Source organism: Actinomycetospora sp. NBC_00405 (genome assembly GCF_036044095.1).
GTDB classification, from domain to species: domain Bacteria; phylum Actinomycetota; class Actinomycetes; order Mycobacteriales; family Pseudonocardiaceae; genus Actinomycetospora; species Actinomycetospora callitridis.
The window spans coordinates 4,026,374-4,083,060 of record NZ_CP107938.1 but is presented as its reverse complement, the minus strand read 5'-3'; the positions used below and the strand labels follow the sequence as shown (position 1 = coordinate 4,083,060).

Below are 56,687 nucleotides of genomic sequence, written 5' to 3'. Positions count from 1 at the left end.
CTCGGTGACGTTGCGGAAGTAGAACCCCACGCCCCGGCCGTCGGGCCCGCCGTCCTTGCGTCGCTTGGCCCAGACCAGGTTGCTGACGTAGCGGAACCCCCAGCCCTGCATCACCGCGAGGCCCTCGGGCAGCAGCGCGTTGGGCACCCACAGGTAGAGGTGGGCGTTGGCCGAGACGACGTCGGACACGGGGAGCGAGGCGATGTCCGCGGCGCTCATGGTGTCGTAGCGGTCGAGGCGCCGGTGCTCGGGCGCGACCTTGCCGGTGCGGTTGGTGAACCGCCACGGGGGGTCGGCGTACACGCAGGAGAAGCCGCCCGCCGTGCGGGGCAGCGCCGCGCTCTCCAGCGGGGCGGCGTCCACGCGCAGGGGCTCCGCGCGCCGGGCGCGCGTCGCCGTGGGGTTCTCGTCGCTCGGTTCGACGTCCACCGCCGCGGTCATCGTCTCGGACCTCCTCGCCGGGATCGGGGCGGGCGGGACGCTAGCGGCGGCCCCCGACAGTGCCGTGTCGTCGCTGCTCATGGCCCCCCCGCCGACGGCGACGCGGGCGCGACGCAGGAGCGACCGCGGCGGTGGTCGTTGCGGGGGCTCACGGCACGTACTCGTCGGTGAGCATCAGCGGCGCCGGGGCGGGGGCGCGGGCCGGCTCGCCGGCCGCCGGGTCCCAGCAGCGACGGGAGATCGCCACCGCCAGCAGGGGACAGCCGCCGGCGTCGCCCCGGGTCATGCGCGACTCGAGCTTGCCCAGGTGGGTGGTGGTCGACGTCGAGAGCCGGCTGCGGACCTCGTCGTCGCTGCGCCCGGCCGCCCGGGCCAGCTCCCGCGCGAGCTCGCGCAGGTCGTCGTGCGTGCGGGTCAGCAGCACCGCGCCGTCGATGAGGCCGGCGTCGTAGAGCGCGCGGTACGCCCCGATGTCGCGGTCGAGGTTGCCGTCCTTGGCGTTCCACTCCACGTCGAGGGCCACGCGGCCCTTGACGTTGTCGACCTTGTAGCCCTCGTTGAACACCTCGCTCTCGCGCACCGTCACGCCGTGCTCGCCGGCGGGATGCCAGGGCTGCACCTGCAGGCGGGACGTCACGACGGTGTCGACGCGGCCCTCGCGCCAGCCGCGCTCGCGGAACGCGGTGTTGAGGCGTGCGGCCAGCCGCGACTCGTTGCCCCCCGCCTCGACGAGGTCGGCGGTGGTGAGCGTGAAACCCGTGAGCACCGCGCAGAGCTCGGTGACCTCGTTCGGGCACGTGGCCGTGAGGACGGCGGCGGCGTTGCGCGTCTCGCGCAGCTCGTAGCGCTCGGCGACGGCGGCCGGCAGCGCGGTGGTCCAGCTGCCGGTGAGCTCCATCGCCCGACATTCTGGCAGCACGGTCGGCCGCGTCCGACCCGCGGGAGCGTGTCGCCTAAGGTCCCTCGAATGGGTCACGACAGGACGCGTGGAGCGTGCTGCCGATGACCGCCACCGCCCCGCTGCCGGTCGTCACGCCGGCCGCCGTCGCGGACGCCCCGGAGCCGACGACGATCCGGGTGGCGTGGCGCCCGGTGCTCCTGCTCGCGGGCGCCCTCGCGCTGGTGCACGGGGTCTCCTCAGCCTGGTACGGCGTGTTCGGCGACGAGCTCTACTTCCTCGCGGCCGGCCGCCACCTGGCCTGGGGGTACGCCGACCAGCCGCCCTTGGTGCCCTGGCTCGCCGCGGCGCTGGACCACCTCGCGCCGGGCAACCTCGTCGTCCTGCGCCTGCCCGCCACGCTGGCGAGCGCCGGGCACGTGGTGCTCGCCGCGCTGCTCGCGCGGGAGATGGGCGGCCGGCGCCGGGCGCAGCTCCTGGCCGGCGCGGCGGTCGCGATCTCGCCGTTCTTCCTCGCCACCGGCCACCTGCTGGCGACGTCGACGCTCGACCCGGTCCTGTGGACCCTGCTGCTCTGGCTGGTCGTGCGCTGGGTGCGGACCGGCAACGACCTGCTCCTGCTCGCCGCCGGCCCGGTGCTCGCGGTGGCGCTGTTCGACAAGTTCCTCGTCCCCCTCCTCGTCGCGGGCCTGGCCGTCGGCGTGCTCGTGGCCGGGCCGCGCCGGGTGCTCGGGCGCCCGATGCTCTGGGTCGCGCTGGGGCTGGCCGCGGCGTCCACCGTGCCGACGCTGCTCTGGCAGTCGGCGCACGGCTGGCCGCAACTGCGGATGGGTGCGGTGGTGGCCGGCGAGGGCGGCCTGACCGGCAACCGCTGGTGCTTCCTGCCCTTCGCCGCCTGGGACGTCGGGCTCGTGCCCGGCGTGGTGCTCGCCGGCCTCGGGCTGTGGGCGCTGCTGCGCTCCGACGCGCTGCGGCCCTGGCGCGCCATCGGGATCGGGGCCGTCGTCACCACCGCGGCGATGATCGCCGTCGGGGGCCGGCCCTACTACGTCATGGGGCTGGCCGCGGTCCTCCTCGCCGCCGGGGCCGTCGCGCTGCAGGGCCGGACGCCCGCGCGCTGGTGGTCCTGGTCGGTCTCCGTGCCCGCCGTCATCGCCTCCGGGCTCGTCGTCGCCGTCCTCTCCCTCCCGATCGGGCCGGCGTCGTACCGCGTCGAACGGGGCGACTTCCTCACGGCGGGCCAGGTCGGCTGGCAGAGCCTAGCGGCCGACACCGGCGCGGCGTACCGGTCCCTGCCGCCCGCGGAGCGCTCGCGCACCACCGTGCTCGCCTTCTCGTACTGGTTCGCCTCCGCGCTCGACCGGTACGGGCCCGCCGCCGGTCTGCCCGAGGTCTACAGCGGGCACCGCGGCTACGGGTTCTTCGGCCCGCCCCCCGACACGGCCACCGCCGCGATCCTCGTGGGCGAGGTGCGCGGTGCCGCGGGCTTCTGCCGCACGATCACGCCGCTGCCCACGCACGTCGACCCCGCGGCGAACGGCGTGGTCAACGGCGTGGTGCCGCTCGCGCTCTGCACGCCCCGGGCGCCCTGGTCGGTGCTGTGGCCGTCGATCACGGACATGCAGTAGGCACGTCGCATGATGGGCGGGTGAGGTCTCCCGCGGCGGTCGTCGTGCTGGTCGTCGCCGTCCTGGTCGGCGCGTGCGGTGGTGCCCCCGCCCCGGGCACGCCGCCGATGGGCACGAACGGCGCCCCGGTCCCGACCGTCGACTGGCGCGGCTGCGGCGGCCCGTTCCAGTGCGCGGACGTCACCGTGCCCCTGGACTACCGGCAGCCGGGCGGCGAGACGATCTCGCTGGCCGCCGTCCGCCTCCCCGCCACCGACCCGGCGGCGCGCGTCGGCACCCTCGTCGTGAACTACGGCGGGCCGGGGACGCCTGCGGTGTCGAGCCTGCGCCGGCTGTCGAGGCGGTTCGACGGGCTGCGGGCGCGCTTCGACATCCTGGCCGTCGATCCCCGGGGCACCGGGGCGTCCGCGCCCGTCGACTGCGGCCCGTTCGGCGGCGACCGGGTGCCGGCGCCCGTGGGCCCCGCCCGGACGCCGGAGTTCTGGGCCTCGGCCGCGGAGCCGGGGCGGGCGTGCCTCGCCGCGACCGGCGAGCGCCTGCGCCACCTCTCGACCGCCAACGCGTCGCGGGACGTCGACCTGCTGCGCCAGGCGCTCGGCGAGGAGCAGCTGAGCCTCTACGGCTACTCCTACGGCACGTACTCCGCCGCGACCTACGCCAACCTCTTCCCGGCGCACACCCGCGCGATGGTGCTCGACGGCAGCCTCGACCTCGTCGCGAACGCCGCGGGCGCCCCAGGGACCGAGCGTCAACCTGTCGACGTGCGGGCCGGGGTCAGCGAGGCCTGGGAGGAGGCGTTCGGGGTCGCGCTCGACCGGTGCGCCGCGGGCCCGGGATGCCCGCTGGGCCCCGAGGCCCGCGTCCGCGCCACCGACGTCGTGGCCGCCGCGGCCGCCGGGACCACGTCGGCCGAGCTCGTCGCCCGCATCGACCGGGCCCTGCAGACCGAGGGCCGGTTGCCCGGGCTGATGCGCTCGCTCGCCGCGCTGGCGCCCGGCGCGCCCCCGTCGGGCGGGCGCATCCCCCTCGCCACAGTGCCCTGGGCGCCCGAGCACTCGCCGTCCTACCTCGCGATCCAGTGCACCGACGCCGTCACCCCCTCTGCCGCCGACATGGACGCCGCCGTCGTCGCCGAGCAGGCGGCGCACCCCATCGTCGGGGCGTCGACCGCGCTCAACCACGCGATGTGCGTCGACTGGCCCGCCGTCGACCCCGACCGCTACCTGGGCCCGTGGAACGCGCCCCTCGCCGCGCCGGCGCTGATGGTCAACTCGCGCCACGACCCGACCACGCCGCTGATCGACGCCCGCGCCACCGCGTCCCAGCTCTCGGCGGCGCACGTCCTCGTGGTCGACGCGATCGGCCACACCACGCTGGACGCGCCGAGCCGGTGCGCCGCCGACGCGTACACGGCCTACCTGCTGGATCCGCAGGTCCCGCCGCCCGAGCAGTGCCCGGCCGGGCTGTGAACGGCGCGAGCCGGGCCCGGACGTCGTCCTCTTCGCGGGCGTGGTCACGGGCGCGCGGCTCGCCGCGCAGGCCCTGGTCCACCGCGACGCGGGGCGCGGCTACATCGAGACCCTCGACGCCGTCCTGGGCCGGCTCGGCGCGGGTATCCCGCCGGCCGACGCGCCGATCGTGGCCAGCTCCTGATCCGGCTCCCTACTGATCGGGCTCCCGCAGCACGACCTCCGGCAGGTACCCGTGCTGGTAGAGCCGCTTCTCGCGCACCATCGGCGAGAACAGCGTCGCCATGAACAGCGACGAGAACAGCACGAACAGCGGTAGCGCCACCTTCAGCCACACCGGGCCCGGCAGCAGCGCGAGCAGCGCCGCGGGGGTGGCCTGCACGGTCGTGCGGGCCAGGTGGCGCAGGAACCACGTGCGCGCGGTGAGGTCGTGCAGCACCCACGGCGCGAAGCGGGTGGGCAGGCGCGCCCCGAAGGCGTAGCCGATCCAGCGCAGGACGCCGGGGCGCTCCATGGGGCCTACGGCCTCGTGAGCGCTCGTCCGGGCACGGACGTCCGCTCCCCGGACCGGAGACCCAACGCGGTGGCCGCCAGGTGGGCGAGGTGCACGGGCTCGTGGCCCGTCTCGTCGAGCTGGCGGATCTGGGTGCGGCAGGAGAAGCCGTCGGCGAGCACCGCGGTGTCGGCGTCGGCCGCCCGGACCGCCGGCATCAGGCCCCGCTCGGCGCAGGCCGTCGACACCTCGTAGTGCCCCTGCTCGAAGCCGAAGTTCCCCGCGAGCCCGCAGCACCCGGCGTCGAGCACCTCGGTCTCGACCCCCAGGGCGCCGAGCACCGCGCGGTCGTCGTCGTAGCCCATCGCGGCGTACTGGTGGCAGTGCACCTGCGCGATCGCCCGCCCGCCGGGGGCGACGACGCCGTCCCGGATCTCGTCGAGGTGCTTCGCCAGGACCTCGGCGAGCGTGCGCGTCGAGGCCGCCAGGCGCCGGGCGTCCTCGTCGTCGGCGCCGAGCAGCTCGACGACGTCCTGGCGCAGCGCCGCGGTGCACGACGGCTCGAGGCCGACGACCGCCACGCCGTCGTCGAGCCAGGGCTTGAGGACCTTGAGGCTGCGGCGGACCACGGCGCGCGCGGTGTCGAGCTGGCCGGTGGTGTGCCAGGTCAGCCCGCAGCACACGCCCTCGGTGGGCAGCTCGACCTGGTAGCCGAGGTGCTCCAGGACGGCGATCGCGTCGAGGGCGAGCTCGGGGTCGAACGCCGAGGTGAACGTGTCCGGCCACAGCAGCAGCCGTGGCTTCGAGCTGTCCGCGCGCGCCGGGTGCGGCCCGACGAGCCGGCGCAGCGGCCGGGGCGCGAGCGGCGGGATGTCGCGCTGGGGGGCGATGCCGCCGAGGCGCTTGGCGATCGCGGCGAGGGCGGGCCGGCGCGCGAGGGCGTTCGCCAGCCGGGGCAGGCCGGGGACGGCGTCGGCGAGGCGCAGCCAGCGCGGCAGGTAGCCCATCGACCAGTGGCTGCGCGGGCGCTGGCGCGCGCGGCCCTCGTAGTGCCGGGAGAGGAACTCGGCCTTGTAGGTGGCCATGTCGACGCCCACCGGGCAGTCTCGCTGGCACGCCTTGCAGCTCAGGCACAGGTCGAGGGCGTCGCGGACCTCGGTGGAGCGCCAGCCGTCGGGCACCAGCTGTCCCGAGGCCATCTCGAAGAGCATCCGGGCGCGGCCGCGCGTCGAGTGCGCCTCCTCGCCGGTGACGCGGTAGCTCGGGCACATGTAGCCCCCCGAGTCGGAGATGCACTTGGCGACGCCGATGCAGCGGCGCGTGGCGGTGGTGAAGCTGCCGCCGTCGTGGGCGAAGGCGAGCTCGGTGCGCGGGCCGATGGTCGGGGTGCCGACGAAGACCTTGAGGTCGTCGTCGAGCCTGCGCGGCTCGACGACCCGGCCCGGGTTCATCCGGCCCTCGGGGTCCCAGACCGCCTTGAACGCGCCGAACGCCTCGATCATGGTCGGCGAGAAGGTGCGCTCCAGGAGCTCGGCGCGGGCCTGGCCGTCGCCGTGCTCCCCGGAGACCGAGCCGCCGTGCGCGGCCACGAGGTCGGCCGCGTCGAGCATGAATGCGCGGAAGTTCGCGAGCCCTGCCCGGGTGAGCAGGTCGAAGTCGATGCGCACGTGCAGGCAGCCGTCGCCGAAGTGCCCGTAGTAGGCCCCGCGCCGGCCGTGGCGGCCGAGCAGCGCGTCGAACTCGCGCAGGTAGGCGCCGAACACCTCCGGCGGGACGGCGGCGTCCTCCCACCCGGGCCAGGCCTCGCCGCCGCCGGGGGAGCGGGTGACGATGCCCGACCCGTCCTCGCGGATCTTCCACAGCGCGCGCATCGCGCCGGGGTCCGCGACGACCTTCACGCTCGCGCCGTAGCGGGCCATCTCGCGCCCGATGGCCTCGGCCTTCGCCTCGGCCTCGGCGCGGTCGGCCCCGCCGGTCTCGACGTAGAGCCAGCCCTTGCCCTCGGGCAGCTGCTCGTGGGTGCGGTCGTCGGGACGGCTCGCGCGCAGCGCGCCGATGACACCGACGTCCATGCCCTCGATGGTCAGCGGGGAGTGCTCGCGGATCGGCATGACGTGGTCGGCGGCGATGTAGGCGTCGGGGAACCCGAGGACGCACAGGGCGCGGGCCGGCGGCGACTCCACCAGCTCGACCGTCGCGCCCATGATCGTCGCGCAGGTGCCCTCGGTGCCGACCAGGGCGCGGGCGAGGTCGACGCCGTGCTCGTCGAGCAGCTGCTCGAGGTTGTAGCCGCTGACCCGTCGCGTCATCCCCGGCGCGTCGAGCTCGGCGCGGATCGTGGCGCCGAGGCGGTCGCGGAGCTGTGTCAGCTCACGGTAGATCGCGCCCTCGCGGCCGGGACGGCGCGCGGCGGCGGCCAGGTCGGGGGTGCGGCCGACGGTCATCCGCGTCCCGTCGGCCAGTAGGACGTCGAGCTCGCGGACGTTGTCGACGGTCTTGCCCCACGCCACCGAGTGCGACCCGCACGCGTTGTTGGCGATCATCCCGCCGAGCGTGCAGCGGTTGTGCGTCGAGGGATCGGGGCCGAACGTCAGGCCGTGCGGGCGCGCGGCGTCGCGCAGGTCGTCGAGGACGACCCCGGGCTGCACCCGTGCCGTGCGGGCCTCCGGGTCGATGTCGAGCACCCGGTCGAGGTGGCGCGAGAAGTCGACGATCAGGGCCTCGTTGACCGCCTGCCCGCCGATGCTCGTGCTCGCCCCGCGGGGCAGCAGCGGCACCTCGTACTGGCGGGCGATGTCGACGGTCGCCTCGACGTCGTCGAGGTCGACCGGCTGCACCACGCCGATCGGGACGTGGCGGTAGTTCGACCCGTCGGCCGACCACATCGCCCGGCTCGAGGTGTCGAACCGCACCCGCCCGCGCACGACCGAGCGCAGCTCCTCGGCGAGCAGGGAATCGGAGGACGAGCGACGCATCGTGGTCATCGCGGTCCAGTTTGCTCCGAGCTCCGGCCTTCCGCCTCCCCGGTCAGGCGGTCAGCCATGTGAGGTCGGTACCCATCGCGAGCTCCGCGGGCTCGTGGCCGCGGCGGAAGAGCCGGGCGGTGTAGCCGTCGAGGGTCAGGCCGGTGTCGGTCCCGTGCAGCCACGCGCCCTCGCGCAGGCCGACGACGGTGACGGCGTTCTCCTCGTGGAACTCGTGGAGGCGTTCCTCGCGGGCCTCGCCGCGGTGCGTCGAGTGCGGGTCGGGGTCGAGGTAGTGCGGGTTGATCTGGACCGGGATGCGGCCCAGGGCGTCGAGCCCGCCCGGGTCGACGATCGGCATGTCGTTCGTCGTCATGATCGTCGGGCAGGCGAGGTTGGAGCCGGCGCTGGCGCCCGCGTAGCGCAGGTCGGGCCGGTCGCGCAGGGCGGCGAGGACGCCGTTGTCACCGACCCGGCGCCGCAGCCGGAACGTGTTGCCGCCCCCGCCGAACACCGTCTCGCAGTCCGGGTCGGCGTCGCGGATCGTCGCCGCGGGATCGGGCTCCGCGTGCAGGCCGCGGACGTCGAGGGGGCCGAGGACCTCGCGCAGGGCGTCGCCGACGAAGCCCGTGTAGGCGTCGAGGTCGTGGCCGGCCCAGGGCAGGAACCACACGACCCGGTCGCCCAGGTGCCGGCGCAGGGGCTCGGCGGCGTGCGCGAACGGGACCTCGGCGCCGGGCGGGCGGGAGTTGGAGAACAGGAGGACGTCGGCGGGCACGCCGCGATCCTGGCCGCTCCCCGCGCCGGGCCGACGCACGGGGTGGTGTCAGCGTGGGGGCCATGCTGACGTTGGACGTCAGCTTTTCCACCAGCTCGAGACTCGGCGGCCCCACCAAGATCGTGGGGGCTTTCCTGACATCTGACGTCAGCATGGCCCCCAGGCTGACACTCGCTCAGGACACCGGCGCCCGGGGTGGGACGGCGGGGGTGCCCAGCGGCACGAGGCGCAGGGCGCCCGGGGCGTCGGGCGGCACGACGGGATTCTGCGGCGCCACCGGCTCCACGCGGCTGTAGGGCGTGCCGAGCTCCGGGCGCGGGTCGCGCTCGCCCTTGTTCGGCCAGAACGCCATGGCGCGCTCGGCCTGGGCGGTGATGGTCAGCGACGGGTTCACGCCCAGGTTCGCCGAGAGCGCCGAGCCGTCGACGACGTGCAGGCCGGGGTGCCCGTAGAGCCGCTGGAACCCGTCGATCACCCCGGTCTCCGGGGACGGGCCGATCGGGCAGCCGCCGATGAAGTGCGCGGTCATCGGCATGTCGACCGCCTCGCCCCAGGTGCCGCCGGGGTCGCCGTCGATGATCTCGGCGATCCGCCGGACGGTGTCGTTGGCGGCCGGGATCCACGTCGGGTTCGGGGTGCCGTGGCCCTGGCGCGAGACGAGCCGGCCGAAGCGGCGCCGGACGGTGATCGAGTTGTCGAGCGACTGCATGACCAGCGCGATCACCGTGCGCTCCGACCAGTGCCGCTTGTCCAGCGAGCGGGCGAACGTGCGCGGGTGCCGGGCGATCGCGCCGAGCAGCCGCAGCGCGCGCGGCACCCGCCCGCCGCCGTCGGTCATCAGCGTCGTCAGCAGGCCCATGGCGTTGCTGCCGTAGCCGTACCTGCAGGGCTCGATGTGCGTGTCCTCGTCGGGGTGCCAGGACGACGTGATCGCGACGCCGCGGGTGAAGTCGCGGGGCCCGCCGCGCTCCGGGGCCCGCCGGGCCATCGCCCCGACGAGCGCCTCGGAGTTGGTGCGCGTCAGCTCGCCGAGCTTCCGCGAGATGCGCGGCAGCACGCCGGTGTCGCGCAGGCGGTGCAGCAGCGTCTGCGTGCCCCAGGTGCCCGCGGCGAACACGACGTGCTCGGCGCGGTAGGTCGTCCGGCCCCGCGTCAGACCAGCACGCCGATAGGGTGTCGCCCGGGTCTCGACGGCGTACCCGTCAGCGGTCGGGCGGACCGTGCGCACCGTCGTCTCCGGGTGCACCGTCGCGCCCGCCTGCTCGGCCAGCGCGAGGTAGTTGGTCTCGAGGGTGTTCTTGGCGCCGTGGCGGCAGCCGGTCATGCACTCGCCGCACTCCAGGCAACCGGTGCGCGCGGGCCCCGCGCCGCCGAAGAACGGGTCGGGCGACGTCACGCCCGGGCCCTCACCGAAGTACACGCCGACCTGCGTCGGGCTGACCGTGTCGCCCCGCCCGCGCTCCTCCGCGACCTGGCGCATGACGACGTCCGACGGCGTCACCGACGGCTGCGTGACGACGCCGAGCATGCGGGTCGCCTGGTCGTAGAACGCGTCCAGCTCGTCGCGCCAGTCGGTCATCGACGCCCACTGCGGGTCGCGGTAGAAGGCGTCGCTCTTCGGCCGGTAGAGCGTGTTGGCGTAGTTCAGCGAGCCGCCGCCGACGCCCGCACCGGCGAGCACGAGCACGTCGCGCAGCACGTGGATGCGCTGGATGCCGTAGCAGCCCAGGCGCGGCGCCCACAGGAAGTTGCGGATGTCCCACGACGTCCTCGGCAGCGTCTCGGGCGTGAACCGGCGGCCCGCCTCGAGGACGCCGACCCTGTAACCCTTCTCGGCGAGCCGCAGCGCCGTGACGCTGCCGCCGAAGCCGGATCCGACGACGAGCACGTCGTAGGGATCGGAGGGGTGCTCCTCCTGACGTGGTGGCATCCCGGGAAGGTAACCCGCCGGTAGCTGTGAAAGAAGGTCACAGGTACACGGTGTCCTGCTCGTCACGCCGTCGGGGAACGGCCAGGAACGGCTAGGGCACGACGAGGACCTTCCCCACCGCCCCGTTCTCCACGGCCTCGTGCGCGGCGACGATGTCGCCCAGGCCGTAGCGGGTGATCGGCAGCGGCGAGAGCGCGCCGGTGCCGGCGGCGTCGGCGGTCCAGGCGACGGCGGCGCGCAGCTGGTCGTCCGGCACGCCGTAGAGCAGCACGTAGCTGATCGAGGCGTTGGCGACCATGAATCGCCGGGTCGGGATCACCGGGTCCTCCGGCTCGTTGGCGTACACCGCGATGACCGTGCCCGCCCCGGCCACCGCGAGGTCCAGCCCGAGGTTGGCGCCGAGGGCGACCTCGACGATGCGGTCGACGTGGTCGGTGAAGCCCTTCACCTGGTCGACGGCGTTCGGCTCGCGGTAGTTGACGACGAGGTCGGCGCCGGCCGCGCGGGCCAGCTCGCCCTTCTCGTCCGAGCTCACCGTGGTGACGACGCGGGCGCCGGCGTGCTTGGCCAGCTCGATCGCGTAGTGCCCGACCGCCCCGGCCCCACCCGCGACCAGCACGGTCCGGCCGACGAGGGCCGCGCGATCACCGCTGCCGCCGACGAGCAGGCAGTGCGCCGCGGTCACGGCCGGCACGCCGAGGCAGGCGCCCAGCTCGTCCGGCGCGTCCCCGGGCAGCGGGCGGACGTGCGCGACGGGCAGCACGGAGTACTCGGCGGCGGTGCCGTAGCGGTTGCCGAAGGCGCTCAGGAAGAGCCATACGCGCTCGCCGACGGCCGGGGATTCCACGCCCTCGCCGACCGCGTCGACCACACCGACGCCGTCCTGGTGCGGGATCTGGAAGTCCTGGGGCTCCTGCCCGGTGAGGCCCGCGCGGGTCTTCCAGTCCGTGGGGTTCACCCCGGAGCCGGTGATGCGGACCCGGACCTCGCCGGGGCCGGGCTCGGGGGTCTCGACGTCCTCGACCGAGAGCACCTCGGCGGCCGGACCGGTGCGGCGGTAGATCGCAGCCTTCATGACGGGCCTGTGCCCCGGAACCGCCCGCGCTATCCGGCCGCCGCCTCGTGCAGTGCGCCGAAGGCCACGGCCAGGGTCGCCGGCGTGTGGTGGGCGTTGAGGCCGCTGGGGTTGGGCAGCACCCACAGCCCCGTCGGGCCGAGCGTGCGCTCCTGGCGCCCCGCGACGGCGCGGCGCTCGCCGAACGCGACGCGGTAGGCCCCGATCCCGACGACGGCGAGCCAGGCCGGACGGACCTCCGCGACCAGGGCGCGCAGCCGTTCGCCGCCCGCGACCAGCTCGGCGTCGTCGAGCTCGTCGGCCCGCGCCGTGGCCCGCGGCGCCACGTTGGTGATGCCCAGGCCGAGCGACGGCAGCAGCCCCTGCTCGGACGGGGCGAGCAGGCGCGGGGTGAAGCCGCCGGCGTGGAGCGCAGGCCAGAAGCGGTTGCCGGGGCGGGCGAAGTGGTGCCCGGTGGCCGCGGACACGAGGCCGGGGTTGATGCCGCAGAAGAGCACCCGCAGGGGCGGGTCGTCGGGGCCGGGCAGGACGTCGGGCAGGAGGCGGGTCCGGGCCGCCTCCAGTTCCGCGGGCGTGGGGACGGGCACGCGCACGAGTATCGCCGCCCGCCGTCCCCATCGCCCGGATGCGTCCCCAGGTCGCGCAGGCCCCGGATCCGCCCGCGGCTGCCGTGCGTCGGAACCGGTGTGGACGAACAGGACGGGCCGGTGGTGCGGCCCGAGGAGCTGCTGGGAGCGGGACGGGCGTGCGTCACGGCGGCGCTCGCCGTCCCCGTCACGGCGACGGCCGGGGCGGTGCGGGGCACGGAGGTCCTCCCCGGGGGACGGGCGGGGCCGGCGGCCGCGGCGCTCGCCGACCGCTGGGAGGTCGCGGTCGCGCTGTGGAGCGCCGACGTCGTGGCCCACGGCGAGGCGCTGGCCGCGGCGGGCGAGGCCTACGCGGCGGGTGACGGGGACGCGGCGGCCGTCCTCGCTGCGCCGTGACCACGACCCTGCCCGGCGCCGCGGCGGCGCGGCTCGCCGCCGCGCGGGCGGCGCTGGCCCGGGCCGGCGAGGTGCTGGCGGGGCCGGTGCCCGGGTGGCGAGGCGCGGCGGCGGGCGCGGCCACCGGCTCGCGGACGTCGCTGCGGGAGCGCCACGCCGCGCTGCTCGCCGACGTCGACGGCGTGCTCGCCGCGCTCGGGACCGCGGCTGTGGCCCTGGCCGGCGGGGCGGCGCCTGCCGCGGTGGACGCCGCGCTCGCCGGGGCCCTCGACGGCGCCGGACACACGCCCGCGGGCCCGCCGCCGGGCGGCGTGACGGGAACCCGCGGGCCCGATCCCGGCGAGGTCGCCCGGTGGTGGGCGGGACTCGACCCCGACGCCCGGGCGGTCCTCGAGCGCGAGCGCCCGTCGCTGGTCGGCGGCCTCGACGGGCTCCCGGCCGCGGTCCGGGACCGCGCCAACCGCGTGCTGCTCGCCGGTGCCCAGGAGGACGCGCGGCGCGAGGAGCAGGCCGTGCGGGACCGGCTCGTGCGCACGGCCGACCCGGTGGAGCTCGCGTCGATCGGGTGGGAGCTGTACGAGGTGCGGGCGCGGCTCGCGCGGCTGGGGGCAGTCGCCGCCGCGGTCGACCCGCCGGGCCGGACGTTGCTGGACCTCGAGGTCGACCCCCGGGCCGACGCCGGGTCGGGTGTCCGCGCCGCCGTCGCGCGCGGCGACGTCGACGCGGCCGCCCACGTCGGGGTGTTCACGGCCGGCTTCACCACCGGCGTGGACGAGCTGCCCCGCCGTCTCGGAGAGCTGGACGTGCTGGCCGCCGCGGCGGGGCCAGGCACCGCGGCGGTGGCCTGGTACGGCTACGACGCGCCACAGGCGCACGAGGTGGCCGATCCCGACCGGTCGGTGCTCGGCCGGGCGCCCGCCGGCGAGGGCGCCCCGAGGCTTGCGTCGTTCCTCGACGGCCTCGACGCCGCCCGGCCGGGGCGCGAGGCCCACGTGACGGCGATCGGGCACTCATACGGCTCGGTGGTCACCGCCGCCGCCGTGGCGCCGGGAGCCGCCGACGGCGTCGACGACGTCGTGTTCCTCGGCAGCCCGGGGGTCGGGGAGGTGCCGGGACGCCCGCCGGGGCACGCGTGGGTGGTGGAGGCCGCGGGTGACCCGGTCGCGGACACCGCGTGGTTCGGCCCGGACCCCAATCGCATGCCGGGCGTCACGGGGCTCTCGGCGCGCGAGGTGGTGCTGCCGGACGGGCGGGTGCTCGCCGAGTCACGCGGCCACGGCGCCTACCTCACGCCGGGCACCACGAGCGCGGCGAACGTGGCCGCGGTGGTGGGTGGTCGACAGCAGGACGCGGTCCTCGACCGGGGGGTCGGCGCCGGGGACCGGTTGCGTCGCCTGGTGGGCGGGTGAGCCGGGTGCGCGCACGCCGACGGCCCGTCCCCGGTCCGGGGAGGACCGAGGACGGGCCGTGCCGACGAGCGTGCTGCGGGGGGCGGGTTAGTCCTTGCCGCCCGTGGCGGGCTTGTCGGAGGACACCGCGCCGTTCGGGCTGGTGCCGCTCACCGCGTCGGTGGCGGTGTGGGTCGGGATCTCCTGGGCGCTCGCGGCGGGCGACGTGGGCGTCGCACCGGAGACCGGGCCGGCCGACGTGGCCGGCTTGGGGCGCGGGGCCGGCGGCGGCGGGGGCGGCAGCTCCGGCTCGCGGCGCGTGGCCACGACCGCGATGCCGGCGCCGAGCACGGCGAGCACGACGAGCCAGAGGCCCCAGCGGCGACTCTTCTTGGGCTCCTCGGGCTCGATGCGGGCCGCGAGCTCCTTGCGCGCCGTGGTCAGGCCGTCCTCGAGCTGGCCGCGCACGGTGTCGCCGAGGTCGCGCAGCTCGTCCGCCGAGGTCGGCACGGCCGACTTCTCGAGGCGCTTGCGGGCGTCCTTGGCGTAGGCCTGGGCCTGCTTGCGGGCGTCCTTCGCGGCCTTGTTGGCGCGCTTGCGGGTCTCCGCGCGGGCCTCCTGGGCGCGCTTGCGGGCCTCCTCCTGCGCCTCCTCGGCACGCTGGCGGGCCTCGGCGCGGGCGTCGAGCACCCGCTGACGGGCCTCGTCGGCGGCGTTGCGGACGTCCTTGCGGACCTCGGCGCGCTTCTTCTGGCCCTGCTTGCGAGCCTTCTCGCGGTCCTTGCGGGCCTGGTCAGCGGCCTTCTGGGCGCGCTTCTCGGCCTTCTTCCGGGCCTTGCGGCCCTCCTTGCGCAGATCGTCCAGGTCCTCCCTGGCGCCGATCAGTGTCTTGCTGCTCAAGAAACGTCACCTCACTCGTCGGTGGGGCGGCCATGATGCCCCGGCCCCACTTGTGCAGGTGCCCGACCCGCCGGGACGTCACACCCGCTACTCCATTCGAAGGTCCTCACAGTCCTAGTGGCACGATGGGCCCGTGACCTCCGCCGACACCCCGACCGCAACGCTGCACACCTCCAACGGGGACATCACCGTGCGGCTGTTCCCCAACGAGGCGCCCCAGACCGTCGCGAACTTCACGGGCCTGGCCACCGGCGAGCAGTCGTACAGCGAGCCCAACGCCAAGGGTGGCAGCTCCGGACCGTTCTACGACGGGACCATCTTCCACCGCGTCATCGCGGGCTTCATGCTGCAGACCGGTGACCCCACGGGCACCGGCCGCGGCGGGCCCGGCTACAAGTTCGCCGACGAGTTCCACCCCGACCTGCGCTTCGATCGGCCCTACCTGCTGGCGATGGCCAACGCGGGGCCCGGCACCAACGGCTCGCAGTTCTTCATCACGGTGGCGCCGACGACCTGGCTCAACCGCAAGCACACGATCTTCGGCGAGGTGGCCGACCAGTCCTCGCGCGACGTCGTCGACTCGATCGCGGCCACCGCGACCGGCCCCGGCGACCGTCCGGTGCAGGACATCGTCATCACCTCGATCGAGATCGCCTGAGGAGCTCGGGCGTGAGGACGCCGTGACCACGCCGGGACCCCCGGGATCCCCGGGATCCCGGCCCACGGCGGGGCCGGACGCGGCGCCGCACTGCGTGCGGCACCCCGACCGGCCCACCGCGCTGGCCTGCACCCGGTGCGGGCGGCCGGCGTGCCCGGACTGCCTGCGCCCGGCGCCGGTCGGCGCGCACTGCGTCGACTGCGTCGCGGAGGCCGCCCGCACGACCCGGGCCCCGCGCACCGTCGGTGGCGGGCGCGCCCGTCCGGACGCGACGCCGGTCGTGACGATCACCCTCGTCGCCGTCAACGTCGTCGTTTTCGTGCTGACGGCCCTCTCGGCGGGCAGCGCGTGGGCGAACTACACGTCGCCGTGGGTCGAGGCGACCTGGCTCGTGCCCGCCGACGTCGCCGCCGGGCAGTGGTGGCGGCTGGTGACCGCGGGCTTCCTGCACATCGGTCCGCTGCACGTCGCGGTCAACATGTTCGCGCTGTGGGTGCTGGGCCGGGACCTCGAGCTCGTCCTCGGCCGGCTGCGGTACGCGCTGCTCTACGGGGTCTCGCTGCTCGGCGGATCCACGGTGATCATGCTGTTCGGTGACCCCGACCGGCCCGTCGCCGGCGCCTCCGGAGCGGTGTTCGGCCTGATGGGCGCGCTCGTCGTGGTGCTGCGCCGACTCCAGCTCTCGCCGACGCCCGCGCTGCTGACCATCGGGCTGAACGTCGTGCTGACCTTCACGATCCCGGGGCTGTCGGTGCTCGGGCACCTCGGCGGGCTCGTCACCGGCCTGCTCGTCGCCGCCGCGCTGGTGCACGGCCCGGCGCGGTCAGACCCGCGGGCCGGGCTCTGGGCCGTCGGGGGGATCGCCGCCGTGCTCGTCGTCCTGGACGTCCTCCGGGTGCTCACCCTCTAGATCGGGCCGGCCCGCCGCCCGGCGTCCCGCGCGGGCGCGGTGGCGCTGCAGCGACTCGGCGACGTCCACCGGGTCGGTGCCGAGCTCGAGGCGGCCGAGCACGAGCAGCCGGTCGGTGGGCTCGGCGTCCGGGCCGCCGTCGCGCGCCTCCACCTCGAGGTAGGCCGCCGGCAGGCCCATCCGTCGCATCCGCACGACGCGCACGGCGTCGATGTGCTCCCACGGCCACCGTCGGGTGCCGGTGATCCCGCGCAGCGCGAGGCCCGCGTCGTCGACCCGCAGCCGGGGCCGGGCGATCGCGCCGACGGCCGTGACGGCCAGGACCGCGAGGGCGGCGAGCCCGACGAGCAGGCGACCCGGCGGATCCGTCGCCGCGACGGCCCACGCCCCGAGCCCGAGCGCGGCCACGGCGCCCATGACGACCGCGGCCCACGGGGCCGCCCACTGCGAGGGCTCGCTCACGACGACTTGTCCACAGGGCGTGTCCACAGCGGTGGACGAATCACAGCGGTGTGGTTCAGCGCCACTTCATGGTCATCAGCAGCGAGACCACGATGAGCCCGAAGCCGATGAGGAAGTTCCAGGGCCCGAGGTCCTGCATGAAGGGGATCGACTCGGAGGCGAGGTAGTTGACCACCAGCCACGCCAGCCCGAGCAGGCCGACGCCGAGCATGACCACGACGTACGCCGGGTGCGACGGGCCTGCGGGGGCGGGCCCGGCCTTCGGCGGCGGGGTGTAGGCCGGCTTGCGGCGGACCTTGGACTTGGGCACGTCGGCTCCGATCGGGCGGGATTGCTCACCGCAGTCTAGTGCACCCGGCCCTGCCTCCCGGGGCCGTACGCTCGGGGTATGCGCGTCCTGGTCGTCGACAACTACGACAGCTTCGTCTACAACCTCGTCCAGTACCTCGCACAGCTCGGCGCCGACCCGGTGGTGCTGCGCAACGACGCCGACAGCGTGGTCGACCTCGTCGACGAGGTGGACGGCGTGCTGGTCAGCCCCGGTCCCGGCACCCCCGACGACGCGGGCGCGAGCAACGACGTCATCCGGCGCTGCGCCGCCGTCGCCCGCCCCGTCCTCGGGGTCTGCCTGGGCCACCAGGCGTTGGGTGCGGTGCACGGCGCCGTCGTCGAGCGCGCCCCGGAGCTGCGGCACGGCAAGACGTCGCTGGTGCACCACGAGGGCGCCGGCGTGCTCGCGGGCCTGCGCACCCCCTTCACCGCCACGCGCTACCACTCGCTGACGGTGCGGCCCGACACGCTGCCCGCCGAGCTGGAGCCGACGGGCTGGACCGAGGACGGGGTGCTCATGGCCATGCGCCACCGCGAGCTCCCGCTCGAGGGCGTGCAGTTCCACCCCGAGTCGGTGCTCACCGAGGACGGCCACCGGCTGCTCGCCACGTGGATGGACGCCTGCGGCCACCCCGTCGACGACGGGATCGTGCACGACCTCACCGAGGGCCTGCGCGCGCTGGCCCTCGCCGCCGCCCCGCCCGCCTAGTTCCCGGGGAAGAGCCCGCCGCCGAAGCCGCCGTCGCTGCCCCTGGAGCCGACGACCACCTGGATCGTGGCGCCGGCCTCGGCCTCGCTGCCCGCGGTGGGGTTCTGGCTCAGGATCTTGCCGACCTGGGACTGGTCGGACACCTGTTGCGAGGTCTGGGAGATCGAGCCGTTGAAGCCGGCCTGCGACAGGGTCTGCGCGGCCTCCGACGGCGTCTGGCCGACGACCGACGGCACGGACACCGTGTTCCCGCGCGAGACCTCGAGCGTGACGCTCGAGTTGCGCGACACGGTGGCGCCGGCGCCCGGCGAGGTGTCGGTGACCGTGCCGGCCGGTCTGCTGTCGTCGACCTCGGAGACGGTCACCCGGAGCCCGACGCCCTCGAGGGTCGTCGTCGCCGTCTGCCGGTCCTGACCGACGACGTCGGGCACGCGCAACGTTTCGCGCTGCCGGCCGATCGTCAGCAGCACCGGGGTGCCCGGGGTGAGGAACTGCCCGGCCGCCGGTTCCTGGGAGAGCACACGGCCGACCTGGTTCTCGTCGTCGACCTCGCGCTGCTGCGGCACCGGGGCGAGGCTCAGACCGAGCCGTTGGACGGTCGCCTGGGCCTCGTTGGCGGTCTGGCCCTGCAGGTCGGGGACCTGGACGGGGTCGGGCCCGCGTCCGACGCGGAGCTCGACGACGCTGCCCGGCGCGACCTCGATGCCCTCGGTGGGGTTGGTGGTGATCACCTGGCCGACCTGGTTCGGCGGCGACGCGACCGGGACGACGGTCGGGCGCAGCCCCGCGGTGGACAGCGACTGCAGCGCCGCGGCCTGCGGCTGGCCGACGACGGTCGGCACCGCGATCGTGTTGGCCGACGGCGCGAACAGGAAGTACGCGCCCGCGAGGGCGGCGAGCAGCACGAGCACCGCGGTGAACGCGATCGCCCGCCGGCGGCCCCGCTTGCGCCGGGCCTCCGACTGCTCGGCCTGCCACTGCTCGAACTCGTCGACCTCGTCGTCACGGCCGCCGTAGCCGCCGTCGTACGGCGCGACCGGGTGGCTCCCGGTCATGTACTCGGTGTGCTCCTCGGCCGTCATCACCATCGGCGCACCGGGGCGCTCGCCGTTGAGGACGCGGTAGAAGTCCTCGCGCATCTCGTCGGCGCTCTGGTAGCGGTTCGCCGGGTTCTTGGCCAGGGACTTCAGCGTCATCGCGTCGAGCTCCGGCGGCACCCGCGGGTTGATCTCCGACGGGGCCGGCGGGTCCTCCCGCACGTGCTGGTACGCGATCGCGACCGGGCTATCGCCGGTGAACGGCGGCCGGCCGGTGAGCAGCTCGAAGAGCACGCAGCCGGTGGCGTACACGTCGGAGCGGGCGTCGACCGACTCCCCGCGGGCCTGCTCGGGGGAGAGGTACTGGGCCGTGCCGATCACCGCGGCGGTCTGGGTGACGGCGGGCTGGGCGTCGGAGAGCGCGCGCGCGATGCCGAAGTCCATCACCTTGACCGCGCCGGCAGGCGTGATCATGATGTTGGCCGGTTTCACGTCGCGGTGGATGATCCCGTGCCGGTGGGAGAAGTCCAGGGCCGCGCAGACGTCGGCGAGGACCTCGCAGACGCGGGAGGGCTCCATGGGGCCCTCGGCCCTGACGATGTCGCGCAGCGTCCGGCCCGCCACGTACTCCATGACGATGTAGGGCAGCGGGACGTCGTCGGAGGGCGCCTCGCCGGTGTCGTAGACCGCGACGATCGCCGGGTGGTTCAGCGCCGCCGCGTTCTGGGCCTCGCGGCGGAAGCGGATCTGGAACTGGGGGTCGCGCGCGAGGTCGGCGCGCAGGACCTTGATGGCCACGTCCCGGCCCAGGCGGACGTCGCGCCCGCCGTGCACCTCGGACATCCCGCCGTAGCCGAGCGCCGGGCCGAGCTCGTAGCGCTCGGACAGCAGCCGCGGGGTGGTCATCCTCAGAACTCCTGACAGGTGACGGACACGGTCTCACCGCGCGGTACGTCACCCGTCGGCGACAGGTAGAGCACCCGGCACCGGGACGGGTCGTTCGGCTCGCCGCCGAGCACGGTGCCGATCTCCGCCTCCAGGCCGACGTCCTGCAGGGCGGCCGCCGCCACCGACGCCGGGCGCCCGACGTAGTCGACGGGGTTGACCGACACGCCGTTCGCGGCCGACGAGCTCGTCGTGGTCCGCGACGTCCGGGTCGTCGTCGTGGGTCGGGGCGTGGTCGTCGAGGACGCCGCCGTGGTCTCGGTGGGCGGGGGCGGGGCCGAGGTCTCCGCCGAGTTGATCACCCAGAACACCCCGGCGACCAGGAGCAGGGCCACGACCGCGAGCGCGGCCACCGCGCCCCACGGTCCGCGGCGACGGGGCTCCTCGGGTCGGGACGCCCACCGGTCGGGACCGTCCTGGCCGCGCGGCGGCGACGGCTCGCGCGACATCGCGGGCGCCACCCGGGTCTGCGGGTTGACCCGCTCGGTCGGCGCGGAGCCGGCACCGGGCAGGGGGAGCGGCTCGCCGCGCCGGACGGCGGCGACGGCCTGGGCGAACTCGCCGCCCGTGGCGTAGCGCTGGCGCGGGTCCTTGGCCAGGGTCGCCTCGATGAGCTGGCGGACCACGGGCGGGACGTCGTTCGGCAGCGGCGGCAGCGGGTCGCGGATGTGCATCATCGCGACCGTGACCGCGTTCTCCGAGAGGTACGGGCGGCGCCCCGCCAGGCACTCGTAGCCGACCACGCCGAGCGAGTAGACGTCCGAGGCCGGGCCCGCGTCGCCGCCGCCGGCCTGCTCGGGAGCGATGTAGTGCGCGGTGCCCATGACCATGCCCGACCGGGTCACCGGGGCCGCGTCGACGGCCTTGGCGATGCCGAAGTCGGTGATCTTCACCTGGCCCGCGGGCGTCACGAGGATGTTGCCCGGCTTGACGTCGCGGTGGACCAGCCCGCGCTCGTGCGCGGCCTCGAGCGCCCACCCGCTCTGCTCGAGGATGTCGAGCGTGTAGTCGACACCGAGGCGCCCGTGGACGGCGAGGATCTGGGCCAGCGGCTCGCCGCGGACCAGCTCCATGACCAGGTAGGCCGTCGGCACCTGCACGGTGCCGTTGGCCGTCGACCACTCGGTGGTGGTCTCGCCGTAGTCGTGGACCGCGGTGATGCCCGAGTTGTTCAGCGAGCCGGCCGTGCGCGCCTCGGTGCGGAAGCGGTGCAGGAACTCGGGGTCCCCGGTGAGCTCGGCTTTGAGGATCTTGACGGCGACCGTGCGCCCCAGCCGGGAGTCCTCGGCCTCCCACACCTCGCCCATGCCGCCGACGGCGATGCGCCGCCCGAGCCGGTAGCGGTCGCCGATCAGCGAGCCCGTCGTCGGCGCCATCAGCCGTCACCCCCCAGGGCGGCGGCGATGACCGCACGGCCGATCGGCGCGGCCACCGAGCCGCCGGTGGCCTCCTCGCCGCGGTTCCCGCCGCGCTCGACGATGACCGACACCGCGATCTGCGGGTTCGGTACCGGGCCGAAGGCGTCGTACCAGGTGTGCGGGGGGTTGGTCTTCGGGTCGGCGCCCCACTCGGCGGTGCCGGTCTTGGAGGCGATCTGGACGCCGGGGATCTTGCCGTCCCCGGAGCCGTTGTTCTCCGACCCGATCATGAGCTGGGTCAGGGTGTCCGCGGTGGACTGCGAGAACGCCCGGGCCAGCCGGTCGGGCTCGGTGGTGTCGACGGTCGAGAGGTCCTGGCCCTGGATCTGGGACACGGTGTTCGGGGTCATCGGGACGCCCCCGTTGGCCACCGTCGCCGCGATCTGCGCGTTCTGCAGCGGCGTGAGGCGGACGTCGCGCTGGCCGATGCCGGACTGGGCCACCGACGCGCCGTCGTCGAGGTCGCCGACCTGCGAGGCCTGCACCGGCATCGGGACCGTGAGCGCCGCGTTGTTGAAGCCCAGCGAGGTGGCCATGCCCCGCAGCCGGTCGGCGCCGACCTGCACGGCGAGCTGCGCGAACGGCCCGTTGCAGGACTTCGCGAACGCGGTGGCGAACGGGACGGTCGCGCCGGGCCCGCACGGCTTGCCGTCGTAGTTCTCGAGCTGCGTCGTCGAGTCGGGCAGCGTGATGCGCGGAGCCGCGGTCACCGGGGTCTGCGGGGTGATCGCACCGGCCTCGAGCGCGGCCGCCGTGTTGACGATCTTGAAGGTCGAGCCGGGCGGGTAGGTCTCGTTGATCGCGCGGTTGGTCAGCGTCGGCGGCTCGGCCTCGGTGAGGTCCTCCCACGCCTCCTGCTGCGTCTCGCCGTTGTGGCTCGCCAGCGGGTTCGGGTCGTACGACGGCGTCGAGACCATCGCGAGGATCTCGCCGGTCTGCGGCCGGATCGCGACGACCGAGCCCTGGTAGTTCCGCGAGGTCATGGCCTCGTAGGCCGCCCGCTGGATCCGCGGGTCGATGCTCAGCACGACGTTGCCGCCCGCCGGGTCCCGGCCGGTGACGGCGTCGGAGATGCGGCGCACGAACAGGCGATCGTCGGTACCGTTGAGCACCGGGTCCATCGCGCGCTCCATGCCACCCGCGCCGTAGATCTGCGAGTAGTAACCGGTGACGGGCGCGTAGAGCGGGCCGTCGGTGTACTGGCGCAGGAAGCGCAGGCGGTCGCCCGGGTCGGGGCTCTCGACGCTCTGGGCGAGCACCTCGCCGCCGGCCGAGATCTGGCCGCGCTGGCGGGCGTACTCGTCGAGCAGGACGCGTGCGTTCCGGGGGTCGGCGCGGTACTCGTCGGCCTTGACGACCTGGATCCAGGTGGCCTGGCCCAGCAGCAGCAGGACCAGCACCATGACCGCGAGGGAGACCCGTCGCAGCGGGGTGTTCACTCTCCTCGGGTCCTTCCTCGCGGGGCGCGGCCCGTGGGGGCCGCCGGTCCGGCCGGCTCCTGGTGCTGCACGCCGGACGGTGGGGTGCGCACCTGGTCGCGTTGCACCATCTCGGTGCTGGCCTCGGCCAGGGGCGCGAGCGGCGCCGACGGCCCGGCCGCCGGGCTGGGCTTCTTCTCGCTCGCCGGCTGGCGGGCCGCGTTCGACACCCGCAGCACCAGTGCGACCAGCGCGTAGTTGGCCACGAGCGACGACCCGCCGTAGGACACGAACGGCGCGGTGATGCCGGTGTTCGGGATGAGGTTGATGACGCCGCCGACGACGACGAACACCTGCCACGCGAGGGCGAACCCGAGGCCCGCGGCGAGCAGCTTGCCGAACGTGTCGCGCACTGCCAGCGCGCTGCGCATCGCCCGGGTGGCGAGCAGGCAGTAGATGAGCAGCAGCGCCGCGATCCCGACGAGGCCCATCTCCTCACCCAGGGAGGTGAAGATGAAGTCGGTGCTGGCGAACGGCACGAGCTCGGGGCGCCCGGCGCCCAGGCCGGTGCCGCCGACCCCGCCGGTGGCCAGGCCGAACAGGCCCTGGCTGACCTGGAAGCCGCGACCGTTGAAGTCGGCGAAGGGGTCGAGCCACACCGAGACGCGGGTCTGGACGCGGGAGACGAACGTCCACGCCGCGAACGCGCCCGCGCCGAAGATGACCAGGCCGATGATCACCCACGAGATGCGCTCGGTGGCGACGTAGAGCATCACCAGGACGATCCCGAAGAACATCAGGGACGTCCCGAGGTCGGACTCGAAGACCAGCACCGCCATCGCGACGCCCCACGCCACGAGCAGGGGTCCGAGGTCGCGGGGGCGCGGGAAGGTCATGCCGAGGAACCGCTTGCCCGCGCTGGTGAACAGGTCGCGCTTCACCACGAGGAACGACGCGAAGAAGACGACGAACAGGATCTTCGCGAACTCGCCGGGCTGGATGCTGGCCGGCCCGAGACGGATCCAGATGCGGGCGCCGTTGACCTCCGAGAGCGAGGCCGGCAGCACCGCGGGCAGGGCGAGCAGCACCAGGCCGACGAACCCGGCGGTGTAGCCGTAGCGCGCGAGGGTGCGGTGGTCGGGCACGAGGACGAGCACGCCGACGAAGAAGACGATGCCGATCGCGGTCCAGCCGACCTGGCGCAGCGCCTCCTGGGTGGGCTCGTCGTTGCCGAGGCTGGCCGCGCGGGCGATCCGGGCGAGGTCGACCCGGTGGATCATGACCAGGCCCAGGCCGTTGAGCAGCGCAGCGAGGGGCAGCACCAGCGGGTCGGCGTACGGCGCGAACTTCCGGACCGCGACGTGGGCCGCGGCGAGGATCGCCATGTAGGCCGCGCCCAGGTACAGCAGTGTCCAGGTGAGCTCCTGCTCCTGGTTGGCCTCGACGAGCACCAGGGCGCCGGTGGTGATGACCGCGGCGAAGCCGAGCAGCGCGAGCTCGACCCCGCGACGCGTGGACACGGCGGCCGCGACCGCGGGCCGCATGGCCGTGCGGTCGGCCGGACGCTCGATCCCGGGGGCCCCGGCGGAACCGGGGCCGGCGCCGCCGGGAGCGGTCGGGCGCGTCACTACGGCACCTGGCGGCAGTCCCGCCCCGGGACCTGCGGCTCGGTCGTGGTGGGCGAGGCCACCGGGGCCGGACCGGCGACGCCGGGGGCGGCGGTGGGCGCGGGGACCCCGGGCTGCGGCGCACCGGCCGGCGGCACGGTGCCGGGCAGCACGGCCGGCTGGCACGGCGGGAGCATCTGCTCGGCGCTCAGGCGGGCGACGGTGGCGCGGGCGCCGTCCAGGTCCGCGACCCGGATGCCGTCACCGGAGAGCTGCTGGCGCGCGACGGGCGTGAGGTCGGCGACGCGCAGGCCGGGGTTCTCGACGACCTCCTGCAGCGTGACGCCGAGGAAGGTGCCGGGCACGCCCTGGTAGATCGCGACCTGGTCGCCGCTGCTCGCGACGTAGTACTGGTTGTCGACGTAGATCTTCGCCGCGATCACGGCGATGAGCGCGAGAGCGACCACGGCCAGCGCGGCGAGGGCCAGGCGCAGGCGTCCGCGCTTCGCGCCGCCCCGGCGCGGGGTCTCGGAGACCGCGGGCGCGGGCCGCGGTTCGGGCTCGCTGCGGGTCAGCGTCGCGGCGGAGGCGCGCGCGGCCGCGGAGTCCCCCGGCGGGCGGTCGGGGCGGCCGTCGCCGGCGGCGCCGCCGTAGATGGGGTCGTGCTCGCCGTAGTCGACGTCGACGACGTCGGCGACGATGCAGGTGACGTTGTCCGGGCCACCGCCCTTGAGGGCGAGCTCGATGAGCCGGTCCGAGCAGTCCTGCGGGTCGGTGATCGTCAGGGCCTCGGCGAGGGTCTCGGCGCTCACGACACCGGAGAGCCCGTCGGAGCACAGGAGGTACCGGTCGCCCGACCGCGCCTCCCGCACCGTGAGGGCGGGCTCGACGTCGTGGCCGGTGAGGGCGCGCAGCAGCAGCGAGCGCTGGGGATGGCTCGCGGCCTCGTCCTCGGTGATCCGGCCCTCGTCGATCAGGGACTGCACGAACGTGTCGTCGCGCGTGATCTGCGTCAGCACGCCGTCGCGGAAGAGGTAGGCGCGGGAGTCGCCGACGTGCACCATGCCCAGCCGGCTGCCGGCGAACAGCACCGCGGTGAGCGTGGTGCCCATGCCGTCGAGGTCGGGCTCCTCGCTGACGAGCTCGGTGATCGCGTCGTTGCCCTGGGCGGTGGCCTCGGCGAGCTCGCCCAGGAGGTCGTCACCGGGCTCGTCGTCGTCGAGCGGCACGAGGGCGGCGATGACCAGCTTCGAGGCCACCTCGCCGGCCGCGTGCCCACCCATGCCGTCGGCGAGGGCGAGCAGGCGCGGGCCCGCGTAGACCGAGTCCTGGTTGTTCTGCCGTACCAGGCCCCGGTCACTGCGAGCGGAGTAGCGCAGCACCAGGGTCACGGGACGATCCTGCACGGGAGGGGATGGGGGAACGACACCCGGGTCCGGATGACGGGTGTCTCCGCGGCGGAGTCGGGCGCCGCCGCGGTCATGACCGGAGCTCGATGACCGTCTTGCCGATACGGATCGGGGTACCGAGCGGCACGCGGGTCGGTCCGGAGACCTTGTTGCGGTCGAGGTACGTGCCGTTGGTGGACCCGAGATCCTCGACGTACCAGTCGTCGCCGGACTGGGAGATCCGCGCGTGCCGGGTCGATGCGTAGTCGTCGTCGAGCACGAGCGTGGAGTCGTCCGCCCGCCCGATCATGATCGGGCGGCCGTCGAGGGCGATACGGGTGCCCGCGAGGGCACCGGCGGTGACGATCAGGGCCTTGGGGCCCGAGCGACCGCCGCCGCGGGCCGGCTTGGACGTGCCCCCTCGCGGGGGTCGTCGGCCGCCGGGCGCCGCGGCCCGCAGACCCGAGGCCGCGTAGAGGTCGCTGCGCACGACCCGCAACGCGGCGAGGACGAACAGCCACAAGAGGGCCAGGAATCCGGCCCTCGTGATCTGGAGGACGAGTTCGGGCACGCCGTCGGGCCTTCGGACCTCAGCCCTGCGCGCGGAACAGCAGAGCCGAGTGGCCGACGCGGATGGTGTCGCCGTCGGCGAGCTGCCACGTCTGCACGGGCGTCCCGTTGACGGTGGTGCCGTTCGTCGACCCGAGGTCCGACAGGGTGGCCTGCTGGCCGTCCCAGTTGATCTCGAGGTGACGGCGGGAGACGCCGGTGTCGGCGAGGCGGAACTGGGCGTCCTGACCGCGGCCGATGACGTTCGAGCCGTTCACCAGCTGGTACGAGCGGTTCGAGCCGTCGTCCAGGGTCAGCGACGCGGTGAGCTGGCGGGTCTGGACGCCGCCGTAGCCGCCACCCTGCTGGCCGTACTGGTCGTAGCCGCCCTGCTGGGCGTACGGGTCGTACCCGCCCTGGCCGTACTGGCCGCCGTAGCCGCCACCCTGCTGGGGGTAGCCCTGGGGCTGGCCGTACTGGTCGTAGCCCTGCGGCTGGCCGTAACCCTGCTGGGGCTGGCCGTACTGGTCGTACCCCTGGGGCTGGCCGTAGCCCTGCTGCCCGTACTGGTCGTAGCCCGGCTGGCCGTAGCCCTGCTGGGGCTGCCCGTACTGGTCGTACCCGGGCTGGCCGTAGCCCTGCTGGGGCTGGCCGTACTGGTCGTACCCGGGCTGCTGGCCGTAGCCCTGCTGCGGGTAGCCACCCTGCTGCGCGTACGGGTCGTAGCCACCCTGCTGGGGGTAGCCGCCCTGCTGCGGGTAGCCCTGCGGCTGGCCGTACTGGTCGTAGCCGCCCTGCTGGGGGTAGCCGCCCTGCTGGGGGTAGCCCTGCTGAGGCTGGCCGTACTGGTCGTATCCGGGCTGGCCGTAGTTGCCGTCACGACCCTGCTGGTCGTCCGGGTAGCGGCCGGGTGCCTGACTCATGGGCTGTTCTCCTGCGGATCGGGGGCTCGCGGCCCGTCGCCGCGACGCGTCGGGGTCAACGGACGACCTGGTGCGGAACTGTCCCGTGTGCAGCGCGTCGGAACGCTCCAGAGAGACTACGACCTCACCGTAAGTCTCCCACCCGCCCTCCGTGAGGTGCTCCTCCACGACCTCGATGAGCGAGTGGGTGATGGTCTCCTCGTCGCCGGCCAGGCGTTCGTGGTCCGCGGGACTGAGCACCACCGTGTACTGATTGGGCGCCAAGCGGCGTCCACCTGCCAACTCTCGCACGCCGTCCTCCGCCTCACGGCGAAGACCCTGCGCGATCTCCTGCGGGACGACCTTGCCGCCGAACACGCGTGCGAAGGCGTCACCCACCAGACCTTCGAGCTTGCGCTCGAAGCGCTGTGCGCGCCCCACCGCGATCCCTCCTCGTCCGACACTCGCCCGGTCGCCTCGCATGACTGCTGCCCGGTCCGGAGTGTCGCCACACCGGCCGGGCAGTTCCGATGGTATCGGTCGCCGTCGCGACGGCGTGGACCTCCTTCAGGAAGGCCCCAAAGCCCCGTGCTAGCGTTCGAATCAGATCACTCGGGGCGAGTGGCGGAATGGCAGACGCGCACGGTTCAGGTCCGTGTATCCGAAAGGATGTGGGGGTTCAACTCCCCCCTCGCCCACCCCCCTCCGGTTCCACCCCGCGTGCCCTTCGGCACGTTCGTCGTCCCCCGCGTGTCGTCCGCCGCGGCCCGGACCCTCCTCCCCTCGGGGCGCCGTCCCGTACGCCCGGTGCGCCGGGCGGCCCTGAGCGTCGCGCCGACGCCCGCGTGCGGGACCCTGGGACCCTGCGGTTCCCACCCACCCCCGGAGAGGACGCCCCGGATGCACGACGCACGGCTCCTGCTCGAGCTCGGTGACGAGGCGGTCCGCCGTCTGGGTCGGCGCGGCTACGCGCTCGACCTGTCCGGCCTCGAGGCGCTGTCGTCGCGACGGGCGCGGGCCATCGGCGCGGTCGACGAGCTGCGCGCCGAGTCGAAGCGGGCCGCGGGCGAGGTCGGCAAGGCCGCGAAGAGCGGGTCGTCGTCGGCCGACGTCGACCGCCTCAAGGAGCGCGCCCGCGAGCTCAAGGAGCGCATCCGCGAGGCCGAGGAGGAGGTCGAGGCCGCGGAGGCCGCGCTGCGCGACCTGCTGCTCACCATCCCCAACCTCCCCTCCGACGACGCCCCCGACGGCGCCTCGGAGGCCGACGCCGTCGAGGTCCGCCGCGTGGGCGACCCCCCGGCGCTCGACGCCCCGCGCGACCACGTCGAGCTCGGCGAGGCGATGGGCATCCTCGACTTCGGCCGCGCGGCCAAGCTCTCGGGCGCCCGGTTCAGCGTCGCGCGCGGCCCGGGGGCGGTGCTCGAGCGGGCGCTGGCGACGTTCTTCCTCACTCTGCACACCGGCCGGCACGGCTACACCGAGTTCTCCGTCCCGTACCTCGTCACCGGGACCACGATGACGGGCACCGGCCAGCTGCCGAAGTTCGCGGACGACCTGTTCCGCACCGGCACCGACGAGCGCGATCTCTGGCTCATCCCCACCGCCGAGGTCCCGCTCACGGCGCTGCACGCCGACGAGATCCTCCCCACCGAGTCGCTGCCGCGGGCCTACACGTCGTGGACGCCGTGCTTCCGCTCCGAGGCCGGCTCCTACGGCCGCGACACCCGGGGCATCCTGCGGCTCCACCAGTTCTCCAAGGTCGAGCTGGTGCGGGTCTGCGCCGCCGAGGAGTCGGACGCCGAGCTCGAGACGATGCTCGCGCACGCCGAGGCGTGCCTGCAGGAGCTCGGGCTCGCCTACCGCGTCGTGCGCCTCGCGGCCGGCGACATGGGGTTCAACGCGCGGCTGACCTACGACATCGAGGTGTGGCTGCCGAGCCAGGGCACCTACCGCGAGATCTCGTCGTGCTCCGACTGCGGCACGTTCCAGGCCCGCCGCTCCGGCATCCGGTCGAAGGACGCGCAGGGCGGGCGGGGGCAGGTGGCGACGCTGAACGGCTCCGGCCTGCCGATCGGGCGGACCATGGCCGCGGTGCTCGAGCAGTGCCAGGCCGAGGACGGCTCGGTGACGCTGCCCGAGGTGCTCGTGCCCTACACCGGCTTCCGCCGGCTGCTGCCCGACGGCACCACGGAGTAGCTACCTCCGGATGGCCGCGAGCTGGTGCGCGTGGCCGACGAGGCGCCCGGCCGGGTCCCACACGCGGCACGTCTCGTGCATGCGGTCCGCGCCGGCGCGCTCGACCCACTGCACCACCCGCAGCGGGCCGGGCACGGGCGCCGCGACGACGTGCGCCGAGAGCGACATCGTCGGCGACCAGCCCGCGAGCCCCATGTCGAACGTGGCCGGCGGCAGGATGTCCAGCGCCACGAGCAGGCCCTCCGGGGTCCACGGCTCGCCGGAGTCCAGCGACACCCAGCCCGCGATGCGGCCCTCGCCGGACGGGCGGCCCTGCAGGAACCCGGTGGTCCGCGGGTCGAGCCGGGTGTCGACGACACCCATGATCGGCAACGAGCCGCGGCCGTCGTCCGTGGCCGTCGGGCTGCGTGGGCAGTCCTCGAAGGGCGTGAGCTCCGGTGGCCCGGGCTCGTGGTCGTCCGGCGACAGCGCGGCCGGCGGACCGAGCACGCAGGCCGCCTCGACGGCAGGCCCGTCCTGGTCGAGGCGCACCCGGAGCTGCGACGCCCCGCGCCCGAGCCGCAGGACGGTGACCTCCATGGTCGCCGGCCCGGGCTCGGGAGCCTGCAGGAACGTGCCGGTCACCGCCTGCGGGCAGGTGTGGTCCGGCCGCTCGTCGGCGATCGCCGTCCGGGCCGCACGCGCCAGCACGGCCAGCAGGTAGCCGCCGTGCAGCTTGGGTCCGATGCTCCATTGCTCGTCGAGCAGGATCGCGTAGTGACCGGGCCGCTCGGTCGGCTCGGGGCGCGTCGCCTTGTCGAACTCAGCCACTGTCGTTCTCCGCCGTGCCGAAGAGGTCGCAGGTCAGTCCTCCTTCGTCGGACTGCGCTGCGACCCCGGCGCGAGCGGCGGCGCCTGGCGGCGCCGAATCTGCGGCTCCTCGCCTCACGGCTGCGGCGGGCGCGGCCAGTCGGCGGCGTCGTCGCGCGGCGGGTGCGTGGGGCGTGTCGGCTCCGTCGTCGGCTCCGTCGTCGGCTCCGTGGTCGGCTCCGTGGTCGGCTCCGTGGCACCCCGGGTGGGCGGGCCGACGGGCCCGGTCGGGGGCTCGGTCGGGCCGGGGCCCGTCGTCGCGGCCCCGGGGCCCGCGGGCGCCCCCTGCGCGTGCGGCGGGGTCGCGTCCGGGGTCCCCGTCGGCGTGCTGCTGCCGGGGGGCTGGGTGCCGGCGGGGCGCGTGCCGGACGGCGGCGTCGCGGGCTCGGTGCCGTCGCCGGCCGTCGCCCCGGGCGCCTTCGGCTCGCCGGTGCCCTGCTTGGCGACCCGGCCGACGCCCTCGCCGACCTTGGCCTCCGCCTTGCCGATCCGATCGGCGTACTTGCCGCCGGTCTTCTGGTCGACCCAACGGGCCGCCTTGCCGACGGCGCCGAGGATGCTCTCCTCGTTGTCGGCGACCTTCTTGCTCGCGGTGTCGCGCAGGTCGTTGGCGAACTGCTTGCCCTGCTGCACGTAGTCGTCACGGCTCATGGGTCCTCCAGGCCAGCGGGGGTCCGAATTGGCACCGTACCCGCGGCACGACGGGGGCCACACCCGATCGGGAGCCGGTCCCGGCCCGGCCGTGCTGGTTCCGGAGGCACCCCGTGCGGCAGGGTGGCCGTCGGACGCGCCGGGCGGCCAGGCACGATGGGCGCAGGACAGCGGTCCGACGGACACCCGTGTCCGGAGGAGACGACGCCGACGCACAGGGTCGGCAGCACGTGGATCGAGGAGGCGCGCGGGCGTGAGTTCGACGGAGGCGGGCCCGCCACCCACCGTGGGCGGCGGGCGCTACACCCTCGGCGACCTCATCGGACGTGGCGGCGCGGCGGAGGTCTACCGGGCGCGTGACGAGCTGCTCGGGCGCGACGTCGCGGTCAAGCTCTTCCCGGCCGGTGTCGGCGAGGCCGACGAGTCCCGCCGGCAGCGCGAGGTCCAGACGCTGGCCGGGATGAACCACCCGGGCCTGGTGACGATCTACGACGTCGGCCAGGAGCGCGACCGCGCCTACTTCGTGATGCAGCTCATCGAGGGCGAGTCCCTCGCCGACCGCATCCGCACCGGGCCGCTCGCGCTCGGCGACGTGGTCGCCCTCGGCGCGGCGCTCGGCGACGCGCTCACCTACGTGCACCGTCACGGCGTCGTCCACCGCGACATCAAGCCCGGCAACGTGCTGCTCGACACCGACGGCCGCCCGCACCTGTCGGACTTCGGCATCGCCGTGCTCGCCGACGCCACGAACATCACCGCCACCGGCATGGTCATCGGCACGGCGTCCTACCTCTCGCCGGAGCAGGTGCGCGGCCAGCAGGTCGGCCCGGCGTCCGACGTCTACGCGCTCGGCCTCGTGCTGCTCGAGTGCATCACCGCGCGGCGCGAGTACCCGGGCAACGCCCTCGAGGCGGCCGTCGCCCGGCTGCATCGCGCGCCGGAGATCCCGCCCGAGCTGCCGGGGCCGCTGGGCGGCCTGCTCGCCGCGATGACGCGTGACGAGCCGACGGAGCGCCCGACCACCGAGCAGGTCGTCGGCGAGCTCCGCGCCCTGGCCCGCGAGGCCGGCATGGACGCCGAGACCGTGCTCGCCCCGGCGCCCGTCACCGGCAGCGGCGCCATGCGCACCACGGCGATGGGCACCGGTACCGGCCCCACCGCCTACGCCCCGATGGCCGGCCCGGCCACGGGTGGCGCGACGCGGCGGGTGGGCACGCCGCCCGGGGGCTACGGCCCGGCGGCCGCGTACGGCACGGCGGGCTACGGCGCCGCCGACCCGACGGCCCTCGTCGGCGGCCAGCCGGCCCCGGAGCAGCCGGCGCCGCGCCGCGGTCGCCGCGCCGCGGTCGTGGCCCTGCTCGCGCTGCTGCTCGCCGGCGGTGTGGGCGGCTACTTCCTGCTCTCGAACCGTGAGGAGGCGGCGCCGCCCGTGATCCCGGCCGCGCCCCCGGTCCTCAGCTCGAGCAGCACGACCACCACGCAGGAGGAGACGACCACGCGGTCGCGGCGCACCACCACCGTGGCGCCGACCACCACCGTGGCGCCGCCGCCCGTGACCACGCCGCCGCCGGTGCGGACGACCACGACGACCACGGCCGGAGGCGGCGGGGGCGGCACCGGCGGTGCTGGTGGCGGTGGCGGCGGTGGCGGCGGTGGCGGCGGCACCGACGACGGCGAAACGGTCGTCCCGCCGGTGCCGGAACCGGCCAACTGACCCTCGAGGCCGGCCGCGGCCTCAGGTCCCGACGTCGCCGAACTCGCCGGCGAGCACCCCGCGCCGGAAGGCCGTCCACTCGTCGTCGCGGAAGAGCAGCACGGCGTCCGAGGACGTCTCGCGCACGAGGCGCCCGCCGTCGTCGTCGGCCGTGACCTCCACCGCGCCGTTCGCGGACGGGGCGTCGTGCGCGACCTCGCGCAGGAACGCCGCCCACGCCGGCCCGTCGAGGTGCAGCACGGCGCCCTCGCCGTGGGACTTGGTGTCGCGCAGGTAGGTGGCGCCGTCGGCCTCGAGGACCTCGACGCAGCTCGCGCCGTTGGAGCTGAAGCTGGAGGTCCGCCATCCGTGCGTCATGGCCATGTGTCTCCTTGCACCGGGGGAGCGGTACGGCGACGACGGGCACCGGATCCGTCCGAACGGCTCAAGAGCCCAGCGCCGCACGGCGGTCTCGGATCACCTCCAGGGAGGCGTCCTCCGGCAGCGCCGCGTCGCGGAGTCTGACAGCGGCGGTGCGGTATCCGCCAATCCGGTCAGGGTCCTGGACGTACACGGCCCCGTCCTGGAACTCCACGTAACCGATCGATCGCGCAGCGTCGAAATCGAGGAGGGTGAACTCGCCGTCGAGCCCGTCATGGACGGCGACCGCGAGCGGCATCACCCGGATGGTCACGTTGTCCTGCGCCGAGAGGGTGAGCAGGTGGTCGAGCTGCTCGGCCATCACCGCGGGGCCGCCGACGAGACGGTCGAGGACCGTCTCCTCGATCACCGCCTCGTAGTGCAGCGGGCGCGCCCGGTCGTGCAGGCGCTGCTGGCGCGCGAGGCGCAGGCCGACGACGCGCTCCACGTCGACCACCGGCACGCGCAGGGGATCGACGAGCAGGGCCGTGGCGTAGGCGCGGGTCTGCAGCAGCCCGTGGAGCAGCAACGGCTCGTACGCGAACGACGCCGACGCCAGGCCCTCGAGGCCCACGAAGGTGCGCAGCCAGTCGGGCACGACGTCGGCGAACGGCGCCCACCACGTGCCGCGGTCGGCGGCCGACGCGAGCGACGCGAGGCGTTCCACGTCGCCCGGGTCGGCGCCGTAGGACCGCAGGAGCATCCCGACCTCGTCGGGGCGTTGCTGGTTCTTCCCCTGCTCCAGATAATTGATCTTCGCGTGGGTGCAGCCGAGCACCCGGGCCGCCGCCGACTGGGTGTGCCCGGCCTGTTCACGGGCGGCCCGGAGCTCATGACCGATCAACCAGCGCAGCGCGCTGGGATCGATCCGGTCGGGTCCGGCCCCGCTGCGGTCGACCACGCCCTCCCCCCGGGCCCCGCGACGCCACCGATCAGCGCCGTTCGTCCGGGAGGGTAGCCAGTGACGCCGACACCAACCCGGTGAACTACTCTTTGCTCTACATGTAACGCCACGGATGCGTGACGCGGAGGCCCCGGTGTCCGACCGTCGTGTGGAGCCTTCGGTGGACGCGGCACGCGCCGTGTTCCCCGGCGGGGACGCCTGGATCCTGCCCGCCGAGCCCGCCTACGGGGTCCTGACGACCACCGCCACCGGGCACCGCGCGACGCTCACGCACTGCCGCTGCGGGCTGCCGGTCAGCGGCGAGGGCTGGGACGTCGCCGTCGACCCCGAGCCCCTCGACGTCGTGGCCGTGACGGTGCTCGGCCAGGTGCCGGGCGTCGCCCGGTGGGACCGCGGTGCCGACGGGCTCTGGCACCCCGGTCGCTCGCGCTACCAGTCGCCGGGACCGTCCCTGCCCTGGCGCGCGCTCGGCGTGTGCGGGGCGTCGCGGCGCCACCGGGTCATCCCGGTGGCGAGCCGCCTGCGCTACTGACCCTGCGGATCTACGAATGGCGCCGGAACAGCGGCGCCCGGCCGGGCGGCTGCTCGACGTCCCCGGTCTCGGGGGCCGGCGGCACGTCGAGGGTCACCGGACCATCGACGCTCAGCGTGAACTTCTCGTCGTGGTGGCTGAGATCGAGGTCGTCGCCGTGCTCGAGGGTGTAGGTCGTCTCCCCGCCCGCGACGGCGATGTGCACCGAACGCCCGCGCCACTGGATGCGGAACCGCAGCCCGGAGAGCGCCTCGGGCAGGCGGGGTGCGAACGTCAGCCGCCCGTCGTGGGTGCGCATCCCGCCGAGGCCCAGCACGACCGCGGTCCAGGCGCTGCTCATCGCCGCGAGGTGCACGCCGTCGCGGACGTTGTGCTCGAGGTCGGCGAGGTCCATCTGCGCCGACTCGCACAGGTAGTCGTAGGCGAGGTCGAGGTGGCCGGTCTCGGCGGCCATCACGGCGAGCGTGCCGGGCGAGAGCGACGAGTCCCGGACGGTGATCCGCTCGTAGTAGACGAAGTTGTCGTGCTTCTGCTGCTGCGTGAACGCGTCCGGGCACTGGACCATGGCGAGGACCAGGTCGGGCTGCTTGACGACCTGCTTGCGGTAGAGGTCGAAGTACGGGTAGTTGAGCAGCAGGGGGTAGGAGTCCTCGGGCGTGTTCTCGAAGTCCCACACCGCGTGGCGGGTGAAGCCCTCGCTCTGCTGGTGGATGCCGAGGGCCTCGTCGAACGGGATCACCATCGCGGTCGCCGCACTGCGCCAGCTCGCGATCTCCTCGGGCGTCACGTGCAGCCTCTCGGCCTCGCGGGGCCAGCGCACCGCGGCGTCGGCCGCGCCGCGCAGGTTCTTCTGCGCCATGAGGTTCGTGTAGACGTTGTTGTCGGCCACCGCGGAGTACTCGTCGGGGCCGGTGACGCCGTCGATGCGGAACGCGCTGTCGCTGTCGTGGTGGCCCAGCGAGCGGAACAGCCGCGCGGTCGCCACCAGCAGGTCGACGCCGACCTCGCGCTCGAACTCCTTGTCGTCGGTCGCCGCGACGTAGCGCATGGCGGCGTCGGCGATGTCGGCGTTGACGTGGAACGCCGCGGTGCCCGCGGGCCAGTAGCCCGAACACTCCTCGCCGTTGATCGTCCGCCAGGCGAACGCCGCGCCCTTGAGGCCCAGGTGCTCGGCGTGCGCGTAGGCGACGTCCAGGGTGCTGTGGCGCCAGCGCAGCGCGTCGGCGGCCGCCCGCGGCTGGGTGTACATGAACACCGGCAGCACGAACGTCTCGCCGTCCCAGAAGCAGTGCCCGTCGTAGCCCTGCCCGGTGAGGCCCTTGGCGCCGATCGCCCGGTGTTCGGCCCGCGCCCCGGCCTGCAGGACCTGGAAGAGGCAGAACCGCAACGCCTGCTGCAGCCGTGGGTCGCCGTCGATCTCGAGGTCGGCCTTGTCCCAGAACGCGTCGAGGTACTTGCGCTGTGCGGCGACGAGCCCGTCCCAGCCGGTGTAGACCGACGCATCCAGCGCGGCCTCGACCTGGTCGACGATCGCGGGCTGCGAGCGCTGGCTCGACCAGCCGTACGCCATGTACTTGACGACGCGGAGGGTCTCGCCCGGCTTGAGCCGGGTGATCACCGTGGTGCGCCCGACGTTGTTGGAGCACGAGCTCGTGACCTGGGCGTCGTCGGGCCCGAAGACCTGGTGCTCCATGGCCGCGCCGACCCGCAGCTCGGACCGCCGCGTCTGGTGGGTCATGCGGGCGCCGTGGCTGGAGTTCGAGTGGTGCTCGGGCACCAGGACGTCGTGCAGCGCGGCCGCGACGCGCGGGTCGCCCTCGATGACCGGCATCTGCTCGTTCGCGAAGAGCTCGGACTGGACGACCAGCAGCGCGTCCGAGCCGGCGTCCTCGGGCACGCCGACCTCGTAGGAGATCGCCGCCACCGAGCGCTGCGAGAAGGACACGAGCCGCTGCGACGTCACCGTCACCCGCTGGCCGTTGGGGGAGACCCAGTCGACGTGGCGGGTCAGCGTGCCCGCCCGCATGTCGAGCGTGCGGCTGTGCGCGCGCACCTGGCCGTAGCGCACGTCGAGCGGCTCGTCGTCGACGAGCACCCGGATGAGCTTGCCGTTGGGGACGTTGACCAGCGTCTGGCCCTCGTCGGGGAACCCGAAGCCGCCCTCGGCGTGCGGCAGCGGGCGGGACTCGAAGAACGAGTTGAGGTAGGTGCCCGGCATCGCGTGCGGCTCCCCCTCGTCGAGGTTGCCGCGCATCCCGACGTGGCCGTTGGCCAGCGCGAACAGCGACTCGGTCTGGGGCAGCGCGTCGAGGTCGACGTGCGCTTCGTGGATCATCCAGGGGTCGACGCGGAACGGGTTCGTGATCACGGGGTCTCCTCGTCCACTCCGGATGCGCGCGGTCCGCGCCCGACCGCCCTCGAGGAGACGTCGTCGATCTCCTGCTCGGGTGCGCGGGAGCGTAGTCGGCGCGTGTGACGGGGGCGGGAATACGGTGGTGCGCATGGCCGCACGCGTCCGGATCCCCCGTACGGAGCTCGACGTCCACCCCCTCTGCCTCGGCGGCAACGTGTTCGGGTGGACGGCGGACGCGCCGACCTCGTTCGCCGTGCTCGACGCCTACCGGGCGGCCGGCGGCGACTTCGTGGACACCGCCGACTCGTACACATGGCGGGTCGAGGGCAACACCGGCGGCGACTCGGAGCGGGTGCTGGGCGACTGGATGGCCGAGCGCGGGGTGCGCGACGAGGTCGTCGTCGCCACCAAGGTCGGCTCGTGGCCGGAGCGCCCGGGGCTCTCGCCGGAGAACCTGCGGGCCGCCTGCGACGACTCGCTGCGGCGCCTGCGCACCGACCACATCGACCTGTACTACGCCCACCGCGACGACCCGGACACGCCGGTGGAGGACACGCTCGGGGCGTTCGACGAGCTCGTGCGGGCAGGGAAGATCCGGTACGTGGGACTGTCGAACTACTCCGCGGAGCGGCTCTCCACGGTGCTGACGCTCTCCGAGCGGCACGGGCTCGCGCGTCCCGTGGCGCTCCAGCCGCACTACAACCTCGTCGAGCGCGCGGGCTACGAGGACGAGCTGGCCGAGCTCGTCTCGTCGGCGGACCTCGGCGTCATGCCGTACTTCGCGCTGGCCAAGGGCTTCCTCACGGGGAAGTACCGGCCCGGCTCCGAGGCCACGGCGCCGCCTGCCGCCGATGACCCCATGGCGTCGGCGCGCGCCGGCGGCGCGGTGGCCTACCTCGACGCGCGGGGCGAGCGGGTGCTCGAGGTGCTCGACGAGGTCGCGGGCGCCCACGCCGTCCCGCTCGCGGCCGTCGCGCTGGCGTGGCTGGCCGCGCAGCCGACCGTCACCGCGCCGATCGCGAGCGCCCGCACCGTCGAGCAGCTCGGCACGATCCTGCCGATGGCCGAACTGACGCTCGCCCCCGACGAGCTGGCGGCCCTCACCGAGGCGTCGGAGGACACTCGGCTGGCGGGGTGAGCGCCGCTCGGGTGTCATGAGCACCGTGAGCGCGCTCTCGTCGGTGCACCGCGCCCTCCAGGTGCTGGAGGTCGTGGCCGCGGCCGGCGACGGGATCAGCGCGAAGGCCGTCGCCCGGCGCCTCGAGTACAACCTCTCGACGACCTACCACCTGCTCGACAGCCTCGTGACCGACGGCTACCTCGTCCGGCTGGAGGCCTCGCGCGGCTTCGGTCTCGGCCCCAAGCTCCCGGCGCTGCACGACCGTCTCGTCGCCCAGCTGCCCGTGCCCCGCGGGCTCGGCGGGATCCTCGGCGAGGTGCACAGCACGGCCCAGGCGGGCGCGCTGTACGCGGCGTTCCGCGACGGGGACGTGGTGGTCGTCGCCCACGACGACTGCGCCGACCACCCGGTGCCCGTGATCTCGGCCTGGCGCGGCGCCCTGCACGCCACGGCGATCGGCAAGCTGCTGCTCGCCGAGGTCGACGAGGTGACCCGTCGCGCGATCCTCGACCGCGACGGCCTGCCCGCGCACGCCTACCGGACGATGACCGAACGGGACGCGCTCGAGCGCGAGCTCACCGGCGTGCGGCGCAACGATCTCGCCGTCGACCGGGGCGAGTTCCGCGAGCGGCTGGCGTGCATGGCGGCGCCCGTGCGGATGTCCGAGTCCGGGGTCCCGACCCTCGTCGGGGCCGTCGCCGTGGCCGTGCCCGTCGTCCCGGCCGGGGGGCCGGGCAGCATCGCCGACCGCCGGAGCCGCCTCGAGCGCGCGATCCGCGAGGGGGCCCGGCGCCTCACCGTCGCCCTGCGGGATCCCGTTTCCACTGGATGGGACGACGGGGGTCCGGGAGCCGTCCGTCGCGGATAACCTGCCGCGCATGAGTGCCCGGACCACCGCCCCGTTCCGTGCCGACCACGTCGGGAGCCTCCTGCGCCCGCCGGCCCTGAAGCAGGCCCGCACCGCCCACGCGGAGGGCCGGCTTTCCGACGACGCGCTGCGCGCGGCCGAGGACGACGCGATCCGCGAGGCCGTCGCCCTGCAGGAGTCGGTGGGCCTGCAGGCCGCCACCGACGGCGAGCTCCGCCGCAGCTCGTGGCACATGGACTTCCTCTACCAGCTCGACGGCGTGTCCTCCTCGAAGGACTCGTCGGTCGAGGTGGCCTTCCGCAACGCCTCCGGCGACCTGACGTTCGCGGCCATGTCCCTGGTGATCGACCAGCGCATCGGGCTGTCGACGACGATCTTCGGCGACGCGTTCTCGATGCTGGCGTCGACCGTGACCACGGCCGTACCGAAGCTGACGATCCCGTCGCCGTCGATGCTGCACTACCGGCTCGGCGGCGCCCCGGTGCACGAGGGCTCGCCGTACTCCGACCCCGACGACTTCTGGAACGACCTCGCCGCCGCCTACCGCGACGAGGTCTCCCGCCTCTACGCCGCGGGCGTGCGGTACCTCCAGCTCGACGACACCTCGCTCGCGTACCTCAACGACCCCGCCCAGCGCGAGTCGATGGCCGCGCGCGGCGAGGACGCCGACCACATGCACCAGCGCTACGTGGACACGATCAACGAGGTGCTGCGCGACCGGCCGTCGGACCTGCGCGTCACCACGCACATGTGCCGCGGCAACTACCGCTCGTCCTGGGCGGCGGAGGGCGGCTACGACCACGTCGCCGAGGCCGTCTTCGGCGGGCTGCAGGTCGACGGCTTCTTCTGCGAGTACGACGACGCCCGCTCCGGCGACTTCTCGCCCCTGCGCTTCCTGCCCCGCGGCGACCAGCAGGTGGTCCTGGGCCTCGTCACCACCAAGACCGGCGAGCTCGAGGACCCCGACACCCTCAAGCGCCGCATCGAGGAGGCGACGAAGTACGTGCCGCTGGAGCAGCTCTGCCTGTCGCCCCAGTGCGGCTTCTCCTCCACGGTCGAGGGCAACGACCTCACCCCCGACCAGCAGCGCGCCAAGCTCGACCTCGTCGTCTCCGTCGCCCGCGACGTCTGGGGCTGACGGCTCGGTCGGCGGGGCTCGGCGGGGCTTGTGGTGTGCAGCGAACGCGCTGTTCGCTGCTTCTATGCGCACGAACTCCGCGTTCGCGCCGGGGGATGGGCGACGGATTGCGCCAGTCGCCCGTCCCCATCGTCCGCTCGCGTCCACAGGGTCGGCGGCGCCACTACCTCCGGCGTGCGCGAGCGGGCGACGCTCGCGGCATGCCTCGTCGTGCCCGGATCGACCCTGCCGCCTTTGCGACCATCGGCCTGTTCGGCGTCGCGGCGGTGGCCGACCTGACGGCGCTCGGCATGCCCTCGTCCACGATCGCTCGGAGGGTCCAGGCCGGTCACGCGCGTCGGGTGCTGCGCGGGGTGGTCAAGGAGGGGCCGGACGAGCCGACGAGGGACCAGCGCGCGGCGGCCGCACTGCTGTACGCGGGACCGTCCTCCGTGCTCAGCGGTGGCGAGGCCCTCCGCCGGTACGGGTTGACCGATCCGTCGCCCCGAGGTCGCATCCTCGTGCTCGTCGACCGGAATCGTCAGCGCACTTCGTCGGCCTTCGTGGAGATCGAGCGGACCGAACGTCTCCCCGGTGCGGTCACGGTCGACGATCTCCCGCTCGCTCCTCTCGACCGCGCGATCGTCGACACCGCCCGTCGACAGGACCGGCGCGACGCCGTGCGCGGCATCCTCGCGGAGCCCCTCCAGAAGGGGCGGACGACCGTGGCCAGCCTGGTCGCCGAGCTCGCGGCGGGATCGCAGCGAGGGAGCGCGCTCCCGCGTCAGGTCCTTCTCGAGGAGATGGCGGACGGCGTCCGCTCGGTGGCGGAGGCCTGGGCACGCGACCTCCACGCCGGCAGCGGTCTCCCGCCGGTGCTCTGGAACGCGCGCCTCTACGACCCGTCCGGGACGTACATCGCACAGGCGGACGCCTACTTCCCCGACGTCGGGCTCGCCTGGGAGATCGACTCCTACAAGCACCACTTCCTGCTCGCCGACTGGGACGCGACCCTGCGCCGGCGGGCGAGGATCCAGAGCTTCGGCATCCCGGTCGTCCACACCCGGCCGCGGCGGTTTGCTGACGGAGCGACCGGCGGTCGTCGAGGAGCTCTGGGGCTCTTATCGTCTTGCCGCCGCGCGGCCGTGTCCCGATCTCCGGGTCGTCGCCGCCTCCTGAAGCGAGCCCGCGCCACCGTGTGAGTTCGGTCGACGTCGGTCGCACGAACGGGGAGTTCGCGCGCATAGAAGCGGCGAACAGCGCGTTCGCTGCAACCAGGAAAACGCAACAGCGCGCCCGCCCTCCGGGGAGGACGGGCGCGCCGGGTGTTCGAACCGTCAGACGCCGTAGCGCGCCGCGAGCTGGCCGCGGCAGATGCTGGTGTTCGCGTCGACGCCCACCTGGTAGCTGCGCGCCTTGCGCAGGTGCAGGGGCAGGGCCTCGACGCCGACTCCTGCGCCCGAGGGGTCGACGACCAGGGGGTCGCCGTCGTCCGACGGGATCCCCAGCTCCCGGCGACGCTTCCGTAGCCGCGAGAGGTCGTCGGAGGCGGGGGCGTCGCCGAGCGTCATGGCCGCGACGTCGTCGGGCGTCGCGCCCTCCCGCATGAGGGGCCGGACGACGAGGTCCGTGCCCGCCATGAGCGCGCGCTCGGTGAACGTGCGCCGCAGGTCGTCGAGCTCGGAGACGGCCTCGCCGACCTCCGTACCCGCCATCGAGGACACGAAGCCCGCGCGGGCGGCCACGCCGGAGTTGATCGCGTCGGAGGCGAAGTGGTCGGCGAGGACCACGTCGGCCCGGGCGACCCCCTCCGCCGCCGACACCGCGTCGTGGGCGTCGGCGACCATGAGGAACGCGAAGTTCGGGGCGCAGAAGTAGGTGGGCAGGCGCAGCGACACGTGCGCGACCCCGTCGTCGGACACCGAGCAGGACCCGACGAAGTCCAGGGAGACGACGTCGGTGTCCAGCTCGGGGTCGCGCACGGTGCGCAGCGCCTCCCACACCCGCGCCGCCGTGCCCGTGGCGGCCGATGCCTCGGCCTCGTTGGAGCCGGAGGTGCGGGCGTCGGAGAGCACCGTCATGCCTGAGCCACCGCCCGGTCCTCCACCAGCTCGGCGTCGTCCGACGACGCCGGCGCGCTGGTGTCCGAGGACAGCTGGAACTCGGCGGGCACGTCGATGTCGTAGAGCTTCGCCGCGTTCAGGCCGAGGATCTTCTTCTTGCCGTCGACGCCCAAGCGCGGGTAGTCGTCGAAGTCGTGGCCCTCGGGGAAGTCCCAGTCCACGAGGCCCTCGACCTGCCACTGCGGGGTCCAGATGTTGTAGTCCGAGCCGAAGGTCATCTTGTCCTCGCCGACCCAGAACAGCAGCTCGCCCATGACCTTAGCGAAGAACCGCGGGCGGGCGTGCATGAGGCCGCCGGTGACCACGGAGAGCCCCGCGTAGACGTTGGGCTCCTGCGTCGCCATGAAGCAGAAGTCCTCGATGCGCGGCAGGCCCACGTGCTCGATGATGAAGTTCAGGCCCTGGAAGTCGGTGGCCGCGTGGTCGACGTCGGAGACGTCGAACGCGTCCTTGTCCAGGGGCCAGATCGTCGGGCCCTTGTGCACGTGGACGTTCTTGATGCCCAGCTCCTGGGCCCGCTCGAGGAAGCGGTAGCACTCCGGGTCGGAGAGCTTGAAGCCGCGCGAGTCACCGTTCCACTCGGCGGTGTAGAGCTTGATGCCCTTGGGGTGCCACTTCTCGACCTCGGCCTCGAACTCGCGCATGCCGGCGTCGCCGTCGCGCGGGTCGAACCGGCAGTTCACGATGAACTTGTCGGGGTGCTGCTCGACGAGGTGGCCGTTCTGGGCCGCGGTGTTGAAGCCGTCCTTGTACCACTCGCGCAGGTAGGTCGACTGCAGGATGGCCACGTCGACGTGGCCCTCCTCGAACTCCTCGCGCATCAGCTGCTCTTCGGAGACCTTCTGGAACTCCTCGATCGACTGGTGGGTCTCGGCCGGCCCCAGCGACTGGTAGGCGTGGAAGCACTCGATCCAGCCCTTGGCGTACTGCTCGGCGCCCTGGACCCAGTTCTCGGGCGAGGCGTCCCAGAAATGCATGTGGGAGTCGACGACGAAGTACTTCTCACCGTTCTTCTCGTACACGGCGGCAGCCTCCTGGTGCGCGCGGACGAGAGGTCCGGACGCGAAACGTGGTGGTGGACACGGCGGCCCACATCAGACGTCATGGTTCGGGTACGGGCAAGAGCACGGATTCCATCCACCGCCGAAACGGACATCGGCGACACCCCGACGGCCGCGTTAGGGTCGGGAGATGCGCATCGTCATCGCCGGCGGACACGGCAAGATCGCCCTGCGGCTCGAGCGGCGGGCGGCCGCCCGGGGGGACGCGACGACCGCACTGATCCGCGACCCGGACCAGGCCGACGACGTCCGCGAGGCGGGCGCCGACCCCGTGGTCGCCGACCTCGAGGCGATCGGCTCGGGCGAGCTCGCGGGCCACCTGACCGGCGCGGACGCCGTCGTCTTCGCCGCGGGCGCCGGCCCGGGCAGCACCGCCGAGCGCAAGGAGACCGTCGACCGCGACGCCGCCCTGCTCCTCGCCGACGCCGCGGCCGCCGCGGGCGTCCGGCGCTACCTGCTGGTGTCGGCCATGGGCCTCGACGCGGTGCCCACCGAGGACGAGGACGACTCGATCTGGGGCTACTACCTGCGGGCGAAGAAGGCCGCCGAGGACGCGCTGCGCGCCAGGGACGACCTCGCCCTGACGATCCTGCGGCCCGGCAGGCTCACCGACGACCCGGGCACCGGCCTGGTGCGCCTCGGGCCCGCGGGCTCCCAGCCGCCCGTCGGGTACGGCGAGGTGACCCGCGACGACGTCGCCGCCGTCCTCCTCGCACTGCTCGACGCCCCCGACTCCGCCGGCACCGTGCTCGAGCTCATCGGCGGCACCGTCCCGCCGGCCCAGGCCGTCGCCGCGCTGGTCGGCGCGAACGCCCCGCGCTGACGCCGGCCGACTAACCGATGAGCCCCTGCTCGCGCAGGAACGACCGCGCCACCTCGTCCGGGCTGCGGCCGCCTGCGGAGACGCGCTCGTTGAGCCCGCGCATCACCTGCTCGGTGAGCGTCGGCGCCACCATCCGCCCGAGCAGGGCCAGGCGGGGGGCGCGGGCCATCACGTCGCTGCGCACGGTCAGTGCCGCGTTGTAGGGCAGGAAGTACCCGCGGTCGTCGACCAGCGTCGAGAGCCGCAGCGGGTTGAGCCGCCCGTCGGTGGCGAACACCTCGCCGAACGTGCAGGGGTTCTGGGTGGCGACGGCGCCGTAGATCTGCTCGATCTCGCGGGTGTCGAGGGCCCGGTCGCCGAGCGTGATGTCGTAGGTCGCGAGGAGCCCCTGCAGGCCGTCCTCGCGGCCCGTGAACTCCTGGTCGACGCAGAGCGTGGCCTCGGGCGAGCCGGCGCGCACGAGCGCGGCGAAGCCGGAGATGGTGCGCACCCGCAGGCGCTGCGCGACGTCGGTGCGCACGCCGACGGCGTAGGTGTTGTTGAACGGGGTGGGGTCGAGCCAGGTGATCTGGTTGCCGGCGTCGGCGGCGCGCACGGCGTCGTAGAGGACCCGGGGGTCGGCGATCGTCGACTCCTGGGAGAGATAGGTCCGCCAGGCCGTGCCCGTGTACTCCCAGTACATGTCGATCTGGCCGCTGCTCAGGGCGGCGCGCACGTTGGCCGAGCCCTTCGTGTCGCACCTGTCGACGACGGTCGCCCCGGTCGACTGGAGCAGGGCGATCGTCATCTTGCACAGCACGAGCTGCTCGGCGAACTCCTTGCCGCCCACCGTCAGCGTCTGCCCCGTGAGGTCGAGCTCGCGGGCGAGGCTCCCGGGCGGGGTGAGCCGCTCGCTGCTCGAGCAGCCGGCGAGCGCGAGCACCGCGACGAGGGTGGTGAGCAGGACCAGGGCGGGCCGCAGTCGGGGCACGGGTGTGGGGTCCGATCGCGAGGGTGGTCGGGGAGGGGTCGGACGACGACGGCCGGCCGGGGTCGAGGACCCGCGGCCGGCCGTCGCCGTCACACCGTCAGAAACTCACCAGGGGCTCACTGGCCGCCGATGAATCCCTGCTGCTGCAGCCAGCGCGTGGCGACCTGCTGGGGGTCCTGCCCCTGCGAGGACACCTGGCCGTTGAGGTCGAGCATCACCGGGTCGGTCAGACGCGGGGTGATCTCGTCGAACACCCGCTGGACGCTCGGGTTCCGGTCGAAGACCTCCTTGCGGATGGTCGGCGACGCGTTGTACTTCGGGAAGTAGTTCTTGTCGTCCTGGAGCGTCACCAGGTTCAGGCCGGGGATGCGGCCGTCGGTGGTGAAGACCTCGCCGAAGTTGCACGGGTTGCCGTTGGCGGTGGCCTGGTAGATGGCCCCCGTGTCCAGGGTGTTCAGCCCGGGCGGACCGGACGGCGGGTTGGTGACGCCGTAGGTCCGGAACAGCCCGGCCAGACCGTCGTCGCGGCCGGCGAACTCGGCCTCGACGCAGGTGGTGGCGGCCGGGTTGCCGCTGTTGACGAAGTTGCCCCAGTCGGTGAGCGTGCGCAGGTTGTTCTGCTGCGCGAACGCCTGGGTGACCGCGAGGCCGTAGGTGTTGTTGAACGGCGACGGCGGCAGCCAGACGATCTGGTTCTGCGCGACGTCGGCGTCACGGACGGCGACGTACTGCGCCTGCGACTCCGGGATCGGGCTGGCGTTCTTGAGGTGGGTGATCCAGCCGGTACCGGTGTACTCCCAGTACATGTCGATCTGGCCGCTGGTGAGGGCGGCGCGCGTCGACGCGGTACCGGTGATGTTGCAGCGGTCGTTGACCGTGGCGCCCACCGACTGCAGCGATGCGATCGTCATCTTGCAGAGCACGAGCTGCTCGTCGAACTCCTTGCCGCCGACCGTGTAGGTCTGGCCGGCGAGGTTGATGCCGCTGGCCGCGAGGCTGCCGCCCTGCGCCTGGGGCTGGCCCGAGCCCGAGAGGCCGCCGCAGCCGGCGGCCAGCAGGGCCGTGGCGGCGAGCGTGACCGCGCCCGCCCGCCATCCGGAACGACGACCGGAGCGGTCGCCGCGGAATGTCCACCGCACAGTGATCTCCTTATCCTCCGGGGTTGGCCGGGCCTCGCGTGCGGGGCGGACGGCCGAGAAAACTCTGGGGACCGGGCCGGTCAGCCGGACCGGGTGACGACGATCCGTTCGGCGACGCCGGCGAGCCAGTCGATGAGCAGGGCGACCGTGGCGATGATCGCCCCGGCCACGAGCAGGACGTTGATGCGGTTGAGCCGCAGCGCCTGCTGGACGAGCTCGCCGAGCCCACCCGCACCGATGTAGCTGGCCAGGGTCGCCGTCCCGACGTTGAGCACGAGCGCCACGCGCAGTCCGGCGACGATGACCGGGACCGCGAGCGGGACCTCGACGCGGAACAGGGTCTGCCGCGACGACATGCCCATGCCGCGGGCCGCCTCGATCAGCGACTGGTCGACCTGCTGCAGACCGATGACCGTGTTGCGGAGCACGGGCAGCAGGGCGGCCAGGGTCAGACCGATGACCGCGGTGGTGACGCCGAAGTTGAACGCGAACGCCATGAGCAGCAGCACGCCGAACGGCGGCAGGGCCTGGGCGAACCCGCCGATGGCGAGCACCGGGCCCTGGACGCGGCGGGCGGCCCGCCGGCTGAGCAGGATGCCCAGGGGCACGGCGATGATCAGCACGAGGATCGTCGACAGCGCGGCGAGCCAGAGGTGCTGCCCGAGGAGCGAGGCGAGGTTGTCGGGCGCGAGCACGCGCTGCTCGATGGTGTCGAGGTCGCGGGTGCCGATGTAGAGGAGCAGCGCGAGCAGCAGCACCACGATGATCCCCGGGAGGATCACCAGGTCGTAGTGCTGCAGCCACAGGGACGCGACGCGGCCCTGCTTCTTCTCCTCCTCCTCGACGGCGAGGTCGGACTGGGTGTCGACGGTCTCGGTGGTCGCGGTGCTCATGCGTCACCCTTCCGGGTCCGCAGGCCGCTGACGAGGTCGTTCCAGTGCAGGACGCCCGCGGCGCGGCCCTCCTCGTCGACCACGGCCACCAGCGAGGCGGAGCCGTCGAGCATGACGTCGACGGCGTCGTAGACCGTGCCGGACAGCGGCACCGTCACCAGCGGGGTGCCCCCGGCCTCGGCGCCGGGCAGGTGCCGCCAGGACACCGGCTTGCCGGAGCCGTCGACCTCGGCCACCGGGGTGCCGTTCTGGTTGCCCACGGCGCGCTCGTCGGTCTCGATGGGGTGCAGCTCGAGGCGGGAGAGGTCCAGGAGGCTCAGCCGCCGGACCGCCGCGCCGCCGCCGACGAAGTCCGACACGAAGTCGTTCGCCGGGCGGGTCAGGATCGTCTCGGGCTCGTCGTACTGCTCCAGCTTGCCGGTGGCGAACACCGCGATCTTGTCGCCGAGCTTCACGGCCTCCTGGAGGTCGTGGGTGACGAAGGCGATGGTCTTGCCGACGGTGCGCTGGATCTCCAGGAACTCGTCCTGGAGGCGGTCGCGCGTGATCGGGTCGATGGCGCCGAACGGCTCGTCCATGAGCATGACGGGCGGGTCCGCGGCCAGGGCCCGGGCGACGCCGACACGCTGCTGCTGGCCGCCGGAGAGCTGGCGCGGGTAGCGGTCGCGGAACGTCGAGGGCTCGAGCCCGACGAGGTGGAGCAGCTCGTCGGCCCGCTGCCGGATCCGCTGCTTGTCCCAGCCGAGCATCTTCGGGACGACGCCGATGTTGTCGGCGATGGAGAAGTGCGGGAAGAGACCGCCCTGCTGGATGACGTAGCCGATCTCGCGGCGCAGGAGGTCGCCGTTGACGTGGGTGACGTCCTTGTCGTTGAGCAGGATGCGTCCCGCGGTCGGCTCGATGAGCCGGTTGATCATCTTGAGCGTGGTCGTCTTGCCGCAGCCCGAGGGGCCGATGAGCATGACGATCTCGCCCTTGGGGATCCGCATGTCGAGCTGGCTCACCGCGGGCTGGGTGCTGCCCGGGTAGATCTTCTCGACGCCCTCGAGGACGATCGTGTCGGTCTGTCCGGCGCCGGGCTCCGGGACGGACGTGGTCTGGTCTGCGGTGTCAGACACGGATCCCCCTGGGGATGGTCAGGCGCTGGACGATGGCGAAGAAGATCTCGAAGACGGCGGCGACGACGAGGCACAGCAGCGTGCCGGCGAGCACCTGGTAGAAGGAGTTCGACGCACCGATGCGGGAGATCCCGTTGAGGAGCAGGATGCCCAGGCCGGGGCCCTGGACGACGGCGCCGACGACGGCGATCGAGATCGAGATCAGCGTGGTGACGCGGATGCCGTTGAGGATGACCGGCCACGCCAGCGGCAGCTGGATCGTGAGCAGCCGCCGCAGGCGGCCGTAGCCGAGCCCGCGGGCCGACTCGAGCACGGCCCGGTCGACGGTGGTCAGGCCGGCCACGGTGTTCCGCAGGACGGTGTAGAGCGTGTAGATGATCAGCACGATGATCGCCGTGCTCACGCCGAGCCCGGTGATCGGCAGGAACAGCGCGAACAGCGCCAGCGAGGGCACCGTGAGCAGCGCCGCCGTGAAGACCAGCCCGCCCTCACGCACGCCGGCCGCGAACCAGTCGACCGAGTAGCGGGGCGGGTCCGGCTCGCCGGTGGACACCGCCAGACCCAGCACGACGCTGATCAGCGAGCCGACGCCGACCGCGATGAGGACGACCAGGAAGTGGGCCTGGGTCAGGAAGATGATCTGCTGCGCGTTGCTGGTCAGGTAGTTCAGGAAGTTCACGACGCTCCTCTCTCGGGAGCAGGGGGAGTGGACAGGGAGGACACGCCATCGGTGGCCGGTGCGGGCGGTGGACCGGCCCGGGCGCCGGCGAGTCCCCCGGAACCGGAACCGGAACCGGAACCGGCGCCGAGCGCTCGGGACAGATCGGCCGCGGCGCGCAGGACGGCGGCGCGGACCTCGTCGAACACGGGATCCACGCGCGACTCGGGGCCGCTGACGCCCAGCGCGGCGACCACCGTCCCGCCGCTGTCCCGCACCGGGGCGCCGACGGCGAGCAGGCCGCGGTCGGTCTCGTTGCGGGCGGTGGACCACCCGCGCCGCCGTTCGTCGACCACCCGCGACACGAGCTCGTCCAGCGAGCGCGGGGCGGCCGGACCGGCAGGCCCGAGGCCCTCGGGCACGATCACGCGGGCGATGGCGGCGGTGTCCAGGTCGAACAGCAGCACACGACCGGTGGCGGTGCACGACAACGGGGCGGTGCGTCCCACCCAGCCCGAGGCCCGCAGCTCGCTGTCCGGCGCGGCCGTGCTGATGGTCATCACGCTGCCACCGCTGCGGATGCCGACGTCGATGCGCTCACCGAGCAGGGCGGCCTCGCGGGCGACCGCCGCGTCGGCCTCGTCGCGCAGACGGCGGTCGACCGCGGTGGCGCCGATGGCGAACAGGCGCGTGCCGATGCGGTAGCGCAACGAACCCGGCTCGCGGTCGACGTAGCCGGCGTCGGCCAGGACCTTGAGCAGGCGCGAGACCTGGGACTTGTCCCGGCCGAGCTGGCGGGCGATCTCGACGACACCGAGCGAGGACGGCCCACCGGGCGCCCCCAGGAGGTCGAGCACGTCGAGCGCGCGGTGCACGGGCCCGCCGGCCTCGTCGCGGTTGCGGCGCCCGTGCGGGGCGCCGGAGCCTGCGTTGGGGGCGAGGGAGGTCGCGGGCGACCGCGGGGCCGGGGCGTCGGGCCCACCGGTGCGCGCGCGTGGGCTCATCGACCGCCTTCCTCCCCTCCACGCCGACCTGGGTGACGCCCCTCACTCGGGGCGTCTGCGGCAACGGGCGTTGTCCTTGCGACAACGGCTGCGGGGACAGTAGGCGCGTCAGGCGGAGGTTGTCACCCCGTACGTCCGACATTCGAGGGATGTTTCTCGCGCGCCCCGGACGCACTGGGTAGCCACGCGCGCACCGACGGGCCGTCCACAACCGGATTCGGCCAGCTCCAGGCCACGGTGAGGCGATCCCACCCGCCTGAGAGGCGTCGAGGTCACCAAGCGTGATGACGACGCGTATCGAGATCGTGATGTGCCGGGAACACCCGGCGGTAGCCCGATCGGGCCATCTCCGGGGTGTCCCGGGACGTCCCCGGGTGCTCAGGAGCGGTCGGTGCCGCCGGAGATCGCTGTGCGCGTGGGGTTGCCGACGCCCCAGAGCGCCAGCAGCCGGTTCTCGATGCGGTCGAGCTCGCCGCCCACCGCGACGTGCGCGCTGCGCCGCCGTGAGCCGGGCATCTGCTCGGCGGCGCGCACCGCGGACTCCAGGTCGGTGAGGCGCTGCTGGGCGTCGTCGACGAAGGACCGGACCTCGGTGGCCCGGGCTGCGTCGTTGCTGTCGCCGTCGCCGTAGCGCGAGCGCAGGTCCCGGGCGGAGAGCGCGAGGTTGTGGATGCGGGCGTAGAGCGCCGCGCCGCGGCCGGTGAACTCCGCGAGCTCGTCGGGGGCGACGCCGAACTGGCGGGCGCGGTGGGCGTCCCAGCGGTCCCGGGCCATGCCGACCGCCTGGTAGACGATCGGCGCCACGACGGGCACGACGATGCGGGCGATGCCGATGTAGCGCTTGATCTTCGCGCCGGTCAGCGGGTCGGCGACGGTGCCGGTGGGGTCGTCGTCGTCCTCGTCCTCGGGCTCGTTCTTGCGACGCTTCTTCGCGGCCTTGAGGGCCTTCTTGTCGCCGAGGAGCGTGGCCTCCTGCGTCTCGGCGAGCAGCCGCTCCGCCCGGGCCGCCTTGCGCCGCTCCTTCTGCGCCGAGACCGCGAGGGCGGCGGCCTTCGGGCTCACGACGAAGACGTCGTCGCTGATCTCGAGCGCGTCGGCCTCCGTCGCGGGCCGTCCGCGGCGCAGCAGTCCCATGGACCCTCCCCGTCTCGTGCCCGCGGCGCGTCGGGCGCCCGGGCGAACGCCCGCACCCTAGTGGTCCGCCCACCCGGTGCGCCCGGCGTGGATCCCGCAGCGTGACGGGGTGTCAGGGGGGCGTGGGAAGCTCGGGACATGAGCACGACGACCGCGCGGGAGGCCGACGACGGGTGCGCGCCCGCCGCCGCGCCCCGACCGGTCCTGCTCGACGCGGCCGCCACCACGCGCTGCCGCCGCCGGGTGCACCTCGAGCACGTCCCGGTGGAGGACCTCCCGGGCGGCCCCCCGCCCAGCGGTGACGACGCCGATCCCGGGGTCGCGATGCGCCGTGCCGACGCGGCGGCCCACCGTGCCGATCTGGCCGCCCGGTGGGCGGAGCTCCTCGGCCCGCACTGGACGTCGGTGCCCCCGGCGTCCGGCTCGCGGGCGCGCGCGGAGGCCACCGAGGCGCTCCTCTCGGGTCCCGCCCCGGTGCCCGACTTCGTGGGCGGGGCGGAGCTGCCGGCCGCCGAGGGCCGCCGGGGCAACGTCGAGGTGCTGGTGCGGGCCGAGCCGGGCGATCCGTCCTCGGGCTGGTGGCCCCTGGTCGTCGTGCGGCACCGCGTCACCGATCCCGGGGGCGGGGCGCTGACGTCGCCGCTCGGGAGGCCGCACCCGTCGGCCGCGGCTCCCGACGACACGCGCCGCATCCGCACCGTCACCCGCGACGTGCTCCGTCTCGCCCATCTGCACCGCATGTTGCGCGCGGCGGACCTGGCGCCCCCCGAGAGCCCGGGCGCACCGGTCTGGGGCGGGGTCGTCGGCCTCGACGCCGACGTCGTGGTGTGGATCGACCTGGCGGCCCCGTCGGGCTCCGGCGGTCGCAGCGCGCTCGAGACCTACGACGGGCGGCACGCCGACCGGCTGGCCGTGGCCGAGGCCGCGCGCCGGCGGGCGCCCGCGCTCGCCGAGCCCTCACGCATCACCGAGTGCCGCCGCTGCCCGTGGTGGCCGACGTGCGAGGCCGAGCTGCGCGCGGTCGACGACGTCAGCCTCGTCGTCCGGGGCGACGCCGCGCTGCGGCTGCGCGGCCGGGGCGTCACCACCGTGCGCGAGCTCGCGGCGCTCGATCCCGCGGTGGGGCTGCCCGGCCCGCCTCCGGACGACCCCGAGGTGGGCGACGGCGCGCTCGAGGGCGCCGAGCTGCGGGAGGCGGTGGCCCTCGCCCGCGCCTGGCGTCGCGACGTCCCGCTGGTGCGCCGAGTCCGCCGGCCCACCGTCGCGCGCGGCGACGTCGAGGTGGACGTCGACATGGAGAGCCTCGGCGAGGACGGCGCGTACCTGTGGGGCGCGCTGCTCTCCGGCGTCGACATCGGGGTCGAGCCCGGCTACCGCGGCTTCGTCACCTGGGACCCGCTGCCGACCCGCGACGAGGGCCGCTCGTTCGGGGAGTTCTGGACGTGGCTCACCGACGTCCGTGCCCGGTGTGCGGAGCGCGGGCTGGTGCTGCGGGCCTACTGCTACAACGAGCAGGCGGAGAACCGCTGGCTGCGCGCCTCCGCCGAGCGCTTCGCCGGCATGGCCGGCGTGCCCCCGGCGGCGGAGATCGAGGAGTTCATCGCCTCCGACGCGTGGATCGACCTCTTCCCCGTCGTCAGCGACGCCTTCCTCTGCCCGCACGGCAAGGGGCTCAAGCGGGTCGCGCCGTCAGCGGGCTTCGCCTGGCACGACCCGGAGGCCGGCGGGGAGAACTCCATGCGCTGGTACCGCGCCGCGGTCGCCCTCGACGGGGGCGAGCCCGACACCGCGCAGCGCGAGCGGCTGCTCGTCTACAACGCCGACGACGTGCGGGCGACGTGGACGCTGCGCACGTGGCTCACGTCCGACCGTGTCCTCGAGGTCCCGTTCCTCGAGGACCTCTGAGAGTCAGGCCGGTCAGCGAGGCTGCATCCGCAGCGCGCCGTCGAACCGGATGACCTCGCCGTTGAGGTAGTCGTGCTCGACGATCATCGCGACGAGCTGCGCGTACTCGTCGGGGCGCCCGAGCCGCTGGGGGAACGGGATGCCGGCCGCGAGCTGCTCGCGGAACGACTCCTCGACGCCCGCCAGCATCGGGGTGTCGATGATGCCGGGAGCGATGGTCATGACGCGGATGCCGTACTGCGCGAGGTCGCGGGCCGCCGGCACGGTCATGCCGACGACGCCGCCCTTCGACGCCGAGTAGGCGATCTGGCCGATCTGTCCCTCGAAGGCGGCGACGGACGCCGTGTTGACGACGACGCCGCGCGCCCCGTCCGCCAGCGGCTCCGTCGCGGCGATGGCCTCGGACGCCAGGCGCATGACGTTGAACGTGCCGACCAGGTTGACCCCGATGACCTGCTGGAAGACCTTCAGGTCGTGCGGGCCCTTCTTGGACAGCACGCGCCCGGCGGTGCCGATGCCCGCGCAGTTGACCACCACGCGCAGCGGCAGGCCGGTGGACGTCGCCGCCTCGACGGCGCTCGCCACCTGGTCGGGGTCGGTCACGTCGGCGCCGACGTACTCGACGTTGTCGAGCTTCTCGGCGTCCTCGACCGCGGAGGGCAGGTCGATCCCGATCACCCGGGCGCCACCCGCGGCGAGCTTGCGGACGGTGGCGCCCCCGAGGCCGGAGGCCCCACCGGTGACGATCGCGGCGACATCGGTCGTGTCCATGGGTGCGCAGGCTATCGCCGTACCGACCGGGCCGCCGGTCAGTCCTGACGGTCCGCGCCGTGACGTCTATCGCCGCGCGATGCCCAGCTGGAAGTCGTCCAGGTACCGCGCGGCGAAGCCGGCCTCGGAGTAGGCGAGGTAGAAGTCCCACATCCGCACGAAGGTCTCGTCGAACCCGATCGCACGGACCTCCGGCTCCCGGACCAGGAACGTGGCCCGCCAGCGACGCAGCGTCTCGGCGTAGTCGAGGCCGATCGAGCGGCGCTCGACGACCTCCATGGACGTGTGCCCCGCCAGCGTCGCGTCGATCGCCTCGAGGCTGGGGATCAGGCCGCCCGGGAAGATGTACTTGTGGATCCAGGTGTAGTTGTCCTTGGTCGCCTGGAGCCGGTGGTGCGGCATGGTGATCGACTGGAGACCGAAGCGACCGCCGGGGGCGAGCAGCCGGTCGACGGCGGCGAAGTACTCGGGCCAGAAGCGCTCGCCGACGGCCTCGATCATCTCGATGCTGATCACGGAGTCGTACTCGCCGACGGCGTCGCGGTAGTCGCGCACGTCGATGGTGATGCGGTCGGAGACGCCGGCCTGCTCGGCGCGGACGCGCGCGAGCTCCGCCTGCTCGACCGAGAGCGTCAGCGTCGTCACCCGCGCGCCCCGCTGGGCGGCGCGGATCGCGGCCTCGCCCCACCCGGTGCCGATCTCGAGGACGCGGCTGCCGGCACGCACGCCCGCGAGGTCGAGGATCCCGTCGATCTTGCGGTGCTGGGCGTCGGTGAGGGACTCGGCCGGCCGGGCCGGGTCGAACCAGGCGGCGGAGTACATCATCGACTCGTCGAGGAAGAGCCTGAACAGGTCGTTCGACAGGTCGTAGTGCCGGTGGACGTTCTCGCGCGACACCGTCGCGTCGGCCGCGACCTCCTCGTGCGGCTGGCCGCGGTCGTAGACCCGGCGCAGGTTGCGCAGCGGACGCGGCACGAGCTGCTCGACGTGGTCGGTGAGGCAGCGCAGCACGCCGACGAGGTCGTCGGAGTCCCAGTCGCCGACCATCCACCCCTCGCCGAAGCCGATGAGGCCCTGGCGGCCGAGGCGCGTGAAGAAGGCCTCCGGACGGATGAGGCGGAGCTCGGGACCCTGCGGGTCGCCCTCGACCGATCCGTCGGGCCACACGAGGTGCAGCGGGAGGCGGACGATGGCCGCGCGCACCAGGGCGCGGGCCACGGTCATGCGGAGCCGGTTCTCGCCCGGGTCCTGCAGGCCCGGCCACACACCCTCTGCGGGCCGCGGGACGACGCGGCGGGGCTCGGTGGTGCGCGAGGTCGATGACACGTGGCTGTCCTCTCGTTCGCGGCCGGCTTCTCGACCGCCTGTGCATCCGTCGCGGTGCGAGCCCTGTCGCCGCACTCCACGGCACCTTCGTGATCGGGCGCCGGAGTGTTCGCCGCTTTTCGCGGAGATCACGTCCGGGGTCCTCGCCGACGATCACTCAGGAGGCCCCGCGGTGGGTTACCGTGCGGAGTCCTCGAGACCGGAGGGTGACCTCGCCGTCCGCCGAGAGCCCCGGAGGAAGGTGAGATGGGCGTCCCCGAGCAGCTGCGTCGGCTCGACGAGGACCTCGCCACCGGGCGGGTCGACGCCGAGTCCTATCGGCGGCGACGTGACGAGCTCCTCGCCGCCCGGCTGCCCGCGCCCCCGCCGCCCACCCCGGCGGACGATCTCGACGACAGCGAGCTCGACGCCGCCGACCGCGAGCTGGGCCTCGAGGACGACGGGGCCGCCGCCGGCCCCCGGGCGGCCACGACGACGCCCGACGCCCGGCACGGCGTGCGGGGCGCCCCGCCGCCGCCCGCGCGCCCGAACGGGGTGCGGCCGCCGACGGGCACCGGGCCCGGTCCCGCGCCGACCTCCCAGCCCCCGCGGTCCCAGCCCCCGCCGCCCCGGACACCGCCGCCCCGGACACCGCCGCCCGGCACTCCGCCGTTCTCCCGACGCCCGCCGGTGGCCGGGCCGGCGCACCCCGGCGGCCCTGCGATCCCTCCGACGACACCGTCCGGCCCCGGCGCGCCCCGCGCCGCCTCCCCGGCGACCCCGCCGCCTCCTCCGCCCCGGTCCGCGGACGGGCCGGCGGCCCGTGAGCCCCGCCGCGCCGCCCCGGCGGCCGAGCCGGTCGCCAGGCCCGCGCCGTCGACGCCGGCAACCGCCGCGACACCCCCGCCGTCGGAGGCGACCGACCGGCCGGCGACCGAGCGCGACCGTCCGGAGGCCGGGGCTCGCCCGGTGCTCGGGTCGCTCGCCGACGCCCTCGCCCCGCCGACGCCCGCCCCCGCGGACGGCGACCCACCCGGGACCCGCACGACCCCGCCCCCCGCCGACACCGTGTCCTCAGGACACGGTTCGCGAGCGGAGCAAGGCGTGCCGGCGCCGACCGCTCCTGCCGAGCCCTTCTCGGAGACCGTGTCCTCAGGACACGGTTCGCGAGCGGAGACGCCCGAGGCGCGGGAGTCGGCCGCACCCGACGAGACGCCCGCGGAGACCGTGTCCACAGGACACGGTGCGCCGGAGGAGCAGGACGGCGGCACCTCGGCGCCGCCCGAGGAGGACGTCCCCCGGGACCTCAGCCCCCGCGGCATCCCCGTTCCCGGACCGTCCGCCGACGCGCCGCCGCTCCCGGGCACGCCGGCGGCGCCCGCGCGGCGTCCGCCGCCCCCGCCCGCCGACGAGGACGAGCACGACGCGGACGACGCCGCGCGCACCGACGAGCGCCCGCTACCGGCCGATCCGTTCCCGCCGCCGTTCCGCTGGTCGACCGAGGGGACCGACGGGCACGGGTCGCCGGACACCACCCAGGTCGTCCGCGACGCGGCCGGACCCGCGGCCGATAGGACGCAGGTCGTCACGCGCGGGGTCCCGGAGCCGGAGGTGACGCAGGTGGTGCGCCGCTCGTCGGTGCCTCCGCGGGGTGTCCCACCCCGCGCGGCGCCGCCCGCTCCCGAGCGCACCCAGTTCGTGCCGGGGTCGGTGCCGGCACGATCGGCCGGGGGAGGGGTCGCCCGCCCCGAGGAGACGGTGCCGCCGTGGGCGGCGGGCGCGGCACGGTCCGAGGGCCTGC

52 protein-coding genes and 1 tRNA gene (2 of these 53 running past the window's edge) are annotated in these 56,687 nt (G+C 74.4%); 19 read left to right on the top strand and 34 right to left on the bottom strand.

The annotated features are described in order from the left end of the window. Window positions 1-441, bottom strand: partial view of an MT-A70 family methyltransferase gene (locus OG774_RS20135; RefSeq protein ID WP_328303678.1) — the 5' portion only. 252 nt of this gene lie to the left of the window's left edge; only the first 441 of its 693 coding nucleotides appear in the window; its start codon is at window positions 439-441; the stop codon falls past the left edge of the window. Between the two features lie 148 nt (window positions 442-589). Beyond that, on the bottom strand, window positions 590-1,339 hold the full coding sequence (locus OG774_RS20130; RefSeq protein WP_328303676.1) for a BglII/BstYI family type II restriction endonuclease: 750 nt from the start codon (window positions 1,337-1,339) through the stop codon (window positions 590-592). Window positions 1,340-1,443: 104 nt separating this feature from the next. On the opposite strand from OG774_RS20130, the gene OG774_RS20125 reads away from it, so the two are divergent. Genes OG774_RS20125 through OG774_RS20115 form a run of 3 tightly spaced genes read left to right on the top strand, consistent with a single transcriptional unit; the run spans window position 1,444 to window position 4,620 of the window. Next, on the top strand, window positions 1,444-2,967 hold the full coding sequence (locus tag OG774_RS20125) for a glycosyltransferase family 39 protein (RefSeq protein WP_328303674.1): 1,524 nt from the start codon (window positions 1,444-1,446) through the stop codon (window positions 2,965-2,967). A 20-nt stretch (window positions 2,968-2,987) separates the two neighbouring features. Next, window positions 2,988-4,436, top strand: coding sequence for an alpha/beta hydrolase (locus OG774_RS20120; protein ID WP_328303672.1), 1,449 nt, complete (start codon window positions 2,988-2,990; stop codon window positions 4,434-4,436). A 40-nt stretch (window positions 4,437-4,476) separates the two neighbouring features. Beyond that, a complete protein-coding gene (locus OG774_RS20115) occupies window positions 4,477-4,620 on the top strand; it encodes a hypothetical protein (RefSeq protein WP_328303670.1) in 144 nt (47 codons plus the stop codon). A 9-nt stretch (window positions 4,621-4,629) separates the two neighbouring features. Here OG774_RS20115 and OG774_RS20110 read toward each other — a convergent pair whose 3' ends face one another. The 6 genes from OG774_RS20110 to mug form a co-directional block, all read right to left on the bottom strand. Next, window positions 4,630-4,950 (bottom strand): DUF5313 family protein, encoded by a 321-nt coding sequence (locus OG774_RS20110; protein WP_274196820.1) that lies wholly within the window; start codon window positions 4,948-4,950, stop codon window positions 4,630-4,632. 5 nt (window positions 4,951-4,955) lie between these two features. Then, complete coding sequence (locus tag OG774_RS20105) at window positions 4,956-7,913, bottom strand: FAD-binding and (Fe-S)-binding domain-containing protein (RefSeq protein ID WP_328303669.1); 2,958 nt, start codon at window positions 7,911-7,913, stop codon at window positions 4,956-4,958. A 43-nt stretch (window positions 7,914-7,956) separates the two neighbouring features. Then, complete coding sequence (gene pepE / locus OG774_RS20100) at window positions 7,957-8,670, bottom strand: dipeptidase PepE (protein ID WP_328303668.1); 714 nt, start codon at window positions 8,668-8,670, stop codon at window positions 7,957-7,959. A gap of 175 nt (window positions 8,671-8,845) precedes the next feature. Next, entirely contained in the window at window positions 8,846-10,600 is a 1,755-nt protein-coding gene (locus tag OG774_RS20095) for a GMC family oxidoreductase (protein WP_328303666.1), read from the bottom strand. Window positions 10,601-10,691: 91 nt separating this feature from the next. Next, window positions 10,692-11,675: an NADPH:quinone reductase gene (locus OG774_RS20090; RefSeq protein ID WP_328303664.1), complete on the bottom strand. Its 984-nt coding sequence runs from the start codon at window positions 11,673-11,675 to the stop codon at window positions 10,692-10,694. Window positions 11,676-11,704: 29 nt separating this feature from the next. Beyond that, window positions 11,705-12,262 carry a G/U mismatch-specific DNA glycosylase gene (mug, locus tag OG774_RS20085; protein WP_328303662.1) on the bottom strand — a complete coding sequence of 186 codons (558 nt, stop codon included), beginning with the start codon at window positions 12,260-12,262 and terminating at the stop codon, window positions 11,705-11,707. 99 nt (window positions 12,263-12,361) lie between these two features. Here mug and OG774_RS20080 point away from each other — a divergent pair, with 99 nt between their 5' ends. Together OG774_RS20080 and OG774_RS20075 are read left to right on the top strand one after the other, a co-directional pair. After that, entirely contained in the window at window positions 12,362-12,658 is a 297-nt protein-coding gene (locus tag OG774_RS20080) for a hypothetical protein (RefSeq protein ID WP_328303660.1), read from the top strand. Beyond that, a complete protein-coding gene (locus OG774_RS20075; RefSeq protein ID WP_328303658.1) occupies window positions 12,655-14,067 on the top strand; it encodes an alpha/beta hydrolase in 1,413 nt (470 codons plus the stop codon). Before OG774_RS20080 ends, OG774_RS20075 begins: the two co-directional genes overlap by 4 nt. 87 nt (window positions 14,068-14,154) lie before the next feature. Here OG774_RS20075 and OG774_RS20070 read toward each other — a convergent pair whose 3' ends face one another. After that, window positions 14,155-14,946: a hypothetical protein gene (locus OG774_RS20070; RefSeq protein WP_328303656.1), complete on the bottom strand. Its 792-nt coding sequence runs from the start codon at window positions 14,944-14,946 to the stop codon at window positions 14,155-14,157. 133 nt (window positions 14,947-15,079) lie between these two features. Here OG774_RS20070 and OG774_RS20065 point away from each other — a divergent pair, with 133 nt between their 5' ends. Together OG774_RS20065 and OG774_RS20060 are read left to right on the top strand one after the other, a co-directional pair. Then, window positions 15,080-15,604: a peptidylprolyl isomerase gene (locus OG774_RS20065; protein WP_328303654.1), complete on the top strand. Its 525-nt coding sequence runs from the start codon at window positions 15,080-15,082 to the stop codon at window positions 15,602-15,604. A gap of 22 nt (window positions 15,605-15,626) precedes the next feature. Further along, window positions 15,627-16,514, top strand: coding sequence for a rhomboid family intramembrane serine protease (locus OG774_RS20060; RefSeq protein ID WP_328303652.1), 888 nt, complete (start codon window positions 15,627-15,629; stop codon window positions 16,512-16,514). On the opposite strand, the gene OG774_RS20055 is transcribed toward OG774_RS20060, so the two are convergent. Both OG774_RS20055 and crgA read right to left on the bottom strand, forming a co-directional pair. After that, complete coding sequence (locus OG774_RS20055; RefSeq protein ID WP_328303649.1) at window positions 16,428-16,976, bottom strand: PH domain-containing protein; 549 nt, start codon at window positions 16,974-16,976, stop codon at window positions 16,428-16,430. The genes OG774_RS20060 and OG774_RS20055 overlap by 87 nt on opposite strands. A gap of 55 nt (window positions 16,977-17,031) precedes the next feature. After that, window positions 17,032-17,286, bottom strand: coding sequence for a cell division protein CrgA (gene crgA / locus OG774_RS20050; protein WP_116708157.1), 255 nt, complete (start codon window positions 17,284-17,286; stop codon window positions 17,032-17,034). A gap of 78 nt (window positions 17,287-17,364) precedes the next feature. Here crgA and OG774_RS20045 point away from each other — a divergent pair, with 78 nt between their 5' ends. Further along, a complete protein-coding gene (locus OG774_RS20045; protein ID WP_328303644.1) occupies window positions 17,365-18,015 on the top strand; it encodes an aminodeoxychorismate/anthranilate synthase component II in 651 nt (216 codons plus the stop codon). Here the strand turns inward: OG774_RS20045 and pknB are convergent. From pknB to OG774_RS20010, 7 genes are all read right to left on the bottom strand, one after another. Next, a complete protein-coding gene (gene pknB, locus OG774_RS20040) occupies window positions 18,012-19,958 on the bottom strand; it encodes a Stk1 family PASTA domain-containing Ser/Thr kinase (protein ID WP_328303642.1) in 1,947 nt (648 codons plus the stop codon). The two genes, OG774_RS20045 and pknB, sit on opposite strands and share 4 nt — an antisense overlap. Window positions 19,959-19,960: 2 nt before the next feature. After that, a complete protein-coding gene (locus OG774_RS20035; protein ID WP_328303640.1) occupies window positions 19,961-21,373 on the bottom strand; it encodes a serine/threonine-protein kinase in 1,413 nt (470 codons plus the stop codon). Next, entirely contained in the window at window positions 21,373-22,854 is a 1,482-nt protein-coding gene (locus tag OG774_RS20030; protein ID WP_328303638.1) for a peptidoglycan D,D-transpeptidase FtsI family protein, read from the bottom strand. The genes OG774_RS20035 and OG774_RS20030 overlap by 1 nt, the downstream gene beginning before the upstream one ends. After that, window positions 22,851-24,377: an FtsW/RodA/SpoVE family cell cycle protein gene (locus tag OG774_RS20025; protein WP_274196980.1), complete on the bottom strand. Its 1,527-nt coding sequence runs from the start codon at window positions 24,375-24,377 to the stop codon at window positions 22,851-22,853. Before OG774_RS20025 ends, OG774_RS20030 begins: the two co-directional genes overlap by 4 nt. An 83-nt stretch (window positions 24,378-24,460) precedes the next feature. Next, window positions 24,461-25,831, bottom strand: a complete 1,371-nt coding sequence (locus OG774_RS20020; protein WP_328303636.1) for a PP2C family protein-serine/threonine phosphatase — start codon at window positions 25,829-25,831, stop codon at window positions 24,461-24,463. 88 nt (window positions 25,832-25,919) lie between these two features. Further along, window positions 25,920-26,399 carry an FHA domain-containing protein FhaB/FipA gene (locus OG774_RS20015; RefSeq protein ID WP_274187367.1) on the bottom strand — a complete coding sequence of 160 codons (480 nt, stop codon included), beginning with the start codon at window positions 26,397-26,399 and terminating at the stop codon, window positions 25,920-25,922. Window positions 26,400-26,418: 19 nt separating this feature from the next. Further along, window positions 26,419-27,720, bottom strand: coding sequence for a DUF3662 and FHA domain-containing protein (locus OG774_RS20010; RefSeq protein ID WP_328303631.1), 1,302 nt, complete (start codon window positions 27,718-27,720; stop codon window positions 26,419-26,421). Window positions 27,721-27,894: 174 nt separating this feature from the next. On the opposite strand from OG774_RS20010, the gene OG774_RS20005 reads away from it, so the two are divergent. Beyond that, window positions 27,895-27,977, top strand: a tRNA-Leu gene (locus OG774_RS20005). 202 nt (window positions 27,978-28,179) lie between these two features. Continuing rightward, window positions 28,180-29,475 carry a serine--tRNA ligase gene (gene serS, locus OG774_RS20000; protein WP_328303629.1) on the top strand — a complete coding sequence of 432 codons (1,296 nt, stop codon included), beginning with the start codon at window positions 28,180-28,182 and terminating at the stop codon, window positions 29,473-29,475. Here the strand turns inward: serS and OG774_RS19995 are convergent, their stop codons facing one another. Next, a complete protein-coding gene (locus OG774_RS19995) occupies window positions 29,476-30,285 on the bottom strand; it encodes a thioesterase family protein (RefSeq protein WP_328303627.1) in 810 nt (269 codons plus the stop codon). A gap of 114 nt (window positions 30,286-30,399) precedes the next feature. Continuing rightward, a complete protein-coding gene (locus tag OG774_RS19990) occupies window positions 30,400-30,975 on the bottom strand; it encodes an antitoxin (RefSeq protein ID WP_328303625.1) in 576 nt (191 codons plus the stop codon). A gap of 253 nt (window positions 30,976-31,228) precedes the next feature. Here OG774_RS19990 and OG774_RS19985 point away from each other — a divergent pair, with 253 nt between their 5' ends. Continuing rightward, window positions 31,229-32,689: a serine/threonine-protein kinase gene (locus OG774_RS19985; protein WP_328303623.1), complete on the top strand. Its 1,461-nt coding sequence runs from the start codon at window positions 31,229-31,231 to the stop codon at window positions 32,687-32,689. Window positions 32,690-32,710: 21 nt separating this feature from the next. Here OG774_RS19985 and OG774_RS19980 read toward each other — a convergent pair whose 3' ends face one another. Both OG774_RS19980 and OG774_RS19975 read right to left on the bottom strand, forming a co-directional pair. After that, window positions 32,711-33,052: a DUF397 domain-containing protein gene (locus OG774_RS19980; RefSeq protein ID WP_328303620.1), complete on the bottom strand. Its 342-nt coding sequence runs from the start codon at window positions 33,050-33,052 to the stop codon at window positions 32,711-32,713. Between the two features lie 61 nt (window positions 33,053-33,113). Then, window positions 33,114-33,989 (bottom strand): helix-turn-helix domain-containing protein, encoded by an 876-nt coding sequence (locus OG774_RS19975; RefSeq protein WP_328303618.1) that lies wholly within the window; start codon window positions 33,987-33,989, stop codon window positions 33,114-33,116. 163 nt (window positions 33,990-34,152) lie between these two features. Here OG774_RS19975 and OG774_RS19970 point away from each other — a divergent pair, with 163 nt between their 5' ends. Continuing rightward, window positions 34,153-34,524, top strand: a complete 372-nt coding sequence (locus tag OG774_RS19970; protein WP_328303616.1) for a hypothetical protein — start codon at window positions 34,153-34,155, stop codon at window positions 34,522-34,524. A gap of 10 nt (window positions 34,525-34,534) precedes the next feature. Here OG774_RS19970 and OG774_RS19965 read toward each other — a convergent pair whose 3' ends face one another. Beyond that, window positions 34,535-36,892, bottom strand: coding sequence for a glycoside hydrolase family 65 protein (locus tag OG774_RS19965; protein ID WP_328303614.1), 2,358 nt, complete (start codon window positions 36,890-36,892; stop codon window positions 34,535-34,537). A gap of 133 nt (window positions 36,893-37,025) precedes the next feature. Between OG774_RS19965 and OG774_RS19960 the strand changes: the two genes are divergently transcribed. The 4 genes from OG774_RS19960 (at window position 37,026) to OG774_RS19945 (ending at window position 41,184) form a co-directional block, all read left to right on the top strand. Continuing rightward, window positions 37,026-38,015, top strand: coding sequence for an aldo/keto reductase (locus tag OG774_RS19960; RefSeq protein WP_328303612.1), 990 nt, complete (start codon window positions 37,026-37,028; stop codon window positions 38,013-38,015). Between the two features lie 16 nt (window positions 38,016-38,031). Continuing rightward, window positions 38,032-38,865: an IclR family transcriptional regulator gene (locus OG774_RS19955; protein WP_328303610.1), complete on the top strand. Its 834-nt coding sequence runs from the start codon at window positions 38,032-38,034 to the stop codon at window positions 38,863-38,865. A 10-nt stretch (window positions 38,866-38,875) separates the two neighbouring features. Further along, on the top strand, window positions 38,876-40,003 hold the full coding sequence (locus OG774_RS19950; protein WP_274196848.1) for a 5-methyltetrahydropteroyltriglutamate--homocysteine S-methyltransferase: 1,128 nt from the start codon (window positions 38,876-38,878) through the stop codon (window positions 40,001-40,003). 200 nt (window positions 40,004-40,203) lie between these two features. Next, window positions 40,204-41,184, top strand: a complete 981-nt coding sequence (locus OG774_RS19945; RefSeq protein WP_328303607.1) for a hypothetical protein — start codon at window positions 40,204-40,206, stop codon at window positions 41,182-41,184. A 135-nt stretch (window positions 41,185-41,319) separates the two neighbouring features. Here OG774_RS19945 and OG774_RS19940 read toward each other — a convergent pair whose 3' ends face one another. Both OG774_RS19940 and OG774_RS19935 read right to left on the bottom strand, forming a co-directional pair. Next, window positions 41,320-42,063 carry a metal-sulfur cluster assembly factor gene (locus tag OG774_RS19940; protein WP_328303605.1) on the bottom strand — a complete coding sequence of 248 codons (744 nt, stop codon included), beginning with the start codon at window positions 42,061-42,063 and terminating at the stop codon, window positions 41,320-41,322. After that, on the bottom strand, window positions 42,060-43,127 hold the full coding sequence (locus OG774_RS19935; RefSeq protein WP_328303603.1) for an amidohydrolase family protein: 1,068 nt from the start codon (window positions 43,125-43,127) through the stop codon (window positions 42,060-42,062). Before OG774_RS19935 ends, OG774_RS19940 begins: the two co-directional genes overlap by 4 nt. A 169-nt stretch (window positions 43,128-43,296) precedes the next feature. Between OG774_RS19935 and OG774_RS19930 the strand changes: the two genes are divergently transcribed. Further along, window positions 43,297-43,989, top strand: coding sequence for an NAD(P)H-binding protein (locus OG774_RS19930; protein ID WP_328303601.1), 693 nt, complete (start codon window positions 43,297-43,299; stop codon window positions 43,987-43,989). A gap of 10 nt (window positions 43,990-43,999) precedes the next feature. Here OG774_RS19930 and OG774_RS19925 read toward each other — a convergent pair whose 3' ends face one another. The 7 genes from OG774_RS19925 to OG774_RS19895 form a co-directional block, all read right to left on the bottom strand. Further along, window positions 44,000-44,959 (bottom strand): glycine betaine ABC transporter substrate-binding protein, encoded by a 960-nt coding sequence (locus OG774_RS19925; RefSeq protein WP_328303599.1) that lies wholly within the window; start codon window positions 44,957-44,959, stop codon window positions 44,000-44,002. A 116-nt stretch (window positions 44,960-45,075) separates the two neighbouring features. Further along, complete coding sequence (locus OG774_RS19920) at window positions 45,076-46,098, bottom strand: glycine betaine ABC transporter substrate-binding protein (protein WP_328303597.1); 1,023 nt, start codon at window positions 46,096-46,098, stop codon at window positions 45,076-45,078. Window positions 46,099-46,178: 80 nt separating this feature from the next. Beyond that, window positions 46,179-46,991, bottom strand: a complete 813-nt coding sequence (locus OG774_RS19915; RefSeq protein WP_328303595.1) for an ABC transporter permease — start codon at window positions 46,989-46,991, stop codon at window positions 46,179-46,181. Continuing rightward, window positions 46,988-48,046 (bottom strand): ABC transporter ATP-binding protein, encoded by a 1,059-nt coding sequence (locus tag OG774_RS19910; RefSeq protein ID WP_328311048.1) that lies wholly within the window; start codon window positions 48,044-48,046, stop codon window positions 46,988-46,990. The genes OG774_RS19915 and OG774_RS19910 overlap by 4 nt, the downstream gene beginning before the upstream one ends. Window positions 48,047-48,101: 55 nt before the next feature. Next, window positions 48,102-48,788, bottom strand: coding sequence for an ABC transporter permease (locus tag OG774_RS19905; RefSeq protein ID WP_328303592.1), 687 nt, complete (start codon window positions 48,786-48,788; stop codon window positions 48,102-48,104). Continuing rightward, on the bottom strand, window positions 48,785-49,771 hold the full coding sequence (locus OG774_RS19900; protein WP_328303590.1) for an IclR family transcriptional regulator: 987 nt from the start codon (window positions 49,769-49,771) through the stop codon (window positions 48,785-48,787). The genes OG774_RS19905 and OG774_RS19900 overlap by 4 nt, the downstream gene beginning before the upstream one ends. A gap of 378 nt (window positions 49,772-50,149) precedes the next feature. Continuing rightward, a complete protein-coding gene (locus OG774_RS19895) occupies window positions 50,150-50,905 on the bottom strand; it encodes a DUF6474 family protein (RefSeq protein WP_328303588.1) in 756 nt (251 codons plus the stop codon). A gap of 138 nt (window positions 50,906-51,043) precedes the next feature. On the opposite strand from OG774_RS19895, the gene OG774_RS19890 reads away from it, so the two are divergent. Next, window positions 51,044-52,810, top strand: a complete 1,767-nt coding sequence (locus OG774_RS19890; protein ID WP_328303586.1) for a TM0106 family RecB-like putative nuclease — start codon at window positions 51,044-51,046, stop codon at window positions 52,808-52,810. Between the two features lie 12 nt (window positions 52,811-52,822). Here the strand turns inward: OG774_RS19890 and OG774_RS19885 are convergent, their stop codons facing one another. Both OG774_RS19885 and OG774_RS19880 read right to left on the bottom strand, forming a co-directional pair. Continuing rightward, a complete protein-coding gene (locus tag OG774_RS19885) occupies window positions 52,823-53,581 on the bottom strand; it encodes an SDR family NAD(P)-dependent oxidoreductase (RefSeq protein WP_274196860.1) in 759 nt (252 codons plus the stop codon). Window positions 53,582-53,647: 66 nt separating this feature from the next. After that, window positions 53,648-54,907: a cyclopropane-fatty-acyl-phospholipid synthase family protein gene (locus OG774_RS19880; protein WP_328303582.1), complete on the bottom strand. Its 1,260-nt coding sequence runs from the start codon at window positions 54,905-54,907 to the stop codon at window positions 53,648-53,650. A gap of 246 nt (window positions 54,908-55,153) precedes the next feature. Here OG774_RS19880 and OG774_RS19875 point away from each other — a divergent pair, with 246 nt between their 5' ends. Next, on the top strand, window positions 55,154-56,687 hold the 5' portion of the coding sequence (locus tag OG774_RS19875; protein ID WP_328303580.1) for a hypothetical protein. The gene runs 116 nt beyond the window's last position; only the first 1,534 of its 1,650 coding nucleotides appear in the window; it begins with the start codon at window positions 55,154-55,156; its stop codon lies off the right edge, out of view.

Coding starts and splice junctions, on each gene's coding strand:
- OG774_RS20130 (WP_328303676.1), bottom strand. CDS start 1,339: ATGGAGCTCACCGGCAGCTGGACCACCGCGCTGCCGGCCGCCGTCGCC.
- OG774_RS20125 (WP_328303674.1), top strand. CDS start 1,444: ATGACCGCCACCGCCCCGCTGCCGGTCGTCACGCCGGCCGCCGTCGCG.
- OG774_RS20110 (WP_274196820.1), bottom strand. CDS start 4,950: ATGGAGCGCCCCGGCGTCCTGCGCTGGATCGGCTACGCCTTCGGGGCG.
- OG774_RS20105 (WP_328303669.1), bottom strand. CDS start 7,913: ATGACCACGATGCGTCGCTCGTCCTCCGATTCCCTGCTCGCCGAGGAG.
- OG774_RS20095 (WP_328303666.1), bottom strand. CDS start 10,600: ATGCCACCACGTCAGGAGGAGCACCCCTCCGATCCCTACGACGTGCTC.
- OG774_RS20090 (WP_328303664.1), bottom strand. CDS start 11,675: ATGAAGGCTGCGATCTACCGCCGCACCGGTCCGGCCGCCGAGGTGCTC.
- OG774_RS20045 (WP_328303644.1), top strand. CDS start 17,365: ATGCGCGTCCTGGTCGTCGACAACTACGACAGCTTCGTCTACAACCTC.
- pknB (WP_328303642.1), bottom strand. CDS start 19,958: ATGACCACCCCGCGGCTGCTGTCCGAGCGCTACGAGCTCGGCCCGGCG.
- OG774_RS20035 (WP_328303640.1), bottom strand. CDS start 21,373: ATGGCGCCGACGACGGGCTCGCTGATCGGCGACCGCTACCGGCTCGGG.
- OG774_RS20025 (WP_274196980.1), bottom strand. CDS start 24,377: ATGCGGCCCGCGGTCGCGGCCGCCGTGTCCACGCGTCGCGGGGTCGAG.
- serS (WP_328303629.1), top strand. CDS start 28,180: ATGCACGACGCACGGCTCCTGCTCGAGCTCGGTGACGAGGCGGTCCGC.
- OG774_RS19990 (WP_328303625.1), bottom strand. CDS start 30,975: ATGAGCCGTGACGACTACGTGCAGCAGGGCAAGCAGTTCGCCAACGAC.
- OG774_RS19980 (WP_328303620.1), bottom strand. CDS start 33,052: ATGGCCATGACGCACGGATGGCGGACCTCCAGCTTCAGCTCCAACGGC.
- OG774_RS19960 (WP_328303612.1), top strand. CDS start 37,026: ATGGCCGCACGCGTCCGGATCCCCCGTACGGAGCTCGACGTCCACCCC.
- OG774_RS19955 (WP_328303610.1), top strand. CDS start 38,032: ATGAGCACCGTGAGCGCGCTCTCGTCGGTGCACCGCGCCCTCCAGGTG.
- OG774_RS19950 (WP_274196848.1), top strand. CDS start 38,876: ATGAGTGCCCGGACCACCGCCCCGTTCCGTGCCGACCACGTCGGGAGC.
- OG774_RS19945 (WP_328303607.1), top strand. CDS start 40,204: ATGCCTCGTCGTGCCCGGATCGACCCTGCCGCCTTTGCGACCATCGGC.
- OG774_RS19940 (WP_328303605.1), bottom strand. CDS start 42,063: ATGACGGTGCTCTCCGACGCCCGCACCTCCGGCTCCAACGAGGCCGAG.
- OG774_RS19930 (WP_328303601.1), top strand. CDS start 43,297: ATGCGCATCGTCATCGCCGGCGGACACGGCAAGATCGCCCTGCGGCTC.
- OG774_RS19915 (WP_328303595.1), bottom strand. CDS start 46,991: ATGAGCACCGCGACCACCGAGACCGTCGACACCCAGTCCGACCTCGCC.
- OG774_RS19900 (WP_328303590.1), bottom strand. CDS start 49,771: ATGAGCCCACGCGCGCGCACCGGTGGGCCCGACGCCCCGGCCCCGCGG.
- OG774_RS19895 (WP_328303588.1), bottom strand. CDS start 50,905: ATGGGACTGCTGCGCCGCGGACGGCCCGCGACGGAGGCCGACGCGCTC.
- OG774_RS19890 (WP_328303586.1), top strand. CDS start 51,044: ATGAGCACGACGACCGCGCGGGAGGCCGACGACGGGTGCGCGCCCGCC.
- OG774_RS19885 (WP_274196860.1), bottom strand. CDS start 53,581: ATGGACACGACCGATGTCGCCGCGATCGTCACCGGTGGGGCCTCCGGC.